The organism is Stagnihabitans sp. (assembly GCF_964946895.1).
The window spans coordinates 1-57,671 of the sequence record NZ_CBBQHX010000013.1 but is presented as its reverse complement, the minus strand read 5'-3'; the positions used below and the strand labels follow the sequence as shown (position 1 = coordinate 57,671).

General features: G+C 65.6%; 44 protein-coding genes and 1 pseudogene (1 of these 45 running past the window's edge). 36 read left to right on the top strand and 9 right to left on the bottom strand.

Annotated elements, in window-relative coordinates:
- The 6 genes from AC1Y2B_RS10490 to AC1Y2B_RS10465 all read left to right on the top strand — a co-directional run.
- Window positions 1–1,369 carry the 3' portion of an ABC transporter substrate-binding protein gene (locus AC1Y2B_RS10490; RefSeq protein ID WP_482253032.1) on the top strand. Its footprint begins 290 nt before the window's first position, so only the last 1,369 of its 1,659 coding nucleotides appear in the window; its start codon lies off the left edge, out of view; the stop codon is at window positions 1,367–1,369.
- Between the two features lie 4 nt (window positions 1,370–1,373).
- Complete coding sequence (locus AC1Y2B_RS10485) at window positions 1,374–2,378, top strand: ABC transporter permease (protein WP_482253031.1); 1,005 nt, start codon at window positions 1,374–1,376, stop codon at window positions 2,376–2,378.
- Entirely contained in the window at window positions 2,378–3,349 is a 972-nt protein-coding gene (locus AC1Y2B_RS10480; protein WP_482253030.1) for an ABC transporter permease, read from the top strand. Before AC1Y2B_RS10485 ends, AC1Y2B_RS10480 begins: the two co-directional genes overlap by 1 nt.
- Window positions 3,346–4,320: an ABC transporter ATP-binding protein gene (locus tag AC1Y2B_RS10475; RefSeq protein WP_482253029.1), complete on the top strand. Its 975-nt coding sequence runs from the start codon at window positions 3,346–3,348 to the stop codon at window positions 4,318–4,320. The genes AC1Y2B_RS10480 and AC1Y2B_RS10475 overlap by 4 nt, the downstream gene beginning before the upstream one ends.
- On the top strand, window positions 4,317–5,282 hold the full coding sequence (locus AC1Y2B_RS10470; RefSeq protein WP_482253028.1) for an ABC transporter ATP-binding protein: 966 nt from the start codon (window positions 4,317–4,319) through the stop codon (window positions 5,280–5,282). The genes AC1Y2B_RS10475 and AC1Y2B_RS10470 overlap by 4 nt, the downstream gene beginning before the upstream one ends.
- Before the next feature lie 975 nt (window positions 5,283–6,257).
- A complete protein-coding gene (locus AC1Y2B_RS10465; protein WP_482253027.1) occupies window positions 6,258–6,704 on the top strand; it encodes a hypothetical protein in 447 nt (148 codons plus the stop codon).
- Between the two features lie 652 nt (window positions 6,705–7,356).
- Here AC1Y2B_RS10465 and AC1Y2B_RS10460 read toward each other — a convergent pair.
- Entirely contained in the window at window positions 7,357–8,244 is an 888-nt protein-coding gene (locus AC1Y2B_RS10460) for an acyl-CoA dehydrogenase family protein (RefSeq protein WP_482253026.1), read from the bottom strand.
- A 524-nt stretch (window positions 8,245–8,768) separates the two neighbouring features.
- Here AC1Y2B_RS10460 and AC1Y2B_RS10455 point away from each other — a divergent pair.
- Window positions 8,769–9,581, top strand: coding sequence for a hypothetical protein (locus AC1Y2B_RS10455; protein ID WP_482253025.1), 813 nt, complete (start codon window positions 8,769–8,771; stop codon window positions 9,579–9,581).
- Between the two features lie 168 nt (window positions 9,582–9,749).
- Here the strand turns inward: AC1Y2B_RS10455 and AC1Y2B_RS10450 are convergent, their stop codons facing one another.
- Entirely contained in the window at window positions 9,750–10,142 is a 393-nt protein-coding gene (locus tag AC1Y2B_RS10450; RefSeq protein WP_482253024.1) for a DUF3775 domain-containing protein, read from the bottom strand.
- Window positions 10,143–10,391: 249 nt separating this feature from the next.
- On the opposite strand from AC1Y2B_RS10450, the gene AC1Y2B_RS10445 reads away from it, so the two are divergent.
- Together AC1Y2B_RS10445 and AC1Y2B_RS10440 are read left to right on the top strand one after the other, a co-directional pair.
- Entirely contained in the window at window positions 10,392–12,134 is a 1,743-nt protein-coding gene (locus AC1Y2B_RS10445; protein WP_482253023.1) for an ABC transporter ATP-binding protein, read from the top strand.
- Entirely contained in the window at window positions 12,131–13,984 is a 1,854-nt protein-coding gene (locus AC1Y2B_RS10440) for an ABC transporter ATP-binding protein (RefSeq protein WP_482253022.1), read from the top strand. Before AC1Y2B_RS10445 ends, AC1Y2B_RS10440 begins: the two co-directional genes overlap by 4 nt.
- Window positions 13,985–14,413: 429 nt before the next feature.
- Here AC1Y2B_RS10440 and AC1Y2B_RS10435 read toward each other — a convergent pair whose 3' ends face one another.
- Window positions 14,414–15,400: a Gfo/Idh/MocA family protein gene (locus AC1Y2B_RS10435; protein WP_482253021.1), complete on the bottom strand. Its 987-nt coding sequence runs from the start codon at window positions 15,398–15,400 to the stop codon at window positions 14,414–14,416.
- Between the two features lie 265 nt (window positions 15,401–15,665).
- Between AC1Y2B_RS10435 and AC1Y2B_RS10430 the strand changes: the two genes are divergently transcribed.
- The 3 genes from AC1Y2B_RS10430 to AC1Y2B_RS10420 all read left to right on the top strand — a co-directional run bounded on the left by AC1Y2B_RS10430 (window position 15,666) and on the right by AC1Y2B_RS10420 (window position 20,571).
- A complete protein-coding gene (locus tag AC1Y2B_RS10430) occupies window positions 15,666–17,453 on the top strand; it encodes an IlvD/Edd family dehydratase (protein ID WP_482253020.1) in 1,788 nt (595 codons plus the stop codon).
- Window positions 17,454–17,842: 389 nt separating this feature from the next.
- Complete coding sequence (locus tag AC1Y2B_RS10425) at window positions 17,843–20,173, top strand: molybdopterin-dependent oxidoreductase (protein ID WP_482253019.1); 2,331 nt, start codon at window positions 17,843–17,845, stop codon at window positions 20,171–20,173.
- A gap of 131 nt (window positions 20,174–20,304) precedes the next feature.
- Window positions 20,305–20,571, top strand: coding sequence for a hypothetical protein (locus AC1Y2B_RS10420; protein WP_482253018.1), 267 nt, complete (start codon window positions 20,305–20,307; stop codon window positions 20,569–20,571).
- A 689-nt stretch (window positions 20,572–21,260) separates the two neighbouring features.
- Here AC1Y2B_RS10420 and AC1Y2B_RS10415 read toward each other — a convergent pair.
- Together AC1Y2B_RS10415 and AC1Y2B_RS10410 are read right to left on the bottom strand one after the other, a co-directional pair.
- On the bottom strand, window positions 21,261–22,427 hold the full coding sequence (locus AC1Y2B_RS10415) for a multidrug effflux MFS transporter (protein ID WP_482253017.1): 1,167 nt from the start codon (window positions 22,425–22,427) through the stop codon (window positions 21,261–21,263).
- A 1-nt stretch (window position 22,428) separates the two neighbouring features.
- Window positions 22,429–23,412, bottom strand: coding sequence for an aldo/keto reductase (locus AC1Y2B_RS10410; RefSeq protein WP_482253016.1), 984 nt, complete (start codon window positions 23,410–23,412; stop codon window positions 22,429–22,431).
- A gap of 106 nt (window positions 23,413–23,518) precedes the next feature.
- Here AC1Y2B_RS10410 and AC1Y2B_RS10405 point away from each other — a divergent pair, with 106 nt between their 5' ends.
- The 17 genes from AC1Y2B_RS10405 to AC1Y2B_RS10325 all read left to right on the top strand — a co-directional run bounded on the left by AC1Y2B_RS10405 (window position 23,519) and on the right by AC1Y2B_RS10325 (window position 38,174).
- Window positions 23,519–24,433, top strand: a complete 915-nt coding sequence (locus tag AC1Y2B_RS10405; protein WP_482253015.1) for a LysR family transcriptional regulator — start codon at window positions 23,519–23,521, stop codon at window positions 24,431–24,433.
- Between the two features lie 351 nt (window positions 24,434–24,784).
- Complete coding sequence (locus AC1Y2B_RS10400) at window positions 24,785–26,809, top strand: secretin N-terminal domain-containing protein (protein WP_482253014.1); 2,025 nt, start codon at window positions 24,785–24,787, stop codon at window positions 26,807–26,809.
- A complete protein-coding gene (locus AC1Y2B_RS10395) occupies window positions 26,806–28,362 on the top strand; it encodes a GspE/PulE family protein (RefSeq protein WP_482253013.1) in 1,557 nt (518 codons plus the stop codon). Before AC1Y2B_RS10400 ends, AC1Y2B_RS10395 begins: the two co-directional genes overlap by 4 nt.
- Window positions 28,355–29,443, top strand: a complete 1,089-nt coding sequence (locus AC1Y2B_RS10390) for a type II secretion system F family protein (RefSeq protein WP_482253012.1) — start codon at window positions 28,355–28,357, stop codon at window positions 29,441–29,443. The genes AC1Y2B_RS10395 and AC1Y2B_RS10390 overlap by 8 nt, the downstream gene beginning before the upstream one ends.
- Before the next feature lie 11 nt (window positions 29,444–29,454).
- Entirely contained in the window at window positions 29,455–29,877 is a 423-nt protein-coding gene (gene gspG, locus AC1Y2B_RS10385; protein WP_482253011.1) for a type II secretion system major pseudopilin GspG, read from the top strand.
- The gene (locus tag AC1Y2B_RS10380) at window positions 29,843–30,304 is read left to right on the top strand and encodes a GspH/FimT family pseudopilin (protein ID WP_482253010.1); all 462 of its coding nucleotides are present in this window, start codon (window positions 29,843–29,845) and stop codon (window positions 30,302–30,304) included. Before gspG ends, AC1Y2B_RS10380 begins: the two co-directional genes overlap by 35 nt.
- Complete coding sequence (locus AC1Y2B_RS10375; protein ID WP_482253009.1) at window positions 30,264–30,611, top strand: type IV pilus modification PilV family protein; 348 nt, start codon at window positions 30,264–30,266, stop codon at window positions 30,609–30,611. Before AC1Y2B_RS10380 ends, AC1Y2B_RS10375 begins: the two co-directional genes overlap by 41 nt.
- Complete coding sequence (locus AC1Y2B_RS10370; RefSeq protein WP_482253008.1) at window positions 30,608–31,201, top strand: PulJ/GspJ family protein; 594 nt, start codon at window positions 30,608–30,610, stop codon at window positions 31,199–31,201. The genes AC1Y2B_RS10375 and AC1Y2B_RS10370 overlap by 4 nt, the downstream gene beginning before the upstream one ends.
- Window positions 31,201–31,938, top strand: a complete 738-nt coding sequence (locus AC1Y2B_RS10365; protein WP_482253007.1) for a hypothetical protein — start codon at window positions 31,201–31,203, stop codon at window positions 31,936–31,938. Before AC1Y2B_RS10370 ends, AC1Y2B_RS10365 begins: the two co-directional genes overlap by 1 nt.
- Complete coding sequence (locus AC1Y2B_RS10360; RefSeq protein ID WP_482253006.1) at window positions 31,935–32,810, top strand: hypothetical protein; 876 nt, start codon at window positions 31,935–31,937, stop codon at window positions 32,808–32,810. The genes AC1Y2B_RS10365 and AC1Y2B_RS10360 overlap by 4 nt, the downstream gene beginning before the upstream one ends.
- Window positions 32,810–33,307 (top strand): type II secretion system protein GspM, encoded by a 498-nt coding sequence (gene gspM, locus AC1Y2B_RS10355; protein WP_482253005.1) that lies wholly within the window; start codon window positions 32,810–32,812, stop codon window positions 33,305–33,307. Before AC1Y2B_RS10360 ends, gspM begins: the two co-directional genes overlap by 1 nt.
- On the top strand, window positions 33,304–33,942 hold the full coding sequence (locus tag AC1Y2B_RS10350; protein ID WP_482253004.1) for a hypothetical protein: 639 nt from the start codon (window positions 33,304–33,306) through the stop codon (window positions 33,940–33,942). Before gspM ends, AC1Y2B_RS10350 begins: the two co-directional genes overlap by 4 nt.
- Window positions 33,939–34,502, top strand: a complete 564-nt coding sequence (locus tag AC1Y2B_RS10345; protein ID WP_482253003.1) for a prepilin peptidase — start codon at window positions 33,939–33,941, stop codon at window positions 34,500–34,502. Before AC1Y2B_RS10350 ends, AC1Y2B_RS10345 begins: the two co-directional genes overlap by 4 nt.
- Before the next feature lie 178 nt (window positions 34,503–34,680).
- A complete protein-coding gene (locus tag AC1Y2B_RS10340) occupies window positions 34,681–35,124 on the top strand; it encodes a (2Fe-2S)-binding protein (protein ID WP_482253002.1) in 444 nt (147 codons plus the stop codon).
- A gap of 11 nt (window positions 35,125–35,135) precedes the next feature.
- Window positions 35,136–37,325: a xanthine dehydrogenase family protein molybdopterin-binding subunit gene (locus tag AC1Y2B_RS10335; RefSeq protein ID WP_482253001.1), complete on the top strand. Its 2,190-nt coding sequence runs from the start codon at window positions 35,136–35,138 to the stop codon at window positions 37,323–37,325.
- Between the two features lie 235 nt (window positions 37,326–37,560).
- Window positions 37,561–37,863 carry a glycine zipper domain-containing protein gene (locus AC1Y2B_RS10330; protein WP_482253000.1) on the top strand — a complete coding sequence of 101 codons (303 nt, stop codon included), beginning with the start codon at window positions 37,561–37,563 and terminating at the stop codon, window positions 37,861–37,863.
- A 35-nt stretch (window positions 37,864–37,898) separates the two neighbouring features.
- Window positions 37,899–38,174: a hypothetical protein gene (locus AC1Y2B_RS10325; RefSeq protein WP_482252999.1), complete on the top strand. Its 276-nt coding sequence runs from the start codon at window positions 37,899–37,901 to the stop codon at window positions 38,172–38,174.
- Window positions 38,175–38,348: 174 nt separating this feature from the next.
- On the opposite strand, the gene AC1Y2B_RS10320 is transcribed toward AC1Y2B_RS10325, so the two are convergent.
- Window positions 38,349–38,906, bottom strand: coding sequence for a sigma-70 family RNA polymerase sigma factor (locus tag AC1Y2B_RS10320; RefSeq protein ID WP_482252998.1), 558 nt, complete (start codon window positions 38,904–38,906; stop codon window positions 38,349–38,351).
- Between the two features lie 486 nt (window positions 38,907–39,392).
- Here AC1Y2B_RS10320 and AC1Y2B_RS10315 point away from each other — a divergent pair, with 486 nt between their 5' ends.
- Entirely contained in the window at window positions 39,393–47,642 is an 8,250-nt protein-coding gene (locus AC1Y2B_RS10315) for a GH36-type glycosyl hydrolase domain-containing protein (RefSeq protein ID WP_482252997.1), read from the top strand.
- A 102-nt stretch (window positions 47,643–47,744) separates the two neighbouring features.
- Here AC1Y2B_RS10315 and AC1Y2B_RS10310 read toward each other — a convergent pair whose 3' ends face one another.
- Window positions 47,745–49,148: a mannose-1-phosphate guanylyltransferase gene (locus AC1Y2B_RS10310; RefSeq protein ID WP_482252996.1), complete on the bottom strand. Its 1,404-nt coding sequence runs from the start codon at window positions 49,146–49,148 to the stop codon at window positions 47,745–47,747.
- Between the two features lie 1,052 nt (window positions 49,149–50,200).
- Between AC1Y2B_RS10310 and AC1Y2B_RS10305 the strand changes: the two genes are divergently transcribed.
- From AC1Y2B_RS10305 to AC1Y2B_RS10295, 3 genes are all read left to right on the top strand, one after another.
- Window positions 50,201–50,353, top strand: a complete 153-nt coding sequence (locus tag AC1Y2B_RS10305; RefSeq protein ID WP_482252995.1) for a hypothetical protein — start codon at window positions 50,201–50,203, stop codon at window positions 50,351–50,353.
- Between the two features lie 622 nt (window positions 50,354–50,975).
- Window positions 50,976–51,140, top strand: a complete 165-nt coding sequence (locus AC1Y2B_RS10300) for a DUF3309 family protein (RefSeq protein ID WP_482252994.1) — start codon at window positions 50,976–50,978, stop codon at window positions 51,138–51,140.
- Window positions 51,137–52,669 carry a DHA2 family efflux MFS transporter permease subunit gene (locus tag AC1Y2B_RS10295; protein WP_482252993.1) on the top strand — a complete coding sequence of 511 codons (1,533 nt, stop codon included), beginning with the start codon at window positions 51,137–51,139 and terminating at the stop codon, window positions 52,667–52,669. Before AC1Y2B_RS10300 ends, AC1Y2B_RS10295 begins: the two co-directional genes overlap by 4 nt.
- Before the next feature lie 324 nt (window positions 52,670–52,993).
- On the opposite strand, the gene AC1Y2B_RS10290 is transcribed toward AC1Y2B_RS10295, so the two are convergent.
- The gene (locus AC1Y2B_RS10290; protein ID WP_482252992.1) at window positions 52,994–54,082 is read right to left on the bottom strand and encodes a zinc-dependent alcohol dehydrogenase family protein; all 1,089 of its coding nucleotides are present in this window, start codon (window positions 54,080–54,082) and stop codon (window positions 52,994–52,996) included.
- Between the two features lie 422 nt (window positions 54,083–54,504).
- Here AC1Y2B_RS10290 and AC1Y2B_RS10285 point away from each other — a divergent pair, with 422 nt between their 5' ends.
- The 3 genes from AC1Y2B_RS10285 to AC1Y2B_RS10275 are packed head-to-tail and all read left to right on the top strand — an operon-like array spanning window position 54,505 to window position 57,316.
- Entirely contained in the window at window positions 54,505–55,443 is a 939-nt protein-coding gene (locus tag AC1Y2B_RS10285) for an efflux RND transporter periplasmic adaptor subunit (protein WP_482252991.1), read from the top strand.
- Window positions 55,443–56,642, top strand: a complete 1,200-nt coding sequence (locus AC1Y2B_RS10280) for an ABC transporter permease (RefSeq protein ID WP_482252990.1) — start codon at window positions 55,443–55,445, stop codon at window positions 56,640–56,642. The genes AC1Y2B_RS10285 and AC1Y2B_RS10280 overlap by 1 nt, the downstream gene beginning before the upstream one ends.
- The gene (locus AC1Y2B_RS10275; RefSeq protein ID WP_482252989.1) at window positions 56,639–57,316 is read left to right on the top strand and encodes an ABC transporter ATP-binding protein; all 678 of its coding nucleotides are present in this window, start codon (window positions 56,639–56,641) and stop codon (window positions 57,314–57,316) included. Before AC1Y2B_RS10280 ends, AC1Y2B_RS10275 begins: the two co-directional genes overlap by 4 nt.
- Before the next feature lie 109 nt (window positions 57,317–57,425).
- On the opposite strand, the pseudogene AC1Y2B_RS10270 reads toward AC1Y2B_RS10275, so the two are convergent.
- Window positions 57,426–57,671 (bottom strand): annotated as a pseudogene (locus tag AC1Y2B_RS10270) (M10 family metallopeptidase); the annotation flags it as partial.

Sequence of the window (57,671 nt, the reverse complement as noted above, 5' to 3'; positions counted from 1 at the left end):
CTATACCTTCACCCTGCGCAAGGGGATTAAATTCTCCAACGGCGCTGACCTGACGGTCAAGGACGTGGTGGCCAGCCTGCAACGCATCTTCAAGGTGTCCTCGCCGACTGCGGGGGGCTTCTTCTCGGTCATCGTGGGGGCTGACAAATGCCTTGCGACACCGGCCACCTGCACACTGGACGGCGGGGTTGTGGCAGATGAGACGGCGGGCACCGTCACCATCAACCTGACCCGGCCCGATGCCGAATTCCTTGACAAGCTGGCCCTGCCGCATGCCGTGATCCTGCCGGCGGATTCGCCCACGGCGGATGTGGGCTCGGCGCCTTTGCCCGGCACGGGTGCCTACATGATCTCGGCCTATGACCCCAACAAGGGCATGACCATGGTCCGCAACCCGAACTTCAAGGTCTGGAGCGAAGAGGCCCAGCCTGATGGCTATCCGGACACGATCCAGTACGACTTCGGCCTGACCGATGAAGCGCAGGTCACGGCAGTGGAGAATGGCGAGGCCGACTGGATGTTCGACCAGCCCCCGACCGACCGGTTGGGAGAGATCGGCACCAAATACCAGACCCAGGTCTTCCTGACCCCGCTGACCGCGTGGTGGTATGCGCCGATGAACACCAACCTTGCGCCGTTTGACAACATAAAGGCCCGGCAGGCGGTGAACTACGCGCTGGACCGCAACGCCATGGTCAACCTGTTCGGCGGCCCGGTTCTGGCCTCGCCCGTCTGTCAGGTCCTGCCCCCGGGCTTCCCCGGCCATGTCGATTATTGCCCCTACACCAAGGACCCCGGCACCAAGTGGTCGGCGCCTGATCTGGACAAAGCCAAGCAACTGGTCGAGGAATCCGGCACCAAGGGTCAGAAGGTCACGATCATTTCCGAGGATACTGCGGTGTCCAAGGCCATCGGGACCTACATGCAATCGGTGCTGACAGACATCGGCTATGTTGTCGATGTGAAGCCGATCTCTTCCAACATCCAGTTCACCTATATCCAGAACACGAACAACAAGGTGCAGATCTCGATCACGCAATGGTATCAGGACTACCCGGCGGCATCGGACTTCCTGAACATCCTGTTCGGCTGCTCCAGCTTCACCCCCGGCTCGGACAGCTCGATCAACATCGCGGGCTTCTGCGACAAGGGCATTCAGGCCAAGATGGATCAGGCGCTGGCCTTGGGTGTGACCGATCAGGACGGTGCCAACAAGCTGTGGGCCGAGGTTGACAAGGAAGTGACCGATGCCTCCGCGGCCGCGGCCCTTTTCACCCCCAAACACGTGGACTTCGTCTCCAAACGGGTCGGCAACTTCCAGTTCAACAGCCAGTTCTACTGGATGGTGTCGCAATCGTGGGTGCAGTAAGGCTTTGAAAACCCCTGCAAACGTCAGCCGTGGCCCCTGGGCCACGGCACTGAACCGTCTCTCTCATGACCGCACAGCCCTTGTGGCCCTCGCCGTCTTCGTGCTGATCGTCCTGTCCTGCGTGCTGGCCCCGGCCTATGCGTGGTGGGCTGGGGTTGATCCCTTCAAATCCACCCTGGATGCCGTCGTCACCATCGACGGCGTGCAGAAACCGGTGATGGAATTGCCAACCACCGGTCTGGCGCTTGGCTATACGCCCATCGGGCCGACATGGCGGTTGGGCAACTACTTCCTTGGGGCGGACAATCAGGGCCGGGACGTCATGGCGCGGCTCCTGTACGGCGGAATGAACTCGATGATCATTGCCGGCGCGGCGACCGCCTTCACGCTGGTCTTCGCCACGGTACTTGGCCTGCTGGCCGGGTTCTTCGGCGGCATCATCGACATGGTGATCAGCCGGATTCTGGACGTGCTTTGGGCCTTTCCGGTCTATCTGCTGGCCATATCGCTTTCCATCGTTCTCTTGACACAGGGCATCAGCATCGGGCCTTGGGTGATCGATTCCAGCTCGCTTCTGCTGCCGATCTTCATCATCGGTGTGATCTACATCCCCTACGTCGCCCGCCCCGTGCGCGGTCAGGTCATGTCATTGCGGCAAAGCGATTTCGTGATGGCAGCGATTGGCCTGGGCGCGCCTTCGGGGCGCATCCTCTGGAAGGATATTCTACCCAACGTGTCAACCACCCTCATCGTGTTCATACCGATCATGATGGCGTTGAACATGCTGACCGAAAGCGCCCTGTCGTTTCTGAGCATCGGCGTGCAGCCGCCCGACGCAAGCTGGGGCACGATAATTCAGGACGGTCAGACGCTGCTGTACACCCGGCCCGCCGTTGCGCTGGCACCGGGCTTCATGATCGTCATCTCGGTCCTGTCGCTGAACGTGTTTGGTGACGGGTTGCGCGACGCCCTTGACCCAAGGTCGAAAATCAAACTGGGGCGCGGCTGATGATCTACGCCATCCTGCAACGCCTGGGCCAGATGCTGTTCGTGATGTTCGGCATCAGCCTTCTGGTCTTCCTGATCTTCTTCGGCACGCCCGGAGTCGATCCAGCCGCCCGCATCGCCGGCCGCAACGCCTCGCCCGAGGTTTTGGCCGCTGTGCGCAAAAGCTTCGGCTTTGATCAGCCGTTCTACGTGCAATACCTGACCATGATGAAAAAGATCTTCGTCACGGGCGACCTGACGTCCTTCGTCAACCGCGGCTGGAAGGTCGTGCCCGCCGTCCTCGACACCATCCCCGTCACCCTGTCGCTGGTCGTCGGCGCTGCGATCCTGTGGGTGGTGTTCTCGCTGATCATCGGGGTCACCGCCGCAGCCTACCGCGACCGCTGGCCGGACAAGCTGCTGATGATCCTTGGCCTGATCGGCGTGTCGATGCCGGTCTATTGGCTGGGCGAGGTGATGAACCTGATCACGCAAAGCAGGTTCCATGACTCGTGGCTGTTTTCTTGGGTGCCCCCGCTGGGCTACAAGAACTTCAGCGATGATCCGAAAGGCTGGTTCTTGACGCTGGTGATTCCGTGGATCACCCTGTCGATCCTGTACATCGGGCTTTATGGCCGCGTCCTGCGGGCGTCCATCACCGAGGCGCTGCAGGAAGATTACATTCGCACGGCCCGCGCCAAGGGCCTGTCGGAAACGCGCATCCTGCTGCGCCATGCGCTGCGCACCTCGCTGATCGCCTTCGTCACGCTCTTCGGTCTGGATTTCGGCGCTTTGGTGGGCGGGTCCGCGCTGTTGACCGAGGTGGTGTTCGGCCTGCAGGGGGTTGGCAAATTGACCTTCGACGCGCTGCAAAACCTAGATTTGCCCGTGATCATGACCACCGTGCTTTACGCCAGCTTCTTCGTGGTGCTGGCCAACGCCGTGGTCGATGTCGTCTACATCCTTCTGGACCCGCGGGTGCGCACGTCATGATCCTGGAAGTAACCAATCTGCGCGTGTCGTTCCGCACCCAGCAGGGGCTTGTGCGCGTGCTGGACGGGGTGTCCTTCACCGTCGATGAGGGCGAGGTTCTGGGCATCTTGGGCGAGTCCGGTTCGGGCAAGACCATGACCGTCCTCGCGGTGATGGGCCTGATCACCGACCCCAATGCCGTCATCGAAGGCTCGATCAAATTCCGTGGCCGCGAACTGGTCGGCATGAAGCCGCGCGATATGCGCCAGTTGCGCGGCAAGGATATTGCCATGATCTTTCAGGACCCGATGACGGCCCTGACCCCGGTCTACACCATCGGCTGGCAGATCGCTGAGCAGATCTTGACCCACCAAAAGGTGTCCAAGGCGCAGGCCTGGGCCAGGGCGATCGACCTTTTGGCCGAGGTGGGCATCCCCAAACCCGAAGAGGCCGTCCACCGCTATCCCCACCAGCTGTCCGGCGGCATGCGCCAACGCGCCGTGATCGCCATGGCCCTGACCTGCAATCCGGCGCTTCTGGTGGCGGACGAGCCGACGACGGCCCTGGACGTGACCGTTCAGGCGCAAATCCTCGACCTCTTGCGCAAGCTGCAGCAGACGCATGGCTCTGCGATCATCTTCATCACCCATGACCTTGGCGTGATGGCCGAACTCGCCGACCGGATCATGGTGATGTACGCGGGCCGGATCGTCGAGCGGGCGACGCGGGATGCCCTCTTTGCCAACCCACAGCATCCCTATACCCTTGCCCTGCTGAACTCGATCCCACCGTTGGACGGGGAGCGCCCGCACCGGTTGCAGACGATCGCCGGAGCACCGCCCTCTCTGCTGAACCTGCCGCAAGGCTGCGCCTTTGGCCCGCGCTGTCCGCGCAAATTTGCCGCCTGCGAGGCGAAGCCCAGCCTCACCCAGCCCCCCCATGAAACCGCCTGCTTCCTGAGCGGTGCCCCCATGCCTGCTCTGATCAAATGACAGCACTTTACGAGATCACCAACCTTTCCAAGCGGTTCACCGTGGGCAACCGCTTTTCGCGGCAGGGCAAGCGGGTGGTGCAGGCCGTGGATGGCGTGTCGCTGTCCATCCAGCCCGGGGAAACACTGGGGCTGGTGGGGGAATCCGGCTGCGGCAAATCCACGCTGGGTCGCTGCTTGTCGCGGCTTTATGACATCTCGGACGGCAAGCTGGTGTTTGATGGCACTGATATTTCCACCCTGTCGACGCGAGAGATGCGCCCCCTGCGACGCAAGATGCAGATGGTGTTTCAAGACCCGTACGCCTCGCTCAATCCGCGCCGCAGGGTGTTCGACCTGATCGCAGAACCGTTGCGCATCCACCTGAAGCTGCCCGAAGCTGAGGTGAAAGCCCGCGTTGCCGGTCTGCTGGAACAGGTGGGCCTGCTGCCCGATCATGCCCAAAGGTATCCGCACGAATTCTCGGGAGGCCAACGCCAGCGCATCGGCATTGCCCGCGCCATTGCGCTGGAACCCAAGCTGGTCATTCTGGATGAACCCGTCTCGGCCCTTGACGTGTCGGTCCAGGCGCAGATCGTCAACCTGTTGGCCGACCTGCAGGAACGGCTGAAGCTGACCTATGTTTTCGTGGCCCATGACCTGAGCGTGGTGCGGCAAGTTTCCACCCGGATCGCGGTGATGTATCTCGGCTCCATCGTCGAGATCGGAAACGCCGATGACATCTTCTCGCGCCCGTCGCATCCTTACACGCAGGCCCTGATTTCGGCGGTTCCAAAGCCGGTGAACGGCGAAGGCCGCAAGCGGATCATCCTGACCGGCGATGTGCCTAGCCCGATCAATCCACCGGCCGGATGCCGCTTTCACCCGCGCTGCCCCGTGGCGCAGGACAGGTGCCGGGTGGAGCGCCCGGCTTTGACGCAAAGCCAAGGCCGTTCGGTGGCCTGCCACTTCCCACTGGTTTAAGGGCGCAGCGACCCGGCAAGCCAAGGCTGGATGCCCCCAGCCAGAAGGCGCGGGCAGACGTCGCACGACCTGCCGGCCACGGTCCGGTCGGGCCCTTTCCCACGGACAAGGATCGGGCCGACCGCTCCAGATGCCGGCCGGGGTGCTGCTCCTGTCGGGCGCGCTGGCGCCGGTGAACCGGGCACTGCCAAGGCGATCATGACAAGTCTCATAGAAACCTGGTTTTCGAGGTGTGGGCGGGGCAACCCGGACCCGCACAGCGCCATCCCGCTTTGGCCAATGCATCCTGTTGATGCAACGTGTTCTTCCAGAGAGTGCCATGAACCTTGCCTTGACCCCGCCAGCCGCGCCCGAGACCGAAAGCCTGACTGATCTGCTGGGCCGCAGCATGTCGCCCCCAAAGCCCAATCGCGCTTCCCTGCCCTGCCCTGGCAGGCAGGGCAGGATCTGCTTGTGGTCAAGATCGCCGCCGCCAAGTCCTGCAGCATCACCTGCCCCCTTGGCCCTGACCTCTGACAAGACCTCCACGGTCGCTGTATCCGCCCCAAGGCTTTTCGGGCCTGCGCAACTTCCCCTTCAGGATCGTGCTCTCGATGTCCTCTCCCCATCTGTTGCGCATCAAGACGGGCTGCATCATGGGCCTTTGTGGCGCGGGGGCGCAGGCCCTCCGGGCCACGGCCCATTTCGACCGGATGGGCAGTTGCTTCGCGGCGACCCAAGTGCCGCCACCACCTGCCGCACTGGCATCAACCCGGCGATCTTCTGCAGCGGCCCGACCCGAAGGATCTGCAAGGCTGCGTCAACACCGCCTTTGGCAACCCGCGCGACGCACAGTTCCACGGGGTCTGACCGGACCCAGGTGACCTTTGCGGCAGCCCGAGCGACGCGACGATCTCGTTCGATGGCCGGGCGAGCTCGAAGGACGGCCATCATGCCCGATCAGGTCGCCGTTCCGCCGCTGATCGGGGTCAAGGGATGGCGCCCGGCACGTTTTGGCACACCTGCTGCCGGGCCCCCACCGCCGCCGCGGTCGCCATCCGCAACCGTTGGCTCATGGCCGAATGGGCCCGCGATGGAATTGCCGCTCGGTCTCGGGCGTTCTCCACCGACCCTGATGTGCGTCTGTCGCCCGACCGGCACAGCCTGCCCCAACGCCTTTCGCTTCGGCGACCACGTTCCGACGCTGATCTGTCTGCGGTGGGGGCGGATGGGAAGGCCAGCGGAATTGGCGCGCAAGACCGGGTACATGGCAACTTAACCCTGCCTGAAAGTGGCATCCGCGCTGCAGCGGACCTGAAGGACATGCGGCGGGGCATGCCTGCACGGGGGCAGGATGACGTCGACGGGCGGTGCGCCCCGGTTCTGAGCGGCGGCGATTTGCGGTTTGCCATGGATGCAACGCGGATGGAGGATTCACGCTGAAAGCCTCCCCATCCAGCGCGCCCACCCCCGGCCGCCTTGACCGAAGGTCGTATCCTGACCCGTCTCATACCCCTTCCTGCAGTCTCGCACCCTTTGGCCACCGCCAAAGCCATCGCTGCCGATACCCGGCGAACGATGGCCGACACTGGGCCAAGCTTGCCGCAGCACCCGATCTCAGACGGCTGGATTGGCGCAGGCCATACCGATTTGGCGCAAGCGGGTCCCACTGCGGGGAGCGATGCCTTCAACCGCGCCCTTGCCCTTGTCACGCGACTGCGCGCAGCCATGGCGCGCCATCACCCTCTCGCGCCTTTTGGCTGCAATGTCCCGGCAAGGCAGGGCGGCCTGCCTCTGCGCCTTGCCGCCACGATGGAAATCTCACTTCCTGTACCGCGGGGGCAGAGGGGTGGGGCAGGTCTCGACCATCGACCACGCCATGGTCGAACACCTGCCCGCCTTCTGTCCTCCACCCAGCTTGCGCGGTGGTATGCCGCCGTCGTGGCCAGCGCGCGCCTGCGCAATGCCGCCGCAGACCATGGCGTGGCACTTGCCAAGATCAACCACACCCGGTTGCGCAAGGATGAACCGGGCGGCCATCGGCTGAACGGGGGCAAATTCCAGCTTCTCGGTGCGCCGAATGCGGCGACGAATGTCATTCTCGCAACCGGCCCCGTTGGGCGGCAGGGCGGCGGTCCAGCGCCAGCGACACATCGCTGGACGACGCGCCAAAAGGCGTTGAACACATCGCTGATCGCCCGCAGAGCCAGATCGATCGCCGCAGATTGTACCGCACCCGATTGCAAATCGGCCTCGATGTTGGCGGCGTCATCGGGGGCCTTGTCACTGCCTTGCGAGGTCTCGCAGGCGCGGGCGGCGGCGCGGGCGGCCTCCAGCGTGGCGCGGCGGCATAGGCAAAGACGCGGGCCTTGCCGATCACCTGCAGGATCTGCGGGTCATTGCGCACAAGCCCGGCGGTGCCGCCACTGCCCTGCAAGAAGGTGCGCTTGCGGGTCGCCACCAGCCTGGACACGTCGCGCACCGCAGTCAGGGCAGCGCCGGTCAGGACCGAATTCAGCACCAGTTGATCGAAAGCCGTCTGAGAGCGGAAGCGCGTCTCGAACGGCACCGGGCCATCGGGGTCAACCTTGGCGCCCTTGAACACCGTGGTTCCAGTGCCGGTCAACCTTTGGCCAAACCCCGACCAGTCGTCCCTGATCGTCACGCCGGGCTGCTTGACGTTCACGAGGACAATCATTGGCGTGCCGGTGTCGCTGCAGGTGGCGTAGGTGTCGATCCACTCGCCGAAGATCGTGCCGGCGGAGTAATACGTCTCGCCATCCACTCTGTAGCCGTCTCCCTCCGGGGTGACCTTGGTCATCGTCTCTCCGCTCTTGACAGAGCCCATTTCCGTCCAGCCCTTGCCGAACCGCTTCAGCCAGTGGGCACCTTGCGTCCGGGGGGCAACCAGACGGTCTTCGACCAGCGCCAAACGGCTTCGCAGGGCCTGAGCGATTGTTGGTGTCGGCTTCTGCCAGATCAATCGGCAGATCAACCTGCTGTACCAACAAGGCGCCCAGGCCGCCAAGTTCTTCGGGCACGCGCCCTGCCCCACGGAATCTTCGCGCCGAAAAGGCCCGAACAAGAAAATCCCCCGCAGCTCGTTGCGCGCTCAACTGCGGCGCTACGCGGGTCTGGACGGCGACGAGGGCAACTGGCCCACCCTTGCAAACAGACTTCAGGCAAAGGACGAAACCATGGGGTCTCTCACTCAAAACCAGATCGACGACACCCTCGATCCCTGCGTCAACTCCGGCGACCCGGTCCAGCCGCGCCCAGGTCCGACCACGCCGGCGCATATCCTGAAGGACGAGGCCGAAGCGATTGCCGTGGCGCAAGGTCTGACGGCAGAATGCGCCAAGAAAGCCGCCCTGCGCGACCGCGAGGTCCTGCTGCCGCTGCGAGCTCGATCTTTAATCGCAAAACGGCATCTGGTCCCTGCAGGCGCCCAATGCCTATGGCGGCCCCGGGCTGAGCCATGCGACCCTGACCAAGGTCATCTCGATCGTGGCCTTGGGCGACCCGGCGGTGGCGCAGATCGTGCCGAACCATCTGGCCATCGTCGACCTGATCGACCTTGACGCCACAGACGCCGAAAAGAAGATGGTCTTTGACTGGACTCTGACGGGCATCCGCTTTGGCAACGCATTCTCGGAGTTTGGCGGCAAGAACGTGGTCGATTTCCAGACCCCCTCCTCGCCCACCGGCGCCCTGCTGTCCCATATCGGGCCGGTCGGCGTCACCCTTCATGCTGGGGAAAACAATGCTCCATCAAACTCCGGGATCAAGCAGGCGCAGGCCTGCGGCAGGCGCCGCGAGGAGATAAAGCTCTGCAACCTGACCACCGTCAGCTTGGATAAGGCGGACGAGAAGGCCCGGGCCAAGGCGGCCCGCGCTGCCGAATATGCCGTTTATGACCGGGCGCTGACTATCGTTTCGGGCTGGAACGGGCTGGATTTCGGCCCCTATGCCCCCAACGACCCGATCCGCAAGATCGGGACAAACGGCATCCGCTCACGACTGGATCACCCTGCGCAGGGCAAAAGCTGGACGTTGAAGGACTTGACCAAAAGGGCCGGGATCGACGGGCTGCGGCCGGTGTTTGCCGGCTGTGCGACCACGGTGGCCGACCAATCGCAGGACTGGGCGGCAAAAAGTCCGGGGTGGATGGATTCAACCCCGCTTACGTCGCGGCGCAAGAGACGTTCGAGGACGTCGTCGATCTTCGGGTACCGGAACTGCAACAGCGCGGCGTCTATCCGCGCGCCTGCCAAGCCGGAACAGGGCGGCACAAACGGTTCGGTCAGGGTGACCGCCTGATCGCTCCGCACCCCGCCATCTGCTATCGCGACATCGAACCTATCATAGCCAGTGCAAGGGCTGCCGAATGGGCCACGGCGGCCCACCATCACGCCTCCCGCCGGATCGGTCCATCAGGAACCGGTCGGATGCCGTTGCAAGGTTCAAACCCCGATGGCCGCGAAAAGCCTACTCGACCCCGAATTCCAGAAGCTTTTCCAGCCCTTCGGTCAAGAACTCTCCGGCGTCGGGCTGACCAAGCAAATAGCGACTGACCAGCCCGTCGTGCTGCTGGCGGGCCAGCGCCTTGGTGGCTTCCCATTCCTCGGGCTCGGCATCGCCCCGGCCGATCCAGAACAGCGCCACCAGCCCGTCCTTCTGTTCGTCATTCATGCTTTCGATCTCTTGCGTGATCTCATCCCGGCTCAGATCGCCCGCAGTGTCCTGCAAGGTTTCGGCCACTTCGTCATCCGAGGCATTGCCGCCAGGGTCGGGAATATCCGTCGCCTCTTTGGCCGTCACGGCATTCAATCGCAACACCAGTTCCTCGATTTCGGCACTGTCAAAGGGAAGCGCAATCATGGGCATCTCCTGCTGGATAAGGTCCGGCCATAGCATATGGCACAAGGCGCGCACTGATGTGGATCGTGTCCTGCCACCAATGCCTCGGGGATCCCATGCCCGGCAAACGATCGCCCGATCACGGCCTGCTGACCGGGCCGGGGGATGGCGGCCATTGTATGTCGATGTAAGCGGGTGCATCCTCACCGCAATTGGGTCTGAAGAAGCAGTGGGTCTTGCACCTCACGTCGATAGGGCAGTTTGTGACGCATGACCTCTGATCGGCCCGCCAACCTGAAATCGCTGCTGCACCGCCAGCGGGTCTGGATCGCCGTTCTGGTCCTGTGTCAGGCGGGCCAGACCCTTGCCGCCCTGACCCTTCCCAGCCTGAGCGCGCGCGTGATCGACACCGGCCTTGCCGATGCCACGGGTCAGGCCGTGCTGCACACGGGCGGCCTGATGCTGGGGGCGGCCCTGCTGCAACTGGTGCTGGCGATGACAGCCACCTGGATCGGCGCAAGGGTGGCCATGCAAGTCGGGCATGATCTGCGCGACGCGCTGTTTCGCAAGGTCCACGCGCTGGCGCTGGCCGAGATTCAGGGGCTGGGCGTGCCCTCCTTGATCACCCGCTGCACCAATGATGTGCTGCAACTGCAATCCATGCTGACGATGATCCTGACCATGATCCTGATGGCCCCCCTGATGGGGATTGGCGGGGTGGTCATGTCGTTCAACGAGGATGCGCGGCTGTCTGCATTGCTTTTGGTCAGCGTACCGGGTCTGGCCCTGATCATCGGCGGCCTTCTGGCCCAAACCCTGCCGCTCTACAGCGTGATGCAACGCCAGATCGACCGGCTCAACGCCATCTTGCGCGAGCAGATCACCGGGCTGCGGGTGATCCGCGCCTTCGTGCGTGACCAAGCCGAGCAGGCGCGTTTCGGCCGGGCCAACGCGGCCTTGACCGGAACCGCGCGGCAAAGCGGGCGGTTGATGACGCTGAACATGCCGGCGGTGCTGGCGGTCATGCAACTGACCGGCGTGGCCGTGGTGTGGTTCGCCGCCCCCCGCATTGCCGCAGGCACCCTGCAGGTCGGCGCGCAGGTGGCGTTCCTGTCCTATATCGCGCAGATCATGTTCTCGGTCATGATGGCCGCGATGCTGTTTGCCATAGCCCCGCGGGCACTGGTGTCGGCGCGCCGGATCGGTGCGGTGCTGGACACTCCGGTCTCGCTTGCAACGCCGGCACAGCCCAGGGCCCTGACCTCGCCAGAGGTCACGCTGCAGGTGCAAAACGTCGGCTTTCACTACCCGGGGGCCGAAGCCGCCGTCCTGTCGGACATCAGCTTCAGCATCGCCCCCGGAGAGGTGGTGGGCATCATCGGTGCCACCGGCTCTGGAAAGTCCACCCTGTTGAACCTGATCGTGCGGCTGCGGGACGTGACCTCGGGCCAGATCACCCTGAACGGTATCGATCTGCGCGATCTGGCCCCCGAAGCGCTGTGGCAGCACATCGGTCTTGTGCCGCAGAAGGCCTATCTGTTTTCCGGCACGCTGGCCGAGACCCTGCGTTTTGGCAAAGCCGTTGCGACCGAGGCTGACCTGTGGGCGGCGCTGAAGATTGCTCAGGCGGTGGACTTCGTGCGCGACTTGCCGGACGGTTTGCACTCCAGCGTGGCACAGGGCGGCACCAATTTCTCGGGCGGGCAGCGCCAGCGGCTGGCGATTGCCCGGGCCTTGGTGCGGCGGCCGGGGCTTTACCTGTTCGACGACAGTTTTTCGGCGTTGGATTTTGGCACCGACGCCCGTCTGCGCGCCGCCCTGCGGGATGCCACGGGGCGCGCGGCCACGCTCATCGTTGGCCAGCGTGTCAGTTCGCTGCGCCATGCCGACCGGATTCTGGTGATGGAAGCCGGCCGGATTTCCGCGTCAGGCACCCACGAGGCGCTTTTGCGATCCTCCTCCGCCTATGCCGAAATCGTCGCCTCGCAAACCGGATCCGAGGACGCTGCATGAGCCGCGCGCCGCTTCCCCTTCCGATGGCACGCGGCCCCGGGGCGCCCGGCATGATGGCCGCCCAACTGGCCGGAGGCGCCAAGGCGCGCAACAGCGGCGCCGCCCTGCGCCGCGTGGGGCGTTTCCTGCTGCAGTCGCGCTGGCGCATGGTGGCCGCGGTCACGATGACGGTGGCCAGCGTGGCGCTGTCCTCGCTTGGCCCCTGGCAACTGGGTCGGGCAACCGATGGCGTCATTGCCGACATCAGCGCCGGCCAGCCCCTGCAGGTGGGCGTTCTGGCCCGGCATCTGGCACTGGTGGCGGCGATGTTCCTTGCCGCAGCGCTTTTCAACTGGCGTCAGGCCTGGCTGGTCAACGATCTGGTGCAGGATCTCAGCCGCCGCCTGCGCGACATGGCGGAACAAAAGCTCTCGCGCCTGCCCTTGGCGTGGTTTGACGGTCAGCCCTTTGGCGAGGTGCTGAGCCGGGTCACCAACGACATCGACAATATCACCCAAAGCCTGCAACAGCTTCTCAGCCAACTGTTGATGTCCTTGCTGAACCTTGTGGCCGTCATGCTGGTGATGGTGGCCATCTCTCCGACGCTTGGCGCCATCGCGCTGGCGATGCTGGCGCTGACCGTGCTGCTGACGCGGGTGATCGCTGCCCAAGCCGGCCCACATTTTACGGCCCAATGGCGCTTGACGGGCGCGTTGAACGGCGCGGTCGAGGAAAGCTTCACCGGCCATGTTCTGGTGAAAGTCTATGGCCACCGCGACCAGACGATCGACAGCTTTGCCAAGGTCAATGGCGCCCTGCGCGACAGCGCCTTTCGCGCCCAGATGCTGGGCGGCATGATCCAGCCCTTGGCGATGGCCGTGGGCAACCTTGGCCTGATTGCCGTCGTGGTCGGCGGCGCTTTGCGCATCCTGTCCGGCGCCCTGACGGTCGGAGAGTTGCAGGCCTTCATCCAATATGTCCGCCAGATCAACCACCCGATGCAGCAGGTGGCCTCGATGGCGACCATCGTGCAATCCGGCCTCGCCTCCTCCGAGCGGGTGTTCGAGATGCTGGATCTGGCCGAACTGTCCGCGGACCGCGCCGACGCGCCCGGGATCGACCAGCCCAAGGGCCATGTGGCCTTCGATCACGTCAGCTTTTCCTACACGCCCGATGCCCCCCTGTTCCGCGATGTCAGCCTGACCGCCCTGCCCGGCCAGACCATCGCCATCGTCGGCCCCACAGGCGCGGGCAAGACCACGCTGGTCAACCTTCTGATGCGGTTTTACGAGGTCACCACGGGCCGCATCCTGCTGGACGGGGTCGAGATCGGCCAGATGGCGCGCGAGGATCTGCGGCGGCATTTCGGCATGGTCTTGCAGGACACCTGGCTGTTCTCGGGCACAGTGCGCGAAAATCTGGTCTATGGCCGCCCCGATGCCAGCGAAGCCGAACTCCTCGAAGCGTCGCGCATTTGTCATCTTGACGCGTTCGTCCGCGCCCTGCCGCAAGGCTACGACACCCTGCTGGACCCAGACGATGGCCTGTTGAGCGCCGGACAACGCCAGCTTCTGACCATCGCCCGCGCCTTCCTCATGCGCCCGACCGTCCTGATCCTGGACGAGGCGACCAGTTCCGTGGACACCAGAACCGAGCTTCTGGTCCAGCAGGCCATGTCACGGGTGCGCGAAGGTCGCACCAGCTTCGTCATCGCCCACCGGCTGTCGACTATCCGCAAGGCTGATCTGATCATCTACATGGAAGCCGGAACCGTGATGGAGCAAGGCAACCATGACACGCTGATTGCCGCACGCGGGCGCTATTGGCAACTATATCAGGCCCAATTCGCCGAAGGCGACCCGAAAGGCTGAAAGGGCCTGTGCGGCGCGGCGTATCGCGGGCCAAACGCTTGACTCGTTGGCGCATTGACCCGGACTGTGCAGGTTTTGGCGCCCGTTGCCCCACCGGAAAAAGGCATTCAGGCCAGCTCACCCTGGCATGACGGCGCACCTGGGTCCGATCGACCCCAAAAAGGGTCTGCCGTGTTCCGCCCGGTGGTCGCATGGCGGGGTTCAGGACATCAAAGCCTTCCAGATCATCGGTGGCCTGACCGCCGTGGACGCGCCGCGGGCGGGGTCATACCGGACCCACCGCCGGTCCGACGACAGAGTGGCCTTCCCAAAATCGGCCGGGAAACCCGTGCAAGTTTGGCAGAACGCCAAGCCGGGCGGCACCCGCAGGGCACCCGGCCTCAGACGCCTCCCTCCCCGACCGGTCCCGCAGGGCGTGGAGGGGCGCGCCTAATGCTCGCCGGGATAGCGCAGGCCGATCTGACGACGCACCTCGTCCAGCGTCGCCATGATCGCGACGGACTCCGACGGCGGCAGGATCTCTCCGGCCGTCAGACCGGCGACGACCAGTCGCTCCACTTCCTCGGCCTGAAACTGCATGCCGCGCCCCTCGACCGATCCATCGAAGGTCTCGATCACCGCGTTGTCATTGTCATAGACGCGGAAACTGGTCGGCGCATACCAGGTGCGGTCAATCTCGATCCGCCCCATGGTGCCGACGACGCAAGCCCGGTTCGGCCCCGCACTGTTGGAAGACGACAGTGTGGTGGCCATCGCGCCGGAGTCATACATGAAGACCGTGGCCACCTGCGCATCGGCCCCCGTGTCACGAAACGTCGCCAAGGCTCTGATCACAGAAGGTTTTCCCAAGACGTCCCAGGCGAACGAAATCGGATAGATGCCCAGATCCAGCAAGGCCCCGCCGCCAAGTTCCAGCGCGTTGAGGCGGTGCTTGGGGTCATCGGGCAGTTTCTGACGGTGATCTGCGGTGACCGAACGCACCTCGCCGATCGTGCCCGCCGCGATGATGTCGCGCAGGCGTCGCATGTGGGGCAAGAAGCGGGTCCACATGGCTTCCAGCACGACCAGACCCTTGGCCTGAGCCAGTTCCACAAGGTCAGCGGCCTCCGCGGCGTTCAACGTGAAGGCCTTTTCCACCAGAACATGCTTGCCGGCGTGCAGTGCCAGCTTGGCTGCGGCGGCGTGCTGGGGATGCGGGGTTGCGACATAGATGATGTCGACGTTGGGGTCGGCCGCCAGCGCCTCATAGGTGCCGTGGGCGGTGCCGATGCCGAAGTCCTTGGCAAAGCGGTCAGCGCTGGCCTGACTGCGCGAGCCCACCGCCGTCACGGCATGACCGGTCAGCAGCAGATCCTTGACGAACAATTCCGCAATCCAGCCCGTCGCCAGAATGCCCCACCGAAGTTGCTGCGCCATGTGCCATCTCCCCCTGCTTTGGCCCTGCGGCTGCCGTTGGCACGGCACCGGACCCTCTGCGCAAGCTATGCCGCAAGCCCTGCCGGGGACAAGCCTTCGCCAGCAGGATCGCCCCTTGGGCGCGCAGCACAGTCCAGCCCCTTGCCAGCGCCGTCGATGCCGCCCTAAAACGTCAGGACCAGCCGCGATCCCGCCTGACCGATCCTGCCCAAGGCACCCCTGGCCCAAAACGCCCGCCGCGCCCCATTTTGGAAAGACCCCTGCCATGAGCGACCAAAGCCAAAGTCCGCCCCGCCGCCTTCGCTCGCAGGATTGGTTCGACAACCCCGACCGCATCGACATGACCGCGCTGTACCTGGAGCGTTTCATGAACCAGGGCGTGACACCCGAGGAGCTGCGTTCAGGCCGCCCGATCATTGGCATCGCGCAGTCGGGCAGCGATCTGGTGCCCTGCAACCGCCACCTACTGGATCTGGCCAAGCGCATCCGGGACGGCATCCGTGACGCGGGCGGCATCGCCATCGAATTTCCGACCCATCCGCTCTTTGAAAACTGCAAGCGCCCGACGGCGGCCTTGGACCGCAATCTGGCCTATCTGGGGCTGGTCGAAGTGCTGTACGGCTATCCGATCGACGGCGTCGTGCTGACCACCGGCTGCGACAAGTCCACGCCCTCGGCGCTGATGGCCGCATCGACCGTCGATATTCCGGCCATCGTCCTGTCGGGCGGGCCGATGCTGGACGGCTGGCACGAAGGCAAGCTGGCGGGATCCGGCACGGCGATCTGGGCCGCCCGCAAGCGCCACGCGGCGGGCGAGATCGACGATGCGGGATTTCTGGCCGTCGCCATGGAAACTGCCCCGTCGATCGGCCATTGCAACACCATGGGCACCGCCTCGACGATGAACGCGCTGGCGGAAGCTTTGGGCATGTCGCTGACCGGCTGCGGCAACATTCCTGCCGCCTATCGCGAACGGGCGCAGATGGCCTACCGCACGGGCCTGCGCGCCGTGCAACTGGTGCGCGAGGATATCAAACCCTCTGACATCCTGACCCGCGCCGCCTTCCTGAACGCCATCCGCACCAATTCCGCCATCGGTGGATCGACCAACGCCCAGCCCCATCTGGCCGCGATGGCCCTGCACGCGGGGGTGGAGCTTTACCCCGAGGATTGGCAAACTCATGGGTTCGACATCCCGCTTCTGGCCAATGTGCAACCGGCGGGGGCCTATCTTGGCGAACGGTTCCACCGGGCGGGCGGCACGCCTGCCGTGATGTGGGAACTGTTGCAGGCGGGCAAGCTGGACGGCACCTGCCGGACCGTGACAGGCCGCACCATGGCCGAAAACCTTGCAGGCCGCGAGGCCTCTGACCGCGAAGTCATCCTGCCCTACGCCGCGCCGCTGAAGGAAAAGGCAGGGTTCATGGTGCTGAAAGGCAACCTCTTCGACTTTGCGATCATGAAGATGAGCGTGATTTCTGACGATTTCCGGGTGCGCTATCTGCAGGTTCCGGGCCGCGAGAACATCTATGAAGGCCGCTGCGTGGTGTTCGACGGGTCGGACGATTACCACCACCGGATCAACGATCCGGCGACCGGCATTGACGAGGATACCATCCTTGTCATCCGGGGCGCGGGCCCCTTGGGCTGGCCCGGTTCGGCCGAAGTGGTGAACATGCAGCCGCCGGATCACCTGCTCAAGCGCGGCCTGAAAAGCCTGCCAACCTTGGGCGATGGGCGGCAATCGGGCACGTCTGACAGCCCCTCGATCCTGAACGCCTCGCCGGAAAGTGCGGCGGGCGGCGGCTTGTCCTGGTTGCGCACCGGCGACAGGATCCGCATCGACCTGACGACCGGCCGCTGCGACGCGCTGGTGCCCGACGCGGACATTGCCACCCGCCGCGCCGAGGGTCTGCCCCCGGTGCCCCCTGCTGCGACACCCTGGCAGCAGATCTATCGCCAGACGGTCACCCAGCTTTCCGCCGGTGCCACGATCAAGGGGGCCGAGGCGTTCCGCCAGATTGCCACCAAACCGCCGCGCCACAACCATTGACGGCACCCCCGGCGGCGCAGGCTGTCAGCGCGCCGGGCATTCTGGTGACGGTTTGTACCGCCGGCCCGGACCATCGCCCCGGACCGAAGGGCGCGGGCGGGGCAGACAAGCGCCCTGCCGAAACCAAGGCATTCCTGCGCCAAATGCCACGAAGGTTCCGCGCTTTGGGCCGCCAGCAGGCCAAGCCCCGGCAGGGCCCGTCGCGGTGACAATCCCGGTGCCAAACCTGACCCTTGACCGGGATACCATGTTTTGGGGCTGGCCCGTCCGGCGCGAAAGCGGCGGCCGCAGCGGTCTCAAACGAGGCGTGCCAAGCCCCTTGCCCCGCCGTCCCGCGCAAGGCAGGGTGACCGTGGCTTTGCGACATCCCCCTTGTCCGGATCAATCCCATGACCTCGCCCCCGCGTTTTCGTCAGCACAGCAGCCATTGGGGCACCTTCCGCGCGCGTCAAAACCCAACCGGTGGGCTGGACATCACACCCTTCGCCGAGGACCCCGAGCCTTCGGCGCTGTTGGCGAACATTTCGGCCGCGCTGAACCATCCGGCGCGGTTGCGCCGCCCGCTGGTGCGGCGCGGCTGGCTTGCGGATGGACCGGGGCCCGATCCTCGCCGCGGCCGCGATCCTTATGTCGAGATGGACTGGGATCAGGCGCTTGACCTTGCCGCAGCCGAACTGGCCCGGCTGGGGGCTGCGGCAGACCTTCCCGACACGGGCCCTTTGCCGGGTGCCAAGGTGTTTGGCGGCTCTTACGGCTGGGCCTCTGCCGGGCGGTTCCACCACGCGCAAAGCCAGCTGCACCGCTTCCTGAACGCGACCTTCGGCGGCCATGTGTCCAGCGTGGACACCTATTCCTCGGCGGCGGGGGCGGTGATCCTGTCGATGGTTTGGGGCAATCCGCTGAAGCTGACCCGCGATCATCCCTATCTGGAGGAACTGGCAACCGACACCGAACTGCTGCTGACCTTCGGGGGGCTGCCGCTGCGCAACACCGCTGTCAGCCCGGGCGGCAATTCCCGGCACAGCGTCGGGCCGGTGCTGGCCCGCGCCGCCGCGCGCGGCTGCCGCGTCGTCTCGGTCAGCCCGATCGAGGATGACATCCCCGCCTTGCCGGGCCTGACCCGCCTTGCCCCGCGCCCGGGCACCGATGTCGCCCTGATGCTGGGGATGGCCCATCGCCTGCATCAGACAGGCCGCACCTCACGCGCCTATCTGGACCGCTACACCATCGGCTACGACCGTTTTCTGGCCTACCTGACGGGCGAGTGCGACGGGATAGCCAAAACCCCGGATTGGGCCGCCGCGATCTGCGAGGTTCCCGCCGCCGAGATTGCGGCGCTTGCCGATCTGGCCGCCGCCCGGCGCACGCTGATCAACGTGACCTATTCCCTGCAGCGCGCCCAGAATGGCGAACAGCCGGTCTGGATGGCCCTGACCCTCAGCGCCATGCTGGGCCAGGGGGGCCATCGCGGCGCGGGGTTCTGCTATGGTTTGGGCTCCATCGGCAACATCGGCAAGCCTGCACTGTCCGTGCCCCTGCCCACGCTGCCACAACGGCCCAATCGGGTCGGCGATTTCATCCCGGTGGCGCGGATTTCCGAACTGTTGCTGCATCCCGGCCGATCCTATACCTACATGGGGCAGACCCGCACCTATGCCGACATCCGTCTGGTCTACTGGGCCGGCGGCAACCCGTTCCACCACCATCAGGACCTGACCCGCCTGACCGAGGCCTTCGCCAAGCCCGACACGATCATCCTGCATGACAGCGTGGGCACGGCCAGCGCCGCCCATGCCGATATCATCTTCCCCGCCACCGTGACCGCCGAGCGCGAGGATATCGGTGCGGGCGGCAACGATCCCTTCCTTGTCGCCATGGAGCCTTTGGCCCCGCCCCGGGGCGAGGCGCGCGACGACTACGACATCTTTGCCGCACTGGCGCACAGGCTGGGGTGCGGGGCGCGGTTCACCGATGGTCTGGACACCGAGGGCTGGCTGCGGCGGCTGTACGCGCCAACCCAAAAGGCGCTGGCCAACCTTGGGCTGACCGCACCTGACTTTGACGACTTCCGCCAAGGCATGGTTCTGCCCCTGCCCCTGCGCGTCGGCGATGGCGATATCCGGCGCTTTCATCTCGACCCCGACCGTCACCCCTTGGGCACCTCGTCCGGTCGGATCGAGATCTTCTCGGACAGGGTCGCGGCGGCGGGCCTGCCCGGTCATCCGGCGTGGTTGCCCCCGGTGGAGTGGTTGGGCGCGCCGCTGGCCGCGACGCATCCCTTTCAGCTGATCGCCAATCAACCGGCGGGGCGGCTGCACAGCCAGCTGGATTTCGGCGCGACCAGCATGGCCACCAAACACCACGGGCGCGACGTGGCACGCCTGAACCCGGAAGATGCCGCGCGTCTGGGCATTCAACGCGGTGACGTCATCCGCATCTGGAACAATCGGGGCGCCGTTCTGGCCGCGGCGGACCCTTCGCCAGCCCTGCGCCACGGCGTGATCCAGTTGGCGACCGGCGCCTGGTACGCCCCGGTTGATCTGCCGGGCGCAGGCAAGCACTGCGTGAACGGCAACCCCAACAGCCTGACCTCGGACGGCGGCGCCTCGGCCCTCAGTCAGGGCTGCGCGGGGCAACTCTCGCTGGTGTCGGTGGCAAGGCTGGACAGTCCGCCTCCGCCCGTCGTGCCACATGAGGCGATCCTGCCGCGCTGCACCTAGGCCCTCTGACCGGGCCAAAAGCGGCCCCCAACCGGGGGCGTGCCGCGCCGGAGGTTTCCCGGTCAACGCGATACGGCCGAAGTCATACAGGCCCGCCAAGGCACCAGGGCCGGTCGACAAAGCGGGCCTCGGTGACAGATCTGGTGCGGATCGTCACCCTGACACTCGTCCAGCGTCTGGCACAGGCCGTGCGCAGCCGTGGGCCGCAGGGCCACCACCGTCAGGTCGTCACAGAAAACCGCCCGATCCTGCTGACCGCCGCGCGGGTGAAGCCAGGCCCTGCCGCGCTGCACCTGATGCAGTCGCAGCCAACCGTCTGGCGGCCGTCGCAAGACACAGTGCACGGTGGCACCGAAATCCCGCGGCGACCCCGGCCTCAGCGCCGATCCAGGGCTTGACCGGACCCTTGCCGGTGGCCCGCAGCGGGAAACGTCACCCTGCGGCACTATGAAGGACTGATTCAGCACGGTTGCGGCCAGACGCGCAAGGAGCCGAAAAGAAAGGCCGCAGCATCGGGGGGGGTGACCCACGCCACCAAGCATGCACGACGCTGGCGCAGCCTTTCGATGCAGGGTCCGGGCGTGACATCGCGGGTTAACAATATCCTAACAAAATATAAAAACCATTATTATTCAGATAGATACACAGGATTGCACGCGTGCAATCCTCCGATTGTCACACGCCGTCCCAACCGAGCAGGCCCTTGACCTTGCAAAGGTCATGGATGTCCAGCCGGCACCTACGCGATCCATGGCCGATTTCGTCTTGCCGTCGAAGGCCGCGACGTTCAGGCTCGCCGACCCCGCCCACCGGTCGCGCCAGACGGGTGGGCATCGGCGACAGAGCCCCGCGCCCCTCCGGGCCTCGGACGGGGCGGCAAGACCCCATTTGTCGGGCGGCGGTCGAAACAGCACCACCGCAGCATCCAGGCCACCTTGACGGACCAGAACCCGGCATCGGATCTGGCCGCGCATCCGACCTGCCGCCGGACCAAAAGGGACAGCCCAGCGGCAGGTCGCGACGGTGCCACGACGCTCGAATTGGCCACCTATGCGGGGCGAAGGGGCCTTCCCGTGGATGGTCTGGGCTAGTCGCAGGCGACCCATGCACAGATCAGGCTGCCGCAGCCGGAGATGGCGATCACGACACCCATGGGGACAGGTGTGCCATTGGCAAAGGCCCCGACCAGCGCCGCCCCGATCATGCCACTGCCATATTGCACCGCCCCCACGACGGCCGAGGCGCTGCCCGCCGCGCGCTTCACGCTGGCCAGCGCCCCCGCCACGGCATTGGCCGCGATCAACCCGTTCATCGCGGTGAAGGCGAGGTTCACGATCACCAGTCCCACCGCGCCCTGCCAATCCGTCCAGGTCACCAGCGCGAAGGCAAGCCCCGCCAGCGCCGCCCCCGCAGTGCCGATCAGCAGCATCCGTTGGCTGCCGTAAACGGTCACCAGCCGCGCATTGACCATGTTCGCCGCCATCAACCCGACGATGCCCGACCCGAAGACCAGCGCATAGGCCTGCGGCGACAGGCCGTGAAAGGTGATATAGGCAAAAGGAGCCCCGGCGATGCCGGCAAAAACGCCAAGGTAGTAGAACCCCAGTGCCGCCGCTGGCGCCATCAGGCCGCGGTTGCGCAAATGGCTGGCGTAGTCGACGAAGGCCCCCACGATGGCCCCCTTGCTGCGTTTGTCGGGGGCGAGGCTTTCCGGCAGGGCCGCCACGGCCAGCAGGGTCGCGCCGCCAAAGGCCACCAGCACCCAGAAAATCGCCTGCCACGACCACAGCGTCAGAAGCTGCGCGCCGAAGCTGGGGCCGATCAGCGGGGCAACGGCCATCACCGTCATCAACCCTGACATGACCTTGGCCGCCCGGTCCCGCTCGTATAGGTCGCGCACCATCGCGCGGGCCAGGGCGACGCCCGCGCTCGCCCCCAGGGCCTGAACCACGCGCCAGACCAGGATATGCCACGCCGCCGTCGCCACTGCGCATCCGGCCGAGCCCAGAACGAAAACCGCAATCCCCAGCATGATCGGCCCACGCCGCCCGAAGCGGTCGCTGATCGGACCCCAGAGAAGTTGGCCGAAGCCAAAACCGAACAGGTAGGTGGAAACGACAAGCTCCATCTGCCCGGGCGCCGCATGAAGTGCCGCTTGCATGGAGGGCAAAGCGGGCAAGAACAGGTCGGTCGAGATCGAGGCAAAGCCCAAAAGCACGGCCAGCGTGGCCAGGACGCGGAAGTTGGTGGTCATGTCAGCGTCCGGAATAGGCCATGACATCGGAGGGATAGCGGGCACCCTCCACCCGGAAGGCGGCGGAAAGCGCGTCGATGGCGGCGAAATCATCCGGCGACAGGTGCGCCTCGGCGGCGGCGAGGTTTTCCTCCAGCCGGGTCAGGGAGCGGGTGCCGAAGAGGGGCACGATGAAGGGCTTTTTCGCCAGAAGCCAGGCCAGCGCCAGTTGCGCCGGGGTGGCCCCAATTCGCGCGCCGATTTGCCCCAGCCCCTCGATCAGCGCCTGATTGGCCTGACGGGCCTCTGGCGCAAAGCGCGGCGTGCGGCTGCGGATGTCCTTGGCTTCGAACGCTTGGGCACTGTCGATCTTGCCGGTCAGAAAGCCCTTGCCCAAGGGACTGTAGGGGATCAGCCCGATCCCCAGCTTTTCAATCAAAGGCAGGATTTCCGCCTCCGGCTCCCGTGTCCAAAGCGAGTATTCGCTTTGCAGGGCGGTCACCGGTTGCACGGCATGGGCCCGGGCGATAGAGGCGGCCCCCGCCTCGGACAGGCCGAAATGCAGCGCCTTTCCCTCGGCAATCAGGTCGCGGACGGTTCCGGCCACATCCTCCATCGGGACATCGGAATCGACGCGGTGCTGGTAGAGCAGGTCGATGCAATCGACCCGCAAGCGGCGGAGAGAGCCTTCGACAGCGCGGCGGATCTGCGCGGGCTGGCTGTTGACGGTGCCGCGATGCACCCCCGTCACCGGGTCGATGTCCCAGCCGAATTTCGTGGCGATCTTCACCTTGCCGCGCAGGGGAGCCAAAGCCTCGCCCACGATTTCTTCATTGACCCAAGGGCCATAGACCTCGGCAGTGTCGATCAGCGTCACCCCGCGATCCACCGCGCCGCGCAAGGTCGCGATCAGGGCTGCGCGATCGTGCAATTCGCCATAACCCATCGCCCCAAGGGCAAGGCATGAGATTTCAAAACCGTCCGGGCCAAGCTTGCGTGTCTTCATCGGGAAACTCCTTCTGCTGGCCGCCAATATACGGCCGGGGTTTCATATGATAATGCGGTCAATTGAGATAAGCTTGATATCCGTGGCGAATGAATGAGGCGGGCCAATGCGGCGCGAACATCTGGTCGATCTGAAGGTTTTTCTGTCCGTGATCGAAGAGCATGGGTTCACCCAGGCCGCAGCCAGGCTTGGCACCTCGCAATCGGCGGTCAGTCTGGCGGTGCGCCGGCTGGAGGACGCCTTGGGTCTGCGCCTGTTGAACCGCACCACGCGCAAGGTCAGCCCCACCCTCGCCGGCGAGCGTCTTGCCGCAGGCCTTCTGCCCTGCTTTGACGAGATCGACGCCCAGATCGAGGCGCTGTCCTCGTTGCGGGAAAGGCCCTCGGGTCTGTTGCGGATCAACTGTTCGACCCATGCCGCCGAGACAATCCTGTGGCCGCGCATCTCTCGCCTGTTGCCGGAGTATCCCGAGCTTGAGGTTGAACTGATCGTGGAATCCCGCTTTTCCGATATCGTGGCAGACCGCTTCGACGCCGGCGTTCGCTTGGGGGAAAGCGTGGACCGCGACATGATTGCCGTGCGGATCGGTCCGGACATGCGGATGATGGTGGTGGGTGCGCCCAGCTATTTCGCCGGTGCCGGACACCCGACCCATCCCCGCGATCTGGTCAGCCATGCCTGCATCAACCTGCGGCTGGAAACCCGGGGCGACCTTTACGTGTGGGAATTTGCCAAGGACGGCCAACCGCTGAATGTGCGTGTCACAGGACCTTTGACCTTCAACACCCCGGCCCTTTGCCGTGCAGCAGCGGTAGACGGGCACGGGCTGGCGCTTTTGCCAGAGGATCAGACCAATGATCTGGTCGCCGCAGGTCGCCTGATGCGCACACTGGAGGACTGGAGCCCGACCTTCTCCGGCTATCACCTCTATTACCCCAGCCGCCGTCAATCCTCGCCGGCGCTGGCGCTGCTGGTGGATCATCTGCGCTGGAAAGCGGCCAAGCCGGTCGATCCGGCCTGAACCCGCCCGACCCTGCGCCGTGGGATTGGCCCGACCGCAAGGGTCGCAGCCGATCCGGCAAGGGCCATGCAGATCCGCAGCGACTTGGGTTGGGCCGGCATCCACTTTGCAGCGCCGGCTGTCCATTTTCATCTCTGCTTGGGGTTTACAGAGGCGATATCACGGGTTCTACATCTCTGGTTGATTGACCTTGCATCCCTTGACCCGCAGGCCTTGACTGCGCTCTTCGATGCGGGATGGCATGGAACGAGGCGCGACGGGGTCCAACCCGAAGTCCGGATGGAAGCAGGAGCAAGCATGCGATTGGGATGGCCCGGGACAACGGGCAGGACGGCACCTGCAAGGCGCTGGATGGCGGCACTGGCGGGCGCTTTGACGCTTGGCCTGTTGTCAGCCTGCATGGGATCGAGCGGCTCTTCGGGCGGCGGTGACAATCTTCTGGCGGGGGTCGATCTTTCGGCGCAGGGGCCTTCCGCACGCGGCGGCGCGACCCGGGCTGGCAGCGATGCAACCCGCGTGGTCTATTTCGACGACACCGGCACCGAACAACTCGTCCCGCCGGGCATCCAGCCAGCCGGAGAAGGCTATACCGTCAACCTTCAGGGGGTGACGGTGGATGTCGCCGCCAAATCGCTGCTGACAGATATCTTGGGCGCGACCTACACGATCACGCCGGGCACCGATGCCCGGGTGACACTGGCAACCGGCGGACCTGTACCGGCTGACAAGCTTCTGCAGCTGTTCGAAGAGGCGCTGAAAGCCGACGGCCTGATCCTGACAAAGCAGGGGGCGGTGTACCAGATTTCGGCGGCCGGGGACGGAATAACGGCCTCGATGGCGACGCAGGGTTATGGTCTGACGGCACTGCCGCTGCATCATGTCGGTGCCAAGCGGATGCTCGCGCTGCTGGACGGATTTGCCGTGCCGCAGGGCACGATCCGCGCCGCCGACAGCGACGACATGCTGCTGGTCCGCGGCAATTCGGCCGACCGCGCGGCGGTGGCCGATCTGGTCAATTCGCTCGACAGCGGATTGATGGCCAAGCCGAATGCCGGGCTGGCCTTTCTCAAGAATGCCTCGGCGGCGGCGGTGGCCGCAGACCTTGCAGCGCTTGGCGATACCGAACCCGCCGCTTCGGGCTGGAGGGTCCAGGTGCTGGACCAGTCGAACGCGCTTCTTGTCATGGCCCGCAGCGCACCCGACCTGACGGCGGCGATGAAATGGATCCGCAGGCTGGATCAGACTGGCGGGGCCGAGGCAGGTGACGTGCAGGTCTATCAGGTGCAATATGCCAAGGCCTCGGATCTGGCCAAGCTGTTGAACGCCACGCTGGGCGGCGCCACGTCGGCGCCCGCCCCGGCGGCGCCGCAGCAACCGGCGGATGCCACCGGAGAGATGCAAGCCACCGCCGCACTGAATTCGGGCACCGCGGGCGGCGGGACGGACGGGGCGCAGGCTGTGGCCTTGCCACAACCCTCGGGCAACGCGGTCAGCGGGCTGGCGGCGGATCCGGGCGGCGGTGTCGTGCGCTTTACCCCGAACGATGGCGACAACACGCTGATCCTGCGCGCCCCGGCCCCGATCCTGCATCAGGCGCTGACACTACTTGCCTCGCTGGACCGTCCGCCGGTTCAGGTGCTGATCGACGTCATGCTGGTCGAGGTCACGCTGAACGATGCGACCAAGATGGGGGTGCAGGCCTATCTGGAAAGCTCAGCCGGCAATGCCAACGTGTCTACGGGAAGTTCCGCGACGCTTTCCGGCAGCTATCCGGGGTTCAACCTGACGCTGGGGTCGGGCGTCAGCCCCAAAGCGATCATCAGCAACCTGTCGCAGGTGACAAAGGTCAAGGTGATCTCGGCCCCGTCGGTTGTGGCCTTTGAAAACGAACAGGCCGAAATCAAGGTGGTGGAACAGGTGCCGATCGTCACGCAGCAGGTCACCCAGACGACGGCGCCAGATGCACCGACGGTGAACACGGTGGAATATCACGACGCCGGGGTGATTTTGCGCGTGACGCCACAGGTCAGCCAGAACAACCTCGTCAACCTGCAGGTGGATCAAGAGCTTTCCGCCGTGGTGGGCGATACGCCGAATGGCACGACCACCCTGACGCCCACCCTGCGGCAACGTTCCATCACCACACGGGTTGCGGCTTATGACAAGCAGACCATCGTTCTGGGCGGTCTGATCTCGTCCGAGACATCGAAAGCCCGCAACAAGCTGTTCGGCCTGATCCCGAATTTCGCCAACAACAGCGGCGGGCGGACAGAACTGGTGGTCTTCATCACGCCCCATGTGGTGCGCAACCAGCAGGATGCGGCGGCGGCAGGCGCGGAACTGCGCGCCAAGATGCAACTGATGAGCGGGCAATGACCAGCGACGGCGCCGGCCTGGAAGGGGGCGATCCGGTGGCCTTGGCCCGGACGCGGGCAGCGGCGCATGGCTTGCCCCTGATGGCCGAGACCGACTGGCCGGCCGACCTGACCTTGCCCGCCGGGCTGTCACTGCGGTTCTTGCGCGCGGCCGGGATCGTGCCGCTGGGGCTTGACGACGGGATCACGGAACGTGTGGCGCTGGCCGACCCGGGAGATGCGGCGGCCCTGGAAGCCTTGACGGCGGCGCTGGGGCGCAGGCCTGCACTTTACGTGGCCTCGCGCCCGGCCATTCTTGCACGGCTGGACGCGCTGGCCGGGGCCGTCGAGGGTCCCGCCGCCGAAGAGCCCGCCGTGGCCGAAAATCCCGATGACAGCGCCATCGACGCTCCGGTGATTGCCCTGCTGGACCGGCTGCTGGCCCAAGCCGTGGCCGAACGTGCCACCGATCTGCATTTCGAACCCTCCGCCAGCGGGACAGAGGTGCGGGCGCGGGTCGATGGGCTGTTGCGCCCATTGGCCCGGGTGCCGCCGGCGACGGGTCGGGCGCTGGTGGCCCGGATCAAGATCCTCGCCGGGTTGAACATCGCCGAACGTCGCCTGCCGCAGGACGGCCATTTCCGGGCCGTGATCGGTGGCAGCCCGCGCGATTTGCGCTGCGCCACCCTGCCGATGATCGAGGGCGAAGGTGCAGCGCTGCGCATCCTCGCCGACCGTCAAAGCCTGCCCCGCATCGCTGGCCTGGGCCTGACGCCCCGCGACGAGGCCGCCTTGCGCGCTGGCCTGGCGCAAAGCCATGGGCTGATCCTTGTGACCGGACCCACCGGCAGCGGCAAGACCACCACACTGGCCGCCGCAACGACCGAGTTGAACAGCCCCGGGGTCAAGATCATCTCGATCGAGGACCCGGTGGAATACCGCATCGCGGGCATCGCACAGGTGCAGGTCAACCCCGCCATCGGCCTCGACTTTCTGACCGGGTTGCGGGCCTTCATGCGGGCTGACCCCGATATCCTGCTGGTCGGCGAAGTGCGGGACGCCGAGACGGCTGCCGTCACGGTGCAGGCCGCCTTGACCGGCCATCTGGTGCTGACGACGCTGCACACCAATTCCGCCGCCGCCGCCGTGGTGCGATTGACCGAAATGGGGATCGAGCCCTATCTGCTGGCCGCGACCTTGCGCGTCTCGCTGGGCCAAAGACTGGTGCGCCGGCTGTGTCCGCATTGCCGCAAGCTGGACAGCGGCCCCCTGCCCCTCGCCCCCGAGGTGCTGACCGCTGCCGGCTTCGACCCCAGCGTGGTGGTCGAGACCTATGTCCCCGCGGGGTGCGACCAGTGCGGCCAGACGGGCTATTACGGCCGCCGTGCGATCTTCGAGGTGTTGACCCTGTCCGAAACGCTGCGGCGCAAGGTGATCAGCGGCACCGATCCCGCCAGCCTGCACCGCGCCGCCGTGGCCGAGGGCATGACCTCGCTGCTGGCGGATGGATTGCGGCAGGTCATGGCGGGGGTGACCTCGGTCGAAGAGGTTCTGCGGGTGGTGCGCGATGGCTGAAGACGGGACCCGCCTTGGCGCAGCGCTGTTCGGGACAGCCAGACCCCGACCCGCGGATGTGACCCTTTTCACCCAGGAACTCGCCTGGATGGTTGCGGCTGGCGTGCCGGTCGGCCGGGCCATAGACCTGTTGCAGGGCGACGAGGGCAATCCACGCATGGCCCCGGCCCTGCGCGGACTGCGGCAGGATCTGCGTGCCGGAACCGGTCTGGCCGAAGCGATGCGGCGGCAAGAGGGGGTCTTCCCGGAAACCTATCTCAGCCTTGTTGCGCTGGCCGAAACGGCGGGGACCCTTGCCCTTGTCCTGACCCGCCTGCATGAGGGACGGGCGCGCGCGGCCGATTTGCGGCGCAAGGTGGGTTCGGCGATGGTTTATCCCGCCTTTCTGCTGGTCGTGGCCATCGCGGCGGTCGCGCTGATAGCCCTGACCGTGGTGCCGCAGTTGCGGGCCATCCTGCCGCCGCAACCGCTCGCCTCTGGCGGGGATGCCGCGATCCGGCGTCTGATCGCCGCATCGGACTTGATCGCGGCGCATGGGGCAGAGGTCGCAACGGCGCTGGGTCTGGCCGTGCTGGTCAGTGTCTGGCTGTGCAGCCGCCCCGCCGTGCAGCGCGCATTGGCAGAAGCGGCCGCCGCCCTGCCTGCGCTGGGCCCCTTGATCCGGACCGCCCGCCTGGCAGCGCTGACCCGGACGCTGGCCATGCTGACCGAAGCCGGCCTGCCCTTTGCCGAGGCTTTGCGGTTGACCCGCCGTGCCACCAGCTCGCCCGGCCTCGCCCGCAAGCTGGGCGAAATGGAGCAGGAGTTGCGTGCGGGCGGCGACGTCACCCGCCCCCTGCAAGCCGACCGCCGCTTTCCGCCGCTTCTGTCAAGCCTGATCAGGGTCGGACAGGAAACCGGCAACCTTGCGCAAAGCCTTTCGCAGGCGGCGCAGGTCTTCGACGACAAGACGCGGATCGCGCTGGACCGCGCGCTGACGCTGTTGGAACCGCTGATCATCCTTGTCATCTCGACCGGGGTCGGATCGCTTATCTATGTCGTGATCGGGGCGATGATCTCGGTCAACGATTTGTTTTTGTGAAAGGCCAGACGATGCAGGACACAACCGAAGACGGCTTTACACTGGTGGAACTGCTGGTGGTCCTGCTGATCCTAGCGCTGCTGGCGGCTTTGGTCGGGCCAAGGGTGATCGGCTACATGACGGCGTCGAAGGTCAAGACCGCGCAGATCCAGCTGGCCTCCTACAAGACCGCGCTGGAACTGTATCACCTCGACATCGGACGCTATCCCGACAGCGCGGCGGGGCTGGGGGCGCTGACCACTGCGCCCGCCGACGCCAAGGGCTGGTCAGGACCCTATCTGGACAAGGCTCTGGCCCCTGATCCGTGGGGGCATCCTTACGCCTATCAGGCGACGCCAGATGGGGCCGGTTATCGGCTGTCCAGCCTTGGGTCCGATGGTCAGGAAGGAGGCGAGGGTGATGCGGCCGATCTGGTGGCGGGCAACGCGCCATGATGCGAGCCGGGCAGGACAGGATGGGGCCGAGGCCGGGTTCACCCTGGCCGAGATGCTGGTCGTTCTGGTCATCATGGCACTCGCGGCCGGCCTTGTCGTCGGCCACGGCCTGCCGGGAAGCGATGGTTTGCTGCGGGCCAGCCTGGGCGACTGGCTGCGCCAGACGCGCGACCACGCCATGCAATCAGGGCGCCCGCTTGGACTGCGGGTCGGGGACAGCGGTCATGATCTGGTGGCCGACGATGGCAGCAGGCTGGATTTCGGCCCGCAGTGGGCCGTTACCCTTCAGCCTGAAGGGAACTCCCTCCGGTTCGACCCCGACGGAAGCTCGGACGGGGGCGGGGTCACGCTGGCCAGTCCGGACCGCCACCTCATCCTGGCCCGCGTTGCGCCAGAGGTCGGCACCGTCACCACGCCCCTGCCCTGACGAGGCGGGGTTTTCCCTGATCGAGGTTCTGGCCGCGTTGATGATCGCCAGTCTGGCGCTGATCCTGTCGATGCAGCTGCTGGTCCAGTCAGGCCGGGTCGAGGCGCGCATCACGCAGGAAACCGCCGCCCGCGATCTGGCGCGACGGCTTCTGGCAGAGAACAGCCTTGGCGCGGGGCAGACCGGGGATTTGATCTGGCAGGTACAGGTCACGCCTCAGACCCCGGGACTAGCGTTGCGGCAGGTCGAAATCCGGTGGCCGGGTGGGCGCGGCCTCAGCCTCACGCGGCTGGAAGTGCTGCGATGACAGGGCGCGAGGCGGGCTTCACCCTGATCGAGTCGCTGGTGGCACTGGCACTGGGCGCGATGGTGGTGTCGGCGGTGCTGTCGACGCTGCATGTCGCGGCCTCGGGTGCCGACCGTGCCGCCAAGGCCAGCGGCGAGGCCGAGGCCTTCGCCCGCGCCGGGGCCACGCTGTCGGCAGATGCGGACCATGCCATCTGGCTGGACGATGGCTTTGGTCATCCGGTCTTTGTGGGCAGCGCCTTGGCCATAGACCTGCCCGAGGTTCCCCGTCCAACCGCCTCTGACGCCCAGCCGGCGCCCAGTCTGGTGCGCTACCGCATCGACACGGCAACCCTGACCCGCACTTCAGCGGGCGGCCCCCCGGTCACGTTATGGCAGGCAGAGGCGGCAGTGGAATTCCGCTTTCTGGACGACGCCGGACATTGGCAGCGCGATTGGACGGCAAAGGACCGTCTGCCGCGTGCCTTTGCCGTCACCGACGCCCGAGCCGAAGTGCCGGAACTGGTCGCGGCCCTGCCCGATCTTCTTCCCGCCGCCTGTGCCCTTGGCCCCGGAGGATCCTGCCCCCTGTCCGCCGAGGAATTTCCCTGATGCCGCGCGAAGAAGGGGCCGTTCTTTTGATGGTGCTGATCGGTCTGGCCATTCTGGCCGCCTTGACCGGGGTGGCCCTTCGGCTGGGGCAATCGGGTCTGCAGGGGCTGTCCGCCGAAAATGCCGTCTTCAACCGCAGCCTGACCGAGGACTCCGCCCTTGCCGCGATCTCGGACCGTCTGGGGCGCAAGGATCTGCCCGAGGATGGCACGCCCATGTTCCTGACGATTGCCGGCGGCAGGGTCGAGGCCCGCGTCCATGCGGCGGCGGGGATGGTCAACCCGGCCCATGCCCGGCCCCAGGTTCTGGAAACACTGCTTCAGCTGCGCGGCGCTGACCCGGACGAGGCCTTGCATCTGACGCGCGCCATACTTGCCGTCCGCAGCACTCAGCCGCCGGGGGCGCTGGCCGGCCCGTGGGAATTCGCCCCGCTGTTTCAGGGCGATCCCGCACTTTGGCGCCGCATCGCCCCGGACCTGACCTTTCTGGGCAACGGCAGCATGGTGTCGCCCGACCTCGCGCCCCCCGACCTGCGCCCGGGACTTGCGGCCGTGGTTGCGGCGGGCGTGGATCTGACAGCGTCCCCGCCGCAGCCCGGGCTTTTCGAAATCGACATCAGGCCGCTGCCGGCTCCGGGCGAAACGCCTTTGCCATTCGTGCGCTTTTCCGTCCTGCGCGACCGTCTGGGCCGGATGCATCAGCTCTTGCGGTCCTGGCCGATGGAGATGCCGCAATGACGCTGACCCCTGATGTCTTGTCGCCCTTCGCAGCCTTGGCCGAGGCGCTGGAGGATGTTTTGCCGCCGCGTTTGCGCGGGATGACCGAAGTCGGGCCGCTGACCAACCCGTCGAGCCTGCCCGACCGGGGTCGCCTGATCCTGCGGATGGATCCTGACGCCGCGCTGTGGCGTGAGATTGACCGGCCCGAGGCCACCCCTGATCGGCGCGAAGCCGCCATCACTGCCCGGTTGGAGACCGTCTCTCCTTGGGCGCCGGGTGCTTTCCTTTGGGCCGAGGTACCCGGTCCGGCCGAACGGCGCTTGCGGCTGGCCCTGATCGCGGCAGCGCCGGTGCGCGCGCTGGCCGATGCGGCCGAGGCGCGGGGTGGGCGGCTTTGCGAAGTCAGGATCGGGGCGGCCCGTCTGCGGCTGGACGGATCCACCCGCAGACGGCGGTTGCGGTTTGGGGCGGCCCTATGGCTTTTCCTGATGGTTCTGGGCGCGGGGTTGGCCGGGGCCAGCCTTTGGCTGCAGACCGATGCCGAGGCGCGGGCCGCGCAAAGCCTGACACGGCTGGATCGGCTGTCGCAGGATCGCGCCCTGCAGTCTGACCGCGCCAGCGCCATCGCCGGCCACTTGACCGACGCCCGCCTTGTGCCGGAACTGGACGGCCTGGCCGGCAACCTTCCCCTGAACAGCTACCTTCTGACCCTTCGCCTGAAGCCTGATGGCTTCCAGATTGCCGGACAAAGCACGCAGCCCGATGCCATCGTTCCTGCCCTGCAGGCCGGAGGGTTCCAGGCCGTGGATTTCGCCGGGGCCTCGGCGCTTGATCCCGCAACCGGGCTATATTCCTTCACCATCACCGGGCAGGCCGGAGGTGCAAAGTGATGCGCTTGCCGGTTCGCGCCATCCTTGTCGTGATCGTGGCTCCGCTGGTGGTGCTTGTCCTGGGATTTGATCTGCTTTGGCAGGCCGGGCAGGCGATGGACCGGGCCCGCGCGCTGCAAGATCGGCTGGCCCGCGCGGTCAACGCGCCTTTCGCGGCAGGGCAAAGCGATGCACCCCAGTTGATCCCGGGCACGACCGAAGGCGGAACTGCCGCCGCGTTTCAGGCGCAGGTGCGCAGTCTGGCGGATCAGGGCGGGACCGAGGTCTTGCAGGTGCAATCCGCGCCGCCAGTGGCCGAGCCGCCCCTGTCGCATCTTCTGGTCACCGTCCACCTGCGCGGGACCGAGCCGCAGATTGCCGCGACCCTGCGGGCCATCGAAACCGCGCAACCGCTGATCCGGGTGGATCAGTTGGATTTGCAAGGCGAAGGGCAGGAAAACGGACCTCTGTCGGCGACCCTGTCGCTGTCGGCCTGGGCGGCAGAGGTCAGTCCATGACGCGGATGCATGTGATGCTGACCCTGGCGGCGGTCTTGCTGGCGGCCTTGATCTGGCAGAACGGGTCCGGCGGCGGACCCGCGCCCGTGGCCCGGCAGGCTGCTTCGACCGCGGCCCTTTCCGTCGGCAAACCCGCACCTGAGGTGGTGCTTTCAGCCCTTGCAGCGCATCCCTTGTTTTCGCCCTCGCGCCTGCCACCGCCCGAACCGGAAGCGGTGCCCGCCGCCGTGTCGGTTCCCCCTGCCCTGCCACCTGCGCCCCCGTCCGCCGCCGCGACGCCCGTGCTTCAAGGGCTGGTCCTGACCCCTGAGCCCGGTGCCGCCTATCTTGGCGAAGGGCGGGACGGCCCCTCGCATTTTCTGCGACCCGGTCAGTCCGCGCTGGGGCTGACACTGGAGAAGGTTGAGCCGGGCCGCGCGATTTTCCAAAGCGCGGCGGGAGAAGTGGCGCTGCTGCTGGTTCCGGCGGCAACCTCGCTCCCCGAGGCCGCGGCGACGCCCCCCCCCGACGGTCCTGCAGCACCACAAGGCCCGGATGACCCGAATGGAGCCGCCCCTGCCGATCCGGCCGTGTTGTCGCCAGATGCCTTTGCGCCGGTGACCGATCCGCCCGCTGGCGCGGCGCCCGCCCCATGACGCCTTTGCACCAGATTCTAGCCTGGCTGGAGGCCCGAGACCGCCGCGACATGGCGCTGGCGTCCGTCGGGATGGCCTTGGGCGGCTGGGTGCGATTCGGAGGCGACGCGGTCTTGCCCTTTGCCTGCCTTGGCGCCTTGGGCCTGGCCATCTTTCGCCTCGACACGCGGTACAAACTGATCCCGGACCTGCTCAACATCGGCGTGGCGGTGGCGGGAGGTGGCTGGCTGGCTCTGTCCCCCTCCGCAGCCTTGCCGCGCCTGATCTGCGCCACCGGCCTGCTCCTTGCGCTGGAGGGTTCGCGGATCCTTGCGGGCCGTTTGACAGGCCGCAAGCTTTTCGGTGGCGGCGATGTCAAGCTGATTGCGGCGGCGGCCTTGTGGATGGACCCGATCCAGATGCCCACTTACCTGTTCGCCGCCGCGCTGAGCGGTCTGGTCGAGTCGCTTCTGATCGGTCCCATGCGCGCAAGACCGGTGCCGCGCGCCCTGCCCTTCGGGCGCCATCTGGTTCCCTGGCTGTGCCTCTTCGCACTTTCTTTTCCAAGCTTGCACCTTTGAAAGAGAAATCGGCCGCACGGCCTGATCCTTGCATAAACCGGTTGAATAGACCGGCTGTTTAAACCGGCAGGCAAGTGTCTTTCGCCTATTTTGTGACACGATCACATGGCTTGCTGTCTGCACGGCCCGCACTTCGCTGGCCCCCCCCTTTTCGCTCCCTTTCACAGGATGACCTCCGATGCCAACTTACACTTTGAATGTGAACGGCCAAAGCCACACCGTGGCGGCCGCCAGCAGCGACATGCCGCTCCTTTGGGTCTTGCGGGATCTGATCGGACTGACGGGCACGAAATACGGCTGCGGCATCGAGGTCTGCGGGGCCTGCACGGTGCTGGTGAACGGTCACCCCGAGAAGTCTTGTGACATGTCAGTGGCCGAGGCCGTCGGGCGCAAGATCACCACCGTTGAAGGGCTTTCCGCCGATCCCGAAGGCCAGAAGGTGCAGGCGGCCTGGATCGCGCATCAGGTTCCGCAATGCGGGTTCTGTCAGTCGGGGATGCTGGTGGCTGCAACCGGCGCGCTGAAGGCCGGACAACATGGCCAAAATATCGCCAACGAAATCGGCCACATCAGCGTCTGCGGCACCTCTGGCCGTATCGCCGAAGCCTGCAAGACCCTGTGAGGAGTCGCATCATGAAGGATTTCCGCAACGCCACAGTGCCGACCGATGGTCCGGAGCCTGAAACCGAAGGCCTGTCGCGGCGGGGGTTCCTGACCCTGACCGCGGCAGGGCTGTTCATTCCGATGGCCTTCGGGTTCACCGACCGCGCCAGCGCCGCCGCTGTCGCCGGACCAAAGATGGTTGGGGCCTATGTAAAGGTCTCGCCGGCCAATGTGGTCACGGTGGTCATAGGCTCGACCGAGATGGGTCAGGGGATCATGACCGGATTGGCCCAGATCGTGGCCTCTGAACTCGATCTGGCCTGGTCACAGGTGCGCGGCGAACATGCCCTGGCCTCGGCCCTTTGGCCCAACCCTTACGGCAACCCGATCTTCGGCGCGCAGGTCACCGGGGGGTCGACTTCGACGCGCGGATGGTACGGGCCAATGCGCACCGCCGCAGCCGTGGTTCGAGAGATCTTCCTGACGGCAGCGGCGCAGAAATTTGGCGGGACGTGGACGCTGGGGACCGGGGGTGTCGTAACCAAGGGGGCCAGCAGCCAGACCTTCGCCAGCCTTCTGGACGTTGCCGCCACGATCACCCCGCCGACCACCGCGACCCCGAACAATTCGTTGAAATTCGTCGGCAAGACCATGCAGCGGCTGGATATTCCGGCCAAGGTGGACGGTTCGGCCACCTTCGGTCTGGACGTGCGTGTGCCGGGAATGCTGCATGCCTCGGTGGCGCATCCCAAGGTCTTCGGCGCCACGGTCAAGACAATGCCGTCGGCACCAGCCGGAACGACGCTGGTCAATCTGGGCGACGCGGTGGGGGTGATCGCTTCTGACACCTGGACGGCCATTCAGGCGGCGCGGTCAGTCGCTGGACGGGTCGTCTGGAACCTGCCGGCGTCGACCGCCGGGATGGACAGCGCCGCACTTGACACTCTGGCCCATCAGCTCGTGACCTCGACTTCGGTGACGCCCTTTGTTGGTGATACGGCTGGAACACCGAACCCTTCCGCTGGATCGACGAAGATCGACGCGACCTATTCCCTGCCGTTCCTCGCCCATGCCGCGATGGAGGTTTTAAACTGCACCGCCTCTGTCACCGCCAATTCCTGCGAGATCTGGGCGCCGACTCAGGGCCAGCAATTCGTGCTTCCGGTGGCCGCAGCCCTGACCGGCCTGGGCACCGACAAGATCACGATCCACACCACATTCCTCGGCGGCGGTTTCGGGCGCAAGATCGAGACGGACTATGTGGCCCATGCCATCTTGTGCAGCAAGGCGGTGGGCAAACCTGTCAAGGTCACATGGTCGCGGGAATCCGACTTCAGCCACGACATGTACCGGCCCAAGGCGCTAATGCGCGTCCGCGCCGCCACCGACGCGGGCGGCAAGATCAGCCAGTTCGTCTATCGCAACGTTTCGGCGTCGATCAACCTGCAGCGCGGCTACACCAATTCCGCCAACCCCGAGGACACGGGTGCGCTGTCAGGCGCCCTTGACCTGCCCTATGCCATCCCGAACCGCCGGGTTGAATTCGTGGCCCTGCAACCCTGTGACGTCCCACTTGGCTATTGGCGGTCGGTGGGCGAGGGGTACAATACCTTCGCCGTCGAAAGTGCTGTCGACGAATTGGCGGCAGCGGCGGGTCAGGACCCTCTGGCCTTCCGCAAGGCGGCGGTTGCGGGTGCCACCGGCGATCCGCGCGCGCTGGGGGTACTCAAGGCTGTTGGCACCTTGTCGCAATGGTCAACGGCGCCTGTGGCCGGCCACGCGCGCGGGGTGGCGCTGCTCAAAGGGTTCGGCAGTTACATCGCCGTCGTGGCAGAAGTGACCAAGTCCGCCGCAGGAGAGATCAAACCCGTTCATGTCTTTGCGGCAATCGACTGTGGCGTGGTGATCAATCCCGGTCAGGTCCAGTTCCAGATGCAGGGCGGCATCCTGCATGGGCTGAGCGCTGCGATGTGGCATGAGCAGACCTTTGTCGCCGGCGTGCCTCAGGTGCGCAACTTCAACCGCTATCCGGTGGTGCGGATGGGCTCTGCGCCGGGCGTGACGGTGCAGGTGATCTCGTCCACCGCGGATCCGGGCGGCGTCGGGGAAACGGGGGTGCCTTGCGTGGCGCCTGCTGTTGCGAACGCCTGGGCCAAGCTGACGGGCACGCGGCTGCGCACCCTGCCCTTCTATCCCGGACGCACGATGGGCGACGGCTGATCACAGTGGTATGACAGGACCGGCAAGGGTTGAAGATCGTGACACCATGCTCCTTGACGCGAAAGACAAGCGACGCCCCCCGGGCAAGACCGGGGGCGTCGATCGTGATCGGTGCGACGACCCGCAGGGCTTCGATTGGCGTCCTGATCTGAGTTAGGGCGGGCCGTCAGATCCCGGGCCAAGACTGGCAAGGTCGGGGTGACATGCTCACCCCATTTCAAACCAAGGAGCCATCATGGCACGCGATCCCAATGCCCCCGCTCTGGCGGCAGATCTTGACACGCTGATGTCGCAGCTGACCGCACTGAAGGACGAAATGGCCCGGCTGGCCAGCCAGATCGGCACCTCGGCCACACAGAACGGCAAGGCGTTGTCGGACACCGTCAGCTCCGGTCTGCAGGATGCAAAACGCTATGCCGATCACAAGGCACATGATGCGGATGCCCGCATCGAGCACGCTGTGGCGGCCAATCCCTACGTTGCGCTTGGGCTGGCGGCGGGTCTGGGCCTTCTGCTTGGCGCTCTGACCCGGCGCTAAGGCATGACGGGTGTATCAACGGGACGGAGCGTGACATGAACCGCGCAATCGCCCTGGGCCTTGCCGGGTTGGGCCTGTTGTCCGGCGTGGTCCTTCTTCTGGCCGGGTTCTGCACAGGCCTGACGCCTTGGGTCGGGCGGGCCTTGGCTCTGGCCTTGACCGGGATGGTGCTGGTGATCCCCAGCCTTCTGCTTCTGGCTTGGCCCAAACGCCGTGTCCCAGCCGAACCAGCCCGGCAGGACCCTCTTTTGAACCTCGTCTTTGACCTGAGCTTTGCGGCGGGGCGAAGTCTTCGGCGGCGCCGGACGTGACCAAAGGCGAAAGCCCGATCCGGGAAGGATCGGGCTTTTCTGTTTGCCCTTGCCGGTACTGGACCAGACCGAAGTGGACACCATCGCCCAAACTGCCAGACCATTGCACCCGGCCAAGCCTGAGGGCCATCCTTTCGCCAACGGGCCGCTTCGTGGCACGGGCATCGGTCGGCATCAGAACATCCCGGCACGCTCCACATGGCTGGCAGCAGCCTGGATCACGACTGAAGCCGTGTTGCGGTCCTGATCGGGCAAGGGGTTGTCGCCAAGCATGGCGCGCGCCCGGCTGACACGGCTTTTCACAGTGCCAAGCGCCAATGACGTCACCTGCGCCGCCTCTTCATAAGAAAACCCCAAGGCGCCGACGAGCGTCAGAACCTCGCGGTGTTCGGGCGACAGACGCACAAATTTCTTCAGGAATTCCTGCATGGCAAGGGCGCCGTCATGGTCCGGGGCCACGGCCAGGCGGGCGACGAAAGCCCCTTCGGGATCGGCCACCTCACGGCGCCGTTTGCGAAGATCGGAATAGAAGCCATTGCGCAGAATGGTGAAAAGCCAGCTGCGCAGCTGCGTGCCGGGGGTGAAGGAACTGAAGTGGCCCCAAGCGCGTTCCATCGTATCCTGCACCAGGTCATCGGCCTGGTCGGGGCTGCGGCACAGGCTGAGCGCGAAGGCGCGCAGGGCCGGTACATGCAACAGGATGTCATCTCGGGCGGTTCTGGATTGGGTCATCAAGGGATCCTTTCTGGCGCCATGCATCCAGAGCGATGCAAAGCCGCAGCGGCACGGGCTTGGCCGGAACCGGGGACTGGGCCCGTCACAGGGTCTTGTCCGGGGTCCGACATGTCGGTGCGCGCTGCTGGTGCAGGGGTGGGCTCCAGTCCATCACTGGTTCCGCGCTGCGGGGACCGTGATGACCAGGAACATCCGCCAAAGGGATTTGACCCCTTAAGTCTGGCGAAGTGTCCCAACCGTGCCAGAACCGCAGCGGCAGGGGGCTGATCCATGATGGTCTGATCGGGAAAAAGCGACCTGCTTCGGAACCTTTCCGCAGCGCAGCGCGTTTGAAGACCGTCAACCGAAAGGAAAACGCATGTGCTGCGATCAGATCGACACGGACTGGCCCGAAAAGGCCGGCAGCGGCGCATTCAGGGTGCCTGATCGCAATCTGGCCGCGCCGCCCCCGTTGGAACCAAGCTACCACGAGGGTGCTGCCACGTGATCTTTTCCCGCAAATCGGGCCCTTGGTCCGACACCGCCCCGATCCGCGCCGACATCTTCGGTCCCGAGCGCCTTGAACATCACGCCCTGTCGCTGGCAGCGGCCCAGGGTGTCAGCCGGAAGGCCCGCCCGGTCGCCAGCCTGCGCGCCCGGCTGGAGGACAATGGCACCGCTCTTTTGACCGCCTACCGCGCCGCCGCCCGCGCAGTGGAGGCGGGCCAGACCATCACCCCCGCCGCCGATTGGCTGCTGGACAACTTCCACATCGTGGAAGCACAGCTGCGCCAGATCCGCGATGACCTGCCGCCCGGCTACTATCGCCACCTGCCCAAGCTGGCCGAGGGGCCTTTGGCCGGTTACCCCCGGGTTCTGGGTCTTGCCTGGGCCTATGTCGCCCATACCGACAGCCTGTTGTCCGGCCCGCTGCTGTTGCGCTTCGTGCAGGCCTATCAGACCGTGCAGCCCCTGACGATCGGCGAGCTTTGGGCGGTTGCCATCACGCTGCGGATCGTGCTGGTTGAAAACATGCGGCGTCTGGCCGAACAGATCTCTGTTGCGCTGACCGAGCGGGTGGAGGCGGACAAGCTGGTGGACCGCATCATGGCCGACCCGGTCGCTGCCCATGCGGTGCTGGCGGGGTTTCAGCAAAATGACCTGACCGACCTGATGGCAGCCCAGATTGCCAAGCGACTGCGGGGTCTGGACCCGGCCGAGACCCCGCTGGGGCTTTGGTTGGACCAGCGCCTGCAAGCCAAGGGACTGACGGTCGAGACGGTGGTGGCGCAGGCACAGGCACGGCAGGGGGCTTCCAACGTCACCATGCGCAACATCGTCACCTCGATGCGGCGGATGATCGAGATGGATTGGGCCGATGTCTTCGAGGCCGCCAGCCTGGTCGAGACGCGACTGCGGCAATCCACGCTTTATGCCGCCATGGATTTCGCGACCCGAAACGACTACCGCAGCGCGATCGAACAACTCGCCCGCGGCAGTCAATGGGATGAGATGGCCGTGACCGAGGCGGCATTTGCCCTCACGGATGGAGAGATTGATCCCGGATTTGCGCTGATCGGCCCGGGCCGCAAGACGCTGGAAGCCGCGCTGGCCTACCGTCCCAATCTGCGCCAAAGGCTGAGCCGTCATCAGTTCGGCTTGGCCTTCTATCTGGCCAGCATCGGCCTGACGTCGGCCCTTTTCCTGACGATCGCGCTTTGGGTCACCGGCCGCAGCGCCCCTGCTTTCGTCCTGACAGCGGCCTGTGTCGCTTTGGAGGCCGGGATGGCCCTGGCGCATCTGGGGATCAGCCGCATGGTCACCCCGCGCCGCCTTCCCGCACTTGCCCTGAAGGCGGGGATCCCGCCCGACTATCGCACGCTGGTCGCCGTTCCAGTGCTGCTGTCGGGCGCAAAAGATCTGACCACCGTCCTGCAGCGGCTGGAGGTGCATCATCTGTCCTCCATCGGCGGGGCGGTGCATTATGCGCTTTTGTCCGACGGGCCGGATGCCGGCGCAGAAACCACGGTCACCGACCGCGCCCTGATCACTGCCGCCACCGCCGGGATCGCGCGGCTGAACATGCTTTACCCCTCAGACCAAAGCGATCGCTTCCTGCTTTTGCACCGTCATCGCCGCTGGAACCCTTCGGAAGGGGTCTGGATGGGGTGGGAGCGCAAGCGCGGCAAGCTTTGCGAGTTGAACGCCCTGCTGCGCGGGGCCACCGATACCAGCTTCCTGCCCGGCTCCGGCGCCCCGCAAGACGTGCGTTTTGTCGTGACTTTGGACGCCGACACCCGCTTGCCCCGCGACACCTTGCGCAGCCTGATCGGCAAGATGGCCCATCCCCTGAACCGTCCTGCACTGGACGCGGACCGCGGGCAGGTGATTTCCGGCTATGGCATCCTGCAACCGCAGGTCACGCCGCTGATGCCCAACGGTGCCGAAGGGTCCCGCTATCAGCGCATCACCAGCGCACAGGGCGGGATGGAACCCTATGCCGCGGCGCGGTCGGACATCTATCAGGATCTGTTCGCCGAAGGCTCTTTCACCGGCAAGGGCATTTACGATGTCGATGCCTTTGCAGCGGCGCTGGCGGGCCGGGTGCCGGAAAACGCCTTGCTGAGCCATGACCTGTTCGAGGGGGCCTTCGCCCGTGCCGGCCTCGCCTCGGACGTGCAGGTCATCGAGGATTTCCCGACCCGCCATGACGTCGACGCCCGGCGACAGCACCGTTGGGTGCGGGGGGATTGGCAGATGCTGCCGTGGATCTTGGGCACAAGGCCAAGCAAGGGGGGCCTTTCGCCGCTGAACCGCTGGAAGATGCTGGACAACCTGCGCCGCTCGCTTCTGGCCCCGGTGACGCTTGTCGCCCTGGCCTTGGGCTGGACCTTGCCGTTGGATGCGGCCATGGGATGGACCGTTGCCATCCTTGGCCTGACGGCGGTGCCGAAGCTGGTCGGTCTGCCGCTGGCGGTTTTGCCGGGGCGGGCGGGGGTCACCTCGCGCAGCCACTTGCAGGCTCTGCTGGGAGATGTGACGACAGCACTTGCCCGGATGGGGCTTGACGTGGCGCTGCTGGCCGACACAGCAACGTCGCGGCTGGATGCCATAGCGCGCAGCCTGTTGCGCCTACAAAGCGGGCGGCATTTGCTGGAATGGACCACTGCCGCGCAATCCCTGGGCGCGGGCCTGCCCAGCCTGGCCCGCCATTACCGCCTTGGCCTTCCGGGACTGACCGCCGGGCTGGCCCTGTGTGCTTTGACCACTGCCGGCAATCCTGCGGTCTGGCCCCTGACGCTGACCTTTGCGGCGCTTTGGTCGCTGGCCCCTGCCCTCGCCCGGTCTTTGGGCCAACCGCATCCGGTCCACGCCCAGGCCCGCCTGACCGCCGATCAAACCCAGGACCTGCGCCAGATCGCCCGCCGGACCTGGCGCTATTTCGAAACCTTTGTGACCGAGGACTGCCATTTCCTGCCGCCCGACAATTATCAGGAAAACCCCAACCCGGTCGTCGCCCGCCGCACCTCGCCCACCAACATCGGGCTTTACCTGCTGTCGGTGACGGCGGCGGTGGACATGGGCTGGATCGGTCAGGCCGAGGCGGTCTTGCGGTTGGAACAGACCCTAGCCACCCTGCAAAAGATGCCCCGCTTTCGCGGCCACCTTTACAACTGGCATGACATCAGCGACCTTTCCGTTTTGGCACCGCCCTATGTGTCCGCCGTCGACAGCGGCAATCTGGCAGGCCATCTGGTCGCCGTGGCCCAGGCCTGCCTGCGCTGGCAGCACCCGCCCAGCCCCAACCTCGGCGGTTTGCGCGATGCGCAGGCCTTGGCGCTATCGGCGCTGAAGACCGCCCCGGATGCGCAGCTTTCGGCCCTGCTGCATCAGGCGGCAAGCCATCCTGCCCTGGCACATGATGCCGCCATCCGGGCCGAGGCGCTGACCGGACCGGATAGCGAAGTGACCTTCTGGGCCAAGGCGATGATTGCCTGCCACCAGAGCCGACTCGCCGATCCTGCGGCGCCGGACCGGGTTCAAGTCGTGGCCGCCCTGGCCCGGCATTTGGCGCTGGAGATGGATTTCACCTTCCTGCTGCAACCTGACAAGCACCTGCTTTCCATCGGCTTTCGCGTCGACACCAACACGCTGGACGCCAATTGCTATGACCTTCTGGCCTCGGAATCCCAACTGGCCAGCCTGTTTGCCATCGCCAAGGCCGATGTCGAAACCCGTCACTGGTTCCAGCTTGGCCGCGCAGCCACCCCGCTTGGCGCGGGGTCGGCGCTGATTTCCTGGTCTGGCAGCATGTTCGAATACCTGATGCCCGCCCTTGTCCTGCAAACCCCCGAAGGATCTGTGCTGGAGGAGACCAACCGCCGCGTGGTGGCCCGTCAGCAGGCCTGGGGCCGCAGTCTGGGCCTCCCCTGGGGCATTTCCGAGAGTTCGTACAACGCGCGCGATCTGGAGATGACCTACCAGTATTCCAACTTCGGTGTCCCCGGTCTGGGCCTGAAGCGCGGGCTTGGGGAAAACAGCGTCGTGGCGCCCTATGCCACGGGTCTGGCCGCCATGTTCGATCCGGAAGGCGCGCTGGCCAACTATGCCGTCCTGCGCGATCTTGGCGCCGAGGGGCGCTTTGGCTTTTATGAGGCGCTGGATTTCACCAAGGCCCGATTGCCCGAAGGCGCAACCCATGCCGTCGTGCAAAGCTTCATGGCACATCATCAGGGCATGACCATCGCGGCCTTGGCCAATGTGGTCCTTGGCGGCACCCTGCGGCAGGATTTCCACGCCGATCCAATGATCCAGTCCGTCGATCCGCTGCTGCAGGAACATATCCCGCGCGACGTCTCTCTTGCCCCGCCCCGGGCGCGCGAGGTTCGGGCGGCGGCCGAGGTTCAGACCTCGCCCGACGTGCTGCGCCATTTCGATCATCCCGAAGAGGCGGCTCCGACCGCGCATCTTGTCTCGAACGGGCGGTATGGGCTGGTGCTGACGCCCAGCGGCGCGGGGTTCAGTCGTTGGGGCGATCTGGCGGTGACGCGGTGGCGGGCGGATCCGACGCAGGCGCGGCAGGGGTCCTTCATCTTTCTGCGCGATGTGCTGTCGGGCGGGCTTTGGTCGGCAACGCTGCGGCCCCTGGGCCAGAACAGCCAGCCCCACACCGCCGTCTTCAGCGAGCATCACGCGGTCTTCACCCACCGCACCAGGCTTCTGACCACCCGGACCGAAGTCGTCGTCTCGACCGAGGATGACGCCGAAGCACGGCGCGTCACGCTGACCAACACCGGCCGCCATGCGCGCGAAATCGAGGTGACCTCCTTCGCCGAGCTGGTTCTGGCGCCGCCTGCCGCAGACCAATCCCATCCGGCCTTTTCCAAGATGTTCGTGGTGACCGATTATCTGCCCGAACTGGGTGTCCTGATTGCCACCCGCCGCAAAAGAAGCCCGTCTGACCCCGATGTCTGGGCCGCCCATATCGCCGTGGTCGAAGGCGTGGAAACCGCACCCCTTCAACACGAGACCGACCGGGCGCGCTTTGTCGGGCGCGGTAGAGACCTGTCACAGGTGACGCTGGATCAACCCCTTTCGGGCACCACCGGCACCGTGCTTGACCCCGTGTTCTCTTTGCGCCGCAGGGTCCGCATCCCCGGCGGCGGGCGGGCTCGGGTGACGTTCTGGACCATGGTCGCGGCTTCGCCAGAAGCGTTGCTCGACATGGTGGAGCGGCACGGCGACCCGTCCGCCTTTGGCCGGGCCATCACGCTGTCCTGGACGCAAGGCAAGGTTCAGTTGCGCCACATGGGCCTGACCTCGGCCCGCGCGGCCGAGTTTCAGCGGCTGGCGGGCATGGTGATCCGTTTTGATCCGCGCCTGCGGGCGCGTCCGGCGCAGGTGCTGGCCGGGGCCGGACCGCAATCCGACCTCTGGGCGCTCGGCATCTCGGGCGATCTGCCGATCGTGCTGTTCGTGATTGCAGAGGCGGAAGACATCGGACGCCTGACCGAGGTTCTGGCGGCGGTGGAATATTGGCGCATGAAGCTTCTGGCTGTCGATCTGGTGATCCTGAACGACCGCTCATCGTCCTACGTGCAAGATCTGCAGAACGCGGTGGACGCGGCGGCGCGGCGCATGCCGCCTGCCGCTGGCAACGGCGGCAGCGTGCACATCCTGCGCGCCGACCTGACCACGCCAGAGGCACGCCGCGCCCTGCTGGCCGCCGCCGCCGTGGTGCTGGTGGCCAGCCGGGGCGGCATCGGCGCCCAACTGGACCTGCTGGCCCGGCCCGCGGCCTTGCGCGAAACGCTGCGCCCTGCACCGTCGCCGCCCACCCCGGTTCCGCTGCCGGCGCTGGAATTCTTCAACGGCACGGGCGGTTTCGCCGATGATGGACGCACTTACGTCACCGTCTTGCGCGATGGCCAGTCCACCCCCGCGCCGTGGGTCAATGTCATCGCCAATCCGGGCTTCGGCTTCCATGTCTCGGCCGAGGGCAGCGGCTTCACCTGGGCCGAAAACGCGCGCGAGAACCAGTTGACCCCGTGGTCGAACGACCCGGTCAGCGACCCGGCCGGCGAGGCGATCTATCTGCAGGACATGGAAAGCGGCCAGACCTGGACGCCGACGGCCCTGCCGATCCGCACCATGGGCACCTACATTGCCCGCCATGGCTTTGGCCATTCCACCTTCCAGCACGAGGCGAATGGCATCCAGGCCGAAATGACCCAGTTCGTGCCCCGGCTTGATCCGGTGAAGATCACCCGCCTGACCCTGCACAACACCGGAACTCGCAGCCGCACGCTGGCCGTGACGGCCTATGTCGAATGGGTACTTGGCCCGCAGCGCAGCCCCTCCGTCCTGACCGAGGTTGACGCGGCCACCGGCGCCATCTTCGCCCGCAACCCGCGCGCGATGGGCTTTCCGGGCCGCGTGGCTTTTGCCGATCTGGGGCCGGACGTGGCCAGCCGGACCTGCGATCGGGCTGAAGTTCTGGGGCGGCTTGGCTCGATGTCCGATCCGGCCCGGCTGACCGGGCTTTCGGGGCGCAGCGGTCCCGGACTTGACCCCTGCGCCGCCCTGCAGCGCCGCGTGGTTCTGGCACCGGGACAAAAGGCAGAGGTGGTCTTTCTCCTGGGTCAGGCCACCTCGCCCGAGGCGGCGCGGGTGATGATCCAGTCAACCCGTGCCAAAGACCCCAAGGCAGAGCTTGCCAGCGTGACCACCTGGTGGGCGGACCTTCTGGGCGAGGTTCAGGTCACCACCCCGGACCGCGCGATGGACATCCTGCTGAACGGCTGGCTGCTTTATCAGACCCTCGCCTGCCGGATCTGGGCGCGGGCCGGGTTCTATCAGGCCAGCGGCGCCTATGGCTTCCGCGACCAGTTGCAGGACGGCATGGCGCTGGCCGCCCTGCGTCCCGAGATGACCCGCGCCCACCTGCTGCGCGCCGCGGCCCGCCAATTTCCGGAGGGCGACGTGCAGCACTGGTGGCTGCCGCATTCCGGCCAGGGCGTGCGCACGCGGATTTCGGACGACCGCGTCTGGCTTGCCCATTGCGTTGCGCAGTATGTCGAGGTTTCGGGCGACATCGCGGTGCTGGACGAGGTCTTGCCCTTCCTGGACGGCCCCGCCCTTGCCGCCGGAGAGGCGGATGCCTTTTACACGCCAGACGCTTCGGACCAAAGCGCCACGCTGCTGGACCACTGCATCCGCGGGCTGGATCAGGCGATTGCCCTGACCGGGGGGAACGGGATGCCGCTGATCGGCACCGGGGATTGGAACGACGGGATGAACCGCGTCGGCGCCGGCGGCCAGGGCACCAGCGTCTGGCTTGGCTGGTTCCTGATCCAGACGTTGCGGGCCATCACGCCTTTGCTGCGGGCCAAAGACCCGGACCGGGCCACGGCCTGGACAGCCCATGCTGACCACTTGACCCAGGCTATCGAGCGCGAGGGCTGGGATGGTGCCTGGTACCGGCGTGGGACCTATGACGATGGCAGCGTGCTGGGCTCTGCCCAGACGGACGAATGCCAGATCGACTCCATCGCCCAAAGCTGGGCCGTGCTGTCTGGCGCGGCAGAGCCTTTGCGGGCGGCCACGGCCATGCAATCGCTGCAAGACCGATTGATCCGGCCCGACATGGCGCTGCTGTTTGCCCCGCCCTTTGACAAGGGCCAGCACGACCCGGGCTATATCAAAGGTTATCCGCCCGGCCTGCGAGAGAACGGCGGACAGTATTCCCATGCCGCCATGTGGGCGATCCTGGCTGAAACGCGGCTGGGGCATGGCGATCGGGCTGCGGCGCTGTTTGCCACGCTCAACCCGATCAACCATGCCCGAACCGCCCCCGAGGTCCAACGCTACAAGGTGGAGCCCTATGTCGTTGCCGCCGATGTCTATAACGCCCCCGGCCATGTCGGGCGAGGCGGCTGGACGTGGTACACAGGCTCGGCCGCATGGATGCAGCGGGCCGGGATGGAGGGGATCCTTGGCCTGACGCGGCATGGCAGGCGGCTGCGCCTTGCCCCCTGCCTGCCCAAGGGCTGGCCCAAGGTGGAACTGCGCCTGCGCCTTGGCACGCTGCCTTGCCGGGTCACGATCTTGAACCTTGGCGGCACCGGACAGGGCGTAACCTCGGCCCGGCTGAACGGGCGCGATATGCCTTGCGTTGGAGGTTTCACGATTGCCTTGACCGACCTGGCGGGGGATTTGGTCCTGCATCTGGGTGAGGCCAAGCCAGATGCCTGAGCACCTTTCGCCGCCATCGGGCAACCTTTTGGTCAGGGATCGCGGGGATGGCCACGACCTGGGCGCGTCGCCCGCACCGAAAGGCCCGCTGACCGACGCCAGTCAGGCTTGGTTCACAAGAACCGCCGTGGCGCGATGCTGGCCGGTCGACAAAAGAAGCGCCTGCAAATCGGTCGGCTGCGTGTTGGTCAGGCTGACCTCGGTGTCCTTGTCGATCGCCAGCATCGTCCCGATGTTCAGAGGATGGCTTGGCTGGACGCGATCCTCCAGATAGGCCCCCTCGCCCGTCACGACAGACAGAAAGCTGGCCCCCAGCCCATGGCCATTGATCTGCGCGGTAGATCCGGGGCGAACGGTCAGCATTTCCAGCTTGTAGCCGGATGCCGAGATCAGATTTTCCGCCGTGCCCCAGGTTTTGGCTTCGGAAAGCGGGCCGACCTCCCCGGCCCGGTCCTTGGATTTGGGCGCTTCGACCACCTTGGCAACAACCGTGGAACGGCCGCGCTTGGTGACCATTAACGCATCCATGGTATCGACCACCATCACGTCCTCCAGTCCGACCACGACCACCAGCCGCCCGTTGGCGCGGATCATGGAGTTTGTCGTACCAGGTGTCAGAACATCGCCCCGCTTCACGTTGCCGTCGGCGGATTTGGTGGCAAGGTCATAGACCGCGTTCCAGGCACCGACATCGTCCCAGTCCACGACAAGCGGCGCCAAGGCGACGACGGCAGAGTGCTCGAAGATCGCCCGCTCGATCGGCACGCTTGGCGCCTTGCGGAAGGCAACCGGTTCCAGCAGGATCCCGTCCGAGGTTGTGCAGGCATTGGAAACCGCCGCCAGAACGGTGGCGTGTAGGGCGGGTTCCAGCCGAAGAAACTCGTACACAATCCGGGCCGCGCTGAACAGGCAAACCCCCGAAGCCCAATAGGCAACACCCGAGTCAATAAGCGTCTGCGCCGCTGGCTGAGCAGGTTTTTCGACGAAGCGTTCGACCCGGTGCAGGCCCTCTGCCAGATCGAGGACCCCGCCATCGACGATGTAGCCGCAGCCGCAATCGGCCGTGCCGGGGGTCACGCCAAAGATCACGATGCGGTCTGCGGCGGCGACCTGTGCCAGACGCAGGATGGCTTCGTTGATCCCTTCCAGAATGATGTGATCGGCGCGCAGCACCAGAAGCAGCGCCCCAGGGTCGCTGCGCAGGATGCTGATGGCGGCAGCCAGAACGGCGGGGCCGGTGTTGCGGTCGGTCGGTTCGGCGATGATCTGGCCGCCACACTGGATAGCCCGCAACTGGCGGCGGGCCAGTTCGGCATGGCGGTGGTTGGTCACAATGATCGGGTCATGAAACTGTGGCCCGCGATGCCGCTGCACGGTGGCCTGAAACGACGAAAGGCTGATCTTGTCCGCTGCGGGCTGAAACGGCGCGGGCTGGTCGTTCCGCGCCATCGGTTGCAGACGAAAGCCCGTGCCGTCACACAGGACGAGGGGGTAAATCATGCGCATGCTGCGATCCTTGTGTGAATTGCAAGAGCCAAGGGTGGGCAAGGGGGCTTTGCGGCCAGCCGGGCCGGGGCAGTTCGCCCCTCGGTCAGCCCGACCGGCATCTGGGGCCAAACAATGCCACACGCCCCCCCGGCACTGGTCCTTATGGCACGGCAAGCGCCTGTCGAGCAGAGCCGCACGGGGGGGAGCGATCCCGGCATGGTCAGGGCCAGCGCCCTGCAGACCGACACGGGAAGGGTTCCTTCCATGGACAGTCGTTTGCAGGCGCCGTGCGGTTCGCGACGGTCAAGCAAAGTCAGACCGGCACGCAACGCCCAGCGCGCCAGCCGGGCATGCGCGCATTCCGGAAGGTTGATCTGTGCACTGATGCCGTGGCGACGCGACGCGGCCCGGTGGTGCGCCAGGTCCTGCGCTGGCAATCGGGCGGAAACCGGACAAGGCTTGCGACGACCGTGGCCGTCAAGGGCCAGAGGGGCGCAGGGACCACGTCGCAGATCAGGAAAGCCGTGCGCCGGCACCCGGCCCCGGAAAGGCCGAAGCCTTGCAGGCGGAACCGGACTGACCCTGACGTTTCCAAAGACCGAAATGCTTGCCATGTTTGGCCGCTCCAGACTCATTTCAGCAGGGCGCCTTTCGCCTGTGTCCGGGCTGGGGCCCGTGCCAGGCCCGCAATCCAACTGCTTTGCGCTAATCAGGGACCACAGGGCTGCTGGCGGATGGACTTGGGTTCACGGGTCTTATGATGGACCATTCACCGGATGCAGAAACTGATCTGCGTATGTCACTTAGGTCAAAATCAACGCTTTGAGGACTTGACCGAACCGGACTTGATCCGCGCGGTGCGGAAGATGGCAAGCCGGGTCGATGACGATTGCGCGGTGAGCCACGCTGGGGGATCAGGCCTGCCATATTGTGACGGACGACCATCTGACAAACGGGGAAACGCACGGCCATCAGCCGCCGCAATGCCCGATCGCCCGCCCCAGCGGACCACCGTAGCAAAGACACAGACAAGGTTCACCCCCAAGGGTGGGCCAAGGCTGACGGGCCTCATGAACCGCCCCCGATACGGGGCGCAGCAAGATCCGGATCGGTTTCACCGCCGCACCCGAAAACACAATGGCATTCCGCATCTTGCCCGCACGGCCTCCATCGGCGGCGCGGGCGTGATCCTGCCAGCGATGGGCCCTGAGCACTCGGGTTGAACCATCGACGACGGCACCCAGGATCCGTTCAGCACGGCGAAAGTCGCCGGCTTTGGGGCCGCACGTCGGCGCCATAAGCGGGCTTATCAGCAAGGGGCGGGTCTGGCACACGCCGGCGGCTGCGATCCCGCGGCGGCTGATCGCTGTTTGCTGCGCGCAGGAATTGGCTTGGGCGGATGGCGCGCAAAGACCGCCTTGTCCTTGCAGAAGACGCGCTCTTGCCGCCTATGGCCGACCGGCATCCTGCGTGTGACAATCTGGCCCCACCAGCCCGTTGCGCCCAAATTCCACAAAGGGTGGCGCCAAAAGGCTGCCGCAGATCAGCTATGACATCTGCCGCCACGGCTAAACTGACCACCAAGGACACCAGCTGCGCCATGCAGCAACCTTCCCAAGATGCCCGATGAACCGGCCGAAAATTTGAAGGCCCATTATCCCAGCTGACCTCAGGTCTCGGGTTCGACATGCCGCAGTCCGCCAGCGAACCGGACGGCAAGGCGCGTCTGCCCAACATGCGGCCTGACGCTTTGCTGTGGTCGCCCATGCCGGATCCAAGATCCGGTGCCTTGCGTCAAATCCGACGTTGTCTTGTTTAACGCATTCATTCAGAACAGGAAAAAAAATGTCCCTAGGTACAATTCTCGTCATTCTTCTGGTCATCGCCCTCCTCGGCGGGTTCAGCGGCATGGTCGGCGGCTATGGCTACGGCTATGGCCACGGCGGCGTCGGCGTGATCGGCGTGATCCTGATTGTTGTGGTCATTCTGGTGCTGACAGGGCGCTTGTGACGGCTGCCCCTCTGCCCGAGACAGCGGCGGGAACGGACGACCTGCGCACATGGTTCGGCTTTGCCGCCATGTGCGTTGGCATGTTTGCCGCGATCCTGGATGTGCAGATCGTGGCGACATCGTTGCCCGACATCCAGGCGGCGCTGGCGATCCGCCCGGATCAGATGAGCTGGATCCAGACAGCCTACCTGATCGCAGAAGTGGTCGCCATTCCGCTGACCGGCCTGTTGCTGCGCATTCTGACGATGCGGGGTTTGTTTGTCATGGCGATGGGCATCTTCACGCTGGCCTCGGTGGGCTGTGCCGCTTCGGGCAGTTTTGCCGGGCTGGTCGCATGGCGGGTTCTGCAGGGCGCCGCGGGGGGCACGCTGATCCCGGTGGTCTTTTCGGCCGTATTTCTCATGTTCCCCTTGCCGCGTCAGGGGTTGGCTACCACGTTGGCCGGGGTGCTGGCCGTGCTGGCCCCGACGGTCGGGCCGGTGGTGGGCGGCTGGATCACCCAGACCTGGTCCTGGCATTGGCTGTTCCTGATCAACCTTGGCCCCGGGCTCTTGGCGGCCGGCGTTGCGGCTTTGGTCTTGCCCCGCGCCAAGCCGCAATTGCAGCTGCTGCGCAAGGTCGATCTGCCGTTGATCGCCACATTGGCCCTGACCCTTGCCGCTTTCGAGATTGCCTTGAAACAGGCGCCAGAGCGGGGCTGGACTTCGGGCCTCGTTCTGGGTCTGCTGGTGCTGTCGGCGGCCAGTGCGCTGATCTTCGTCCGCCGCAGTCTGGCCGTTTCGCAGCCCGTCGTCGAGTTGCGCACCTTTCGGAACCGTAATTTCGCACTTGGCTGCGCGCTGAGTTTTGTCCTTGGGATCGGGCTGTTCGGGTCGGTCTATCTGATGCCGGTGTTTCTGGCCTTCGTGCGGGGCCAGAATGCCCTGCAGATCGGCAGCGTGATGCTGGTCACAGGCGTGGCACAACTGGGAATGGCCCCGATCGCCGTCGCGTTGGAACGCCGGGTGGATGCCCGTGTGCTGGCCGCTGCCGGCTTTGCCCTGTTTGCAACCGGACTGGGGATGAGCGCATTTCAGACCCCGGCGACCGGGTTCGCCGAGATGCTTTGGCCGCAGATCCTGCGGGGTCTTGCCATCATGTTCTGTCTTTTGCCGCCGACACGGCTGGCGCTGGGGCTTCTGGCGTCCGAGCAGATCCCCGATGCCAGCGGCCTGTTCAACCTGATGCGGAACCTGGGCGGGGCCATCGGTCTGGCGCTGATCGATACCGTGATCTATTCGCGCACGGCCGGGCACGGGGCGGACCTGATGGCGCGATTGCAAAACGCCGATCCTGCGGCAGCGCGCTTTGTCGGCGTGCCGGTGGCGGCGCTGTCGGCCGGGGCGCTGGATCCCACACTTCAGGCCCAGCTTGCGCCCTTGCTGGCAAAAGCGGCGCTGACGGCGGCGATCAACGATGCCTGGGCGGTGATCGCCCTCATGACACTGGCGGCGCTTCTGTGTCTGCCGTTTGTTGACCGCAGTGGCTAACGTGCCGGAATTCGCAGCCAGCCCCCGACGTGCCCGCAGGCATGGGATCCGCGGCCGCGCGCTTGGGCCGGGCGCAATGCCGCCCTTCTGGCGGATGCCGAAGATCGCGCCGCACAAACCGCGCACGAGACCACGAAACAGGGCCGGCGTTCCAGCGGCTGAGGTTGCCAGTGGTCCTTGGACAATCATCCTTGCCCAATACCGGTTGAACGATGTTCCGGATCAGGTGACACGGGATCGCCGCCCTGAACAGGCAAGGCGCAGGATGACTTCGCTGCGTCCCCCAGAGTGAGAAACAGTCAAGCAAGGCCTCTCCGCAGTATTTCAGGCGGAAATAATGACCTTCAACGCCTTGCTTTTTGCGGCATTGCCAAATGTCTCGTAAGCTTGGGCAATCTCGGACAGGGCGTAATGATGCGTGATCAGGCGCGTCGGGTCGATCTTGCCGCTTTCAACCGTGCGGAACAGCATCGGGATCGTGGCAGTGTCCACCAGCCTTGTCGTGATCGCGATGTTGCGATCCCAAAGTGTCTCAAGACGCAATTCGGCCGATTTGCCATGGACGCCGATATTGGCGATGCAGCCGCCCGCGGCCACCAGCTTCTGACACAGTTCGAAAGTTGCCGGAATACCCACGGCTTCGATCACGGTATCGATGCCGCGGTCGCGGGTGATCTTCATCACCATCTCGACCGCCTTGCCATCCGAACTGTTGATCGCCTTGGTCGCCCCAAAGCTCAAGGCGGTGGCCAGACGGTTGTCATCAAGGTCGATCATGATGATGTCGGCGGGTGAATAGAACTGCGCCGTCAGAAGGGCGGCAAGACCCACTGGTCCGGCCCCGACGATGGCGACCGTGCCCCCCGGCTGCACCTTGCCATTCAGGACGCCGCATTCGAACCCGGTGGGCAGAATGTCTGACAGCATCACAAGCGCTTCTTCATCCGCGCCCTTGGGAATGGGATAAAGGCTGGTATCGGCAAACGGGGTCAGCACATATTCGGCCTGGGTGCCGTCAATCTTGTTGCCCAAGATCCAGCCGCCATTCACGCAATGCGAATACATCTGCTTGCGACAGAACTCACATTTGCCGCAGGACGTAACGCACGAGATCAGAACGTGGTCGCCCTGCTTGAAATTCGTGACCGCACTGCCGACCTCTTCCACAACGCCGGTCCCCTCGTGGCCCAGAATTCGGCCGGGCGTGCAGGTCGGCACGTCACCCTTGATGATATGCAGATCGGTGCCGCAGATCGTGGTCTTGCTGATCTTGATGATCGCGTCGGTCGGCGATTTGAGGCTGGGTTTGCCATGGTCTTCCAGGGCGGTCTTTCCGGGACCCTTGTAAACAAAGGCCTTCATCCGTGCCACTTCAGGGTTCGGCGGCGCGATCAGAGTGTGGTCAGCGGTCATCATGCATGTCCTTGCGGTCCCAATTCCCCGGCCCGGCACAGGGTTGCCCCCGTTCGGGGGGCTGGTTGCAGTGTAAAGCGCCACAGATTTCCGGGGCTGATCCGGGTTAGACCGCAGGCGGGCATTGATCGTGACGGCCACATTTCGCCTATGTCGCGCGACGGCGTCGCTGAAGGGCATGGGCCACCGCGTCACGCCAACTTGTGCTGCAATCTGGCAAAACATTGCGCCAGATCAGGAAGACCTGCGCAGCGAAGGCTTAGAAAGGCATGGACAATTCCGGAATCACAGCCATGCCAGACCAAAAGCCGCTTTCGAAATCCCGATGGGTGCCATGGAGTCTCGGGGCTGCGGTTGCTCTGGGGATTGGCGCGGGGGCGATCTGGTGGCCTCCCTTTGTCAAAAATGCGCCCGTGGTTGCCGTGGAAACCATCTCCGCGCGCCCGACAACCCGGGTTCTTGCCGTCAACGGCCAAGTGGCCGCCCAGACCTCGGTCGAAGTGCGCTCGGCGGTGACGGGCAGCCTGCAGGGCGATCTTGTCGCAGTTGGCACGACGGTGCAGGCCGGGACCGTGCTGGCCCGGATCGATTCTCGTCAGCAACAGGCCGTGGTCAAACAGGCACAGTCGGCTTTGGATCAGGGGCTTTTGGTGCAATCACAGGCGGCGGCAGATTATGCGCGGCTGCGCGACCTGAACGGAGTGGCCTCGCGCTCTGCCCTTGAGGATGCGCAGTTGACCCTTGCCGGCACAGCCCAAAGCGTCGAGGCGTTGCGGGCACAGGTGGAACAGGCCCAGATCCAGCTTGACCGCTATCGCATCACGGCACCGATAGCCGGCACGATCCTGCAGGATGATGTCGATCCGGGTCAGTATATTGATCCGTCGACCGCGCTGTTCACCCTGTCCGACCTGACGGCTCTGGTGGTGCAGGCCAACGTTGACGAGGCCTATGCCACCCAGATCACCTTGGGTCAGACGGCCCTTTTGCAACTGGTCGGATCCACCGAAACTCTGCCCGGCAAGGTCAGTTTCGTTTCCCCGCAGGTCGACGGCGCCACAGGCAGCCTGACAGTGAAGATCACGCCCGACGAAAGATTGCAGGCTCCGGTGGGCCTGACCGTTACCGCCAATATTGTGGTCGAAGACAATCCGTCCGCGCTGACCATTCCGCGAGCCGCCATGGTCAGCGGGCCGGCTGTCTTTGTCGTCACCTCGGGGAAGGTCCACAAGACAGCTGTTACGGTGATTGACTGGCCCGCGGCACGACTGATCGTGACCAAAGGTCTGTCGGCCGGGGATGTGATCGTGGCCAATGCGGTCGGTGTGACTGATGGTCAAGCGGTCAAGGTCAATCCCTGATGTTTTACGCCCTGAAAATAGCTGCGCGCTACCTGACCGCATCCAAGGCCCAGACGGCACTGCTGATCTTCGGTGTGGCCATCGGGGTCTTCATTTTCATCTTCATGTCCGCCCTGATCGGGGGGCTGGCCGAATTGATCCTGTCGCGCACCGCAGGCGACATGGCGCATATCACGATCCAGGCCGAGGCTGTGGACCCTGCCGTGCTCCTCCCCGGTACGCCGCTGAGCGTCCAGCAGAAATCGACTCGGTCCGCCGCGAACCTGCCCAGTGCTGCCAGTTTCGTGCCCTTGATCGAGGCCCTGCCGGGTGTGATCGCGGTCTCGCCCGAAATCAACGGCTCGGGTGTTCTGGTGCGCGGCAGTCAGGTTGCCCAGATCAGCATCAACGGGCTGGAATCGGGCAAGGAATCCGCCATTGTCCGGCTGGACAGCTATGTGACCCAAGGGACAGCGCGTCTGGGGGCGGGGGGCGTTCTGATCGGCCAAAGACTGGCCGATGACATGAACCTGCTGCTTGGGCAATCTGTCCGTCTGGCCTCCTCGAACGGGATCGACATGGTCCTGACGGTGACGGGGATCTACCAGATGGGCTCAGGCGGGCCGGACCGGCGGACGGCCTATGTCAGCCTTGGAACAGCGCGCAGCCTCTTTGCCATGCCGCAGGGCGTGACGCGGATCGAGATCAAGCTGAGCGATCTTTACGCCGCCGACACAATCGCCCCGCAGATCAGCACCCTGACGGGCCTGAACGCTGTGTCATGGACCGTAGACGGGGCGCAGTTGCTTGAGGCCTTGGCGGCGCAAAGCCAGACAGGCTTGTTTCTGAAGGGTTTTGCCCTGCTGACCATCGTGATCGGCGTCGCTTCGGCGTTGTTGCTGTCGACCTACCGCCGCCGCCCGGAAATCGGCATCATGCGGGCCATGGGCGCGTCGCAGGGCTTCGTGGTCCTGGTCTTCGTGCTGCAGGGCGCTTTGGTTGGCGTGATGGGCGGGTTGGCCGGTGTGGCCATCGGCTATCTGGCGCTGTTGCCTTTTCCGGGGCCAAGCAGCTTTCGAAGTGGCACCCTGCCCATTGACATTGCCAAGGGATCCTATGGTCTGGCGATCCTGCTGACCTTCATCGGGGCGGTTCTGGCCTCGATCTGGCCCGCGCGCGCCGCCGCCCGGATCGATCCGGTGGAGGCGATTGGCCAATGACGGCGTTGGTGGAGGTGACGGATCTGACCAAGACCTTCGGCGTGGGCGAGGCAGAGACCCGCGTCCTGCGCGGATTGAACCTGACGCTGGAGGCGGGCGAGATGGCAGCCCTTCTGGGCCCGTCCGGTTCAGGCAAAAGCACGCTACTGACCATTCTGGGCACTTTGATGCAGCCAAGTTCGGGAAGCCACCGGATGCTTGGTGTCGATCTGACCACCGCCACCGATCCCGAGCGCACCCAGTTTCGCAACCGTCATATCGGGTTTGTCTTTCAATTCCACAACCTGCTGCCGGATTTCACCGCGCTGGAGAATGTGGTCTTTCCCACGGCAATCCGCGAGGGACGCGAGACGATGGCCGCAAAGGCGCGCGGCGCCGATCTTTTGACCCGCATGGGCCTGGCCGATCGCATCACCTTTCCAGCCTCGCATCTGTCCGGCGGCCAAAAGCAAAGGGTCGCCGTCGCCCGCGCCCTGATGAACCAGCCGGAGCTGGTGCTGGCAGATGAGCCGACTGGAAATCTTGACCGCGCCTCGGCCACGCAGGTGATGGACCTGATCGCCCAGATCAATCGCGACGAGGGCACGACGTTCCTGATCTCGACCCATGATGAACGCATCGCCGCCTGCTGCCGCAGACAGATCAAGGTGGCTGACGGTCTCGTCACCGGCTGACGCGGCCTCACGGACCGGAAGCTGATCTTTGCACGGTCAGGGCGCAGCGTCCAAACGGCACGCCCTGAGGGGCAGATAGCCCACAAACGAGGCGTCGTTTCCCCGTCGGTCAGAACACCAGCACATCGGTGTAGGTCAGCGCCGGGTGGCCGTCGAGGACGGCGATCTGGATTGCGGCTCTGGAGCCGGTGCCATCGGCGTCATAACTGAGCGCGCCGGTGGTGGCGTTGTAGATCACGCGGTCGCTGGCGTCATGGGCTGCGGTGCCGGTCCAGAAGGCGTCGGGCGCCAGGGCTCCGATCGGGCCAAGCGCTGCCATCGCCGCGCGTGCCAGGGCAAGGTGGTCTGACCCCGA

What these genes read in the sequence shown, in the direction of transcription:
- AC1Y2B_RS10480 (WP_482253030.1), top strand. Translation starts at nt 2,378, where the DNA reads ATGATCTACGCCATCCTGCAACGCCTGGGCCAGATGCTGTTCGTGATG.
- AC1Y2B_RS10475 (WP_482253029.1), top strand. Translation starts at nt 3,346, where the DNA reads ATGATCCTGGAAGTAACCAATCTGCGCGTGTCGTTCCGCACCCAGCAG.
- AC1Y2B_RS10470 (WP_482253028.1), top strand. Translation starts at nt 4,317, where the DNA reads ATGACAGCACTTTACGAGATCACCAACCTTTCCAAGCGGTTCACCGTG.
- AC1Y2B_RS10465 (WP_482253027.1), top strand. Translation starts at nt 6,258, where the DNA reads ATGGCGCCCGGCACGTTTTGGCACACCTGCTGCCGGGCCCCCACCGCC.
- AC1Y2B_RS10450 (WP_482253024.1), bottom strand. Translation starts at nt 10,142, where the DNA reads ATGATTGCGCTTCCCTTTGACAGTGCCGAAATCGAGGAACTGGTGTTG.
- AC1Y2B_RS10445 (WP_482253023.1), top strand. Translation starts at nt 10,392, where the DNA reads ATGACCTCTGATCGGCCCGCCAACCTGAAATCGCTGCTGCACCGCCAG.
- AC1Y2B_RS10440 (WP_482253022.1), top strand. Translation starts at nt 12,131, where the DNA reads ATGAGCCGCGCGCCGCTTCCCCTTCCGATGGCACGCGGCCCCGGGGCG.
- AC1Y2B_RS10435 (WP_482253021.1), bottom strand. Translation starts at nt 15,400, where the DNA reads ATGGCGCAGCAACTTCGGTGGGGCATTCTGGCGACGGGCTGGATTGCG.
- AC1Y2B_RS10430 (WP_482253020.1), top strand. Translation starts at nt 15,666, where the DNA reads ATGAGCGACCAAAGCCAAAGTCCGCCCCGCCGCCTTCGCTCGCAGGAT.
- AC1Y2B_RS10425 (WP_482253019.1), top strand. Translation starts at nt 17,843, where the DNA reads ATGACCTCGCCCCCGCGTTTTCGTCAGCACAGCAGCCATTGGGGCACC.
- AC1Y2B_RS10415 (WP_482253017.1), bottom strand. Translation starts at nt 22,427, where the DNA reads ATGACCACCAACTTCCGCGTCCTGGCCACGCTGGCCGTGCTTTTGGGC.
- AC1Y2B_RS10410 (WP_482253016.1), bottom strand. Translation starts at nt 23,412, where the DNA reads ATGAAGACACGCAAGCTTGGCCCGGACGGTTTTGAAATCTCATGCCTT.
- AC1Y2B_RS10405 (WP_482253015.1), top strand. Translation starts at nt 23,519, where the DNA reads ATGCGGCGCGAACATCTGGTCGATCTGAAGGTTTTTCTGTCCGTGATC.
- AC1Y2B_RS10400 (WP_482253014.1), top strand. Translation starts at nt 24,785, where the DNA reads ATGGCGGCACTGGCGGGCGCTTTGACGCTTGGCCTGTTGTCAGCCTGC.
- AC1Y2B_RS10395 (WP_482253013.1), top strand. Translation starts at nt 26,806, where the DNA reads ATGACCAGCGACGGCGCCGGCCTGGAAGGGGGCGATCCGGTGGCCTTG.
- AC1Y2B_RS10390 (WP_482253012.1), top strand. Translation starts at nt 28,355, where the DNA reads ATGGCTGAAGACGGGACCCGCCTTGGCGCAGCGCTGTTCGGGACAGCC.
- gspG (WP_482253011.1), top strand. Translation starts at nt 29,455, where the DNA reads ATGCAGGACACAACCGAAGACGGCTTTACACTGGTGGAACTGCTGGTG.
- AC1Y2B_RS10380 (WP_482253010.1), top strand. Translation starts at nt 29,843, where the DNA reads ATGCGGCCGATCTGGTGGCGGGCAACGCGCCATGATGCGAGCCGGGCA.
- AC1Y2B_RS10370 (WP_482253008.1), top strand. Translation starts at nt 30,608, where the DNA reads ATGACAGGGCGCGAGGCGGGCTTCACCCTGATCGAGTCGCTGGTGGCA.
- AC1Y2B_RS10365 (WP_482253007.1), top strand. Translation starts at nt 31,201, where the DNA reads ATGCCGCGCGAAGAAGGGGCCGTTCTTTTGATGGTGCTGATCGGTCTG.
- AC1Y2B_RS10360 (WP_482253006.1), top strand. Translation starts at nt 31,935, where the DNA reads ATGACGCTGACCCCTGATGTCTTGTCGCCCTTCGCAGCCTTGGCCGAG.
- gspM (WP_482253005.1), top strand. Translation starts at nt 32,810, where the DNA reads ATGCGCTTGCCGGTTCGCGCCATCCTTGTCGTGATCGTGGCTCCGCTG.
- AC1Y2B_RS10350 (WP_482253004.1), top strand. Translation starts at nt 33,304, where the DNA reads ATGACGCGGATGCATGTGATGCTGACCCTGGCGGCGGTCTTGCTGGCG.
- AC1Y2B_RS10345 (WP_482253003.1), top strand. Translation starts at nt 33,939, where the DNA reads ATGACGCCTTTGCACCAGATTCTAGCCTGGCTGGAGGCCCGAGACCGC.
- AC1Y2B_RS10340 (WP_482253002.1), top strand. Translation starts at nt 34,681, where the DNA reads ATGCCAACTTACACTTTGAATGTGAACGGCCAAAGCCACACCGTGGCG.
- AC1Y2B_RS10335 (WP_482253001.1), top strand. Translation starts at nt 35,136, where the DNA reads ATGAAGGATTTCCGCAACGCCACAGTGCCGACCGATGGTCCGGAGCCT.
- AC1Y2B_RS10330 (WP_482253000.1), top strand. Translation starts at nt 37,561, where the DNA reads ATGGCACGCGATCCCAATGCCCCCGCTCTGGCGGCAGATCTTGACACG.
- AC1Y2B_RS10325 (WP_482252999.1), top strand. Translation starts at nt 37,899, where the DNA reads ATGAACCGCGCAATCGCCCTGGGCCTTGCCGGGTTGGGCCTGTTGTCC.
- AC1Y2B_RS10320 (WP_482252998.1), bottom strand. Translation starts at nt 38,906, where the DNA reads ATGACCCAATCCAGAACCGCCCGAGATGACATCCTGTTGCATGTACCG.
- AC1Y2B_RS10310 (WP_482252996.1), bottom strand. Translation starts at nt 49,148, where the DNA reads ATGCGCATGATTTACCCCCTCGTCCTGTGTGACGGCACGGGCTTTCGT.
- AC1Y2B_RS10305 (WP_482252995.1), top strand. Translation starts at nt 50,201, where the DNA reads ATGAACCGCCCCCGATACGGGGCGCAGCAAGATCCGGATCGGTTTCAC.
- AC1Y2B_RS10300 (WP_482252994.1), top strand. Translation starts at nt 50,976, where the DNA reads ATGTCCCTAGGTACAATTCTCGTCATTCTTCTGGTCATCGCCCTCCTC.
- AC1Y2B_RS10290 (WP_482252992.1), bottom strand. Translation starts at nt 54,082, where the DNA reads ATGACCGCTGACCACACTCTGATCGCGCCGCCGAACCCTGAAGTGGCA.
- AC1Y2B_RS10280 (WP_482252990.1), top strand. Translation starts at nt 55,443, where the DNA reads ATGTTTTACGCCCTGAAAATAGCTGCGCGCTACCTGACCGCATCCAAG.
- AC1Y2B_RS10275 (WP_482252989.1), top strand. Translation starts at nt 56,639, where the DNA reads ATGACGGCGTTGGTGGAGGTGACGGATCTGACCAAGACCTTCGGCGTG.